Genomic DNA, 57671 nt, shown 5'->3' with positions numbered 1-57671 from the left:
ACCAGGACGTTGGGACTGAGCAGCCAGACCCCGGTCTACAAAGTCATCCGCCGGAGATCGATCGACGGGCGCTGGGCGCTGCTGGAGTCCTGCTATTACCGGGAGGACGCCTTCGAAGGCCTTTTGGAGCAGGATCTGAGCGGGTCGCTGACGGATCTCGTCAGCCGGCATTACGGCTATCGCCAGCGGTCACTGAACATCGGCATTTCATCGACCTGCCTGAATGACCAGCAGGCCCTGTGCCTGCAGGTGCGCGAAGGCTCTCCAGCCCTTCGACTGGAGCGGTCTGTATGCGTTTATGGCCAATGCCTGATCGTCGAAATGGAGCACTGGCTCCACGACACGGTGGAAATGCGGGTTAAGGGGGAAAGCCAGGAATAGAGATGACCGGTCGGCGCCCCATTGAGGAGCTGGACACCGACCGGTTGCCATCCATCGCTTTCGGGACGCCATGCCCGGATCAGGCCGTCTCCATCTCGAAATCCATCACGCGACGATTGATGAAGTCGAAGCTGAAGCTCTTGCTGCGCATGCGGCGCTCGATGAGGCTGGCCAGCTTATCCAGACGGGCGGGCACAGCCATCAGCTTGTCCTGTGCCTCACGGCCGGCCGCATCGTTGGGCACCAGATCGGCAATCCCCCAGCTGTCCAGACATTGCTGAACCACTTTGCGGTAGTCCCGGGGACCGTAGATGCCGGCGCGGTGGACCACATCCGCCATGTCGTCGTAGCCGGCGATGTTGTGGCCCGGCATCGCCAGGCGCGGCGTCACTTTCAGGGCCGATTGCATGGCCCGGGTGCTGTCGGTTTCCAGCAGGCCACAGAAGGCATCCCGATAGAACCGGAAATGCCGCGACTCGTCGGCCGCAATGTGTCCAAGGATGCGCTGAATGACCGGATCGTAGTTGGCCGCCAGCTTGCCGGTGTTGGCATGAGCCGCCTGGGTGGCGCGCTCCTGCAGGCTGGTGTAGGCGAGCAGCTGGTAGGGATCGTCATGCCACTCGGGATCGAAACCGGACTCCAGGTACAGGTACTGGAGCTTCTCGAAGGCTTCCATATTGAACAGTCGGGTATCGCGGACGTAGTCGTGCAGCGCGCAGCCGTGACGATCCTCTTCCGCCGTCCAGAGGAAGTTCCAGCGCTCCCACGCGTTGCCATGGCCCAAGTGGACGGCAATCAGGCGATGGAAGTGCGGCAGGCCTTCTTCGGTCAGCAGATTCAGTGCCAGCGACACCCGTACCGGATCGGGCAGACCCCGGGCGCGCTCGCGCAGATCAACCAGATACTGTTCCTGGTCGTCCGTGATCCCCTCGCTGGAAGGCAGGAATTCGCTGGGCATCCACAACCGCCGCTCGTCCAGGTGGCGTTGCGTCAGTTTTTCGACCAGGGGTTCCAGAGACGCCAGGACCTCCCGTTTCTCGTTCAGTTCCGTCGATGCCGTCATTCTGTGTTCTCCTCTCGATTACCCGGGCTCAGCGTACACGCGTCCGCCAAAAATCATTGATGCTCTAAAATTACCATTGCCATCCGGGCCCACACAATCCTATCAAGACTATTCGCTATGCCTTTATAGAGGATGTCACCCATCCTTAATAAGCGACAGACCCACGGTGAAAGGCTTACACCCGTTCTCTTAAATTTCTGTGACAGCCGGGGCCAGAGACCGCCCGATAGCGGCCGGACAAGCGTCTGCAACCGGAAATAATGCTCCGGATCACAATCGGTTATCGACGCTGTCATTGTAATGTCACACAGCTGTCATACCGTTCCGTTTTCCCAGAAACCGGAGACAGTATCGTGCCGATAGCCTTCGTCCGCCGGCTGGCCACGCTCGCCAGCGCTACCCTGCTTGCCCTCATCAGCGCCCTCGCCTGCGCCAACGATCTGGAAATTCATGGCTCCAACACCATTGGCGCCCGACTCGCGCCGGCCCTGGTGGCCGGCTACCTGAAACAGGCCGGCGCCAGTAACATCGCCATTAAAAGCACGCCGGTCGAGAATGAGCAGCGCATCACCGGCCAATTGAAAGGCCAACTGTTCGAAGCCCGGGTGGAAGCCCATGGCTCATCTACAGGCTTCAAGGGGCTGATGGAAGGCAGCTCCCAGATCGCTGCCGCCTCGCGCCCGGCAAAAGACAAAGAGGTCCAGTTGCTAGCCAAACGCACTGACCTTCGCGATCGGGCCAGCGAGCACATCATTGCCATTGACGGGCTGGCCATCCTGGTGCATCCGTCCAATCCGATTGAGACGCTGCAAAAAGACACGCTGGCGAAGATCTTTGCGGGCCAGATCAGCAACTGGAAACAGATTGGCGGACCGGACCGCGGGATTCACGTCTACGCCCGGGACGAGCGATCCGGCACCTGGGACACGTTCCATCACCTGGTCCTGGGCAAGCAGTACAACCTGACCCCAAACGCCAAACGCTACGAGTCTAACGACCGGCTGTCCGACGACGTCAGCCAGGATCCAGCCGGCATCGGCTTTACCGGCCTCGCCTCGGTTCGTAACAGCAAGGTGCTTGCGATCGCCGATGGCGATTCTGCGGCCCTGCTACCGACCCGACTCAATGTCGCCACTGAGGATTACCCGCTTTCCCGCCGCCTGTTTCTCTATTCCATGGGCAGCGATGACAGCCCGGTGACCCGTGACTTCCTGGAATTCGTGCAGGGCCCCAAAGGGCAGGATATCGTTCAGCAGACCGGCTACATTTCGCAGAATATCCAGGCGGTGGAGGATGATCGCGGTGACAGCATTCCTGCCTCGCTGCGCACCCTCACCCACGATTTCCAGCGTCTGAGCGTCAACTTTCGTTTCGCCGAAGGCCGCACCCACCTGGACAATAAGGCCCACCGCGACCTGGCCCGACTCAAACGTTTCCTGGACGCCCATCAGGCCAGTGGCAGCGACCTGATGCTGATTGGCTACGCCGACAAGCAGGCCAATGAACTGCGCGCCCAGATGATTTCCGAGCTGCGGGCCCTGTCGGTCAAAAAGGCTTTGCGCAAGGAGCAGGGCATCAACGTGTCCGCGTATACGGGCTACGGCCACTATGTGCCGGTCGCCGGCAGTGGCGGTGCGGAAGGCGCGAGCCGGAACGGGCGCGTGGAAGTCTGGTACCGGCAGACCCATTGAATGGACAGGCGAGTGCCGGGCAACGGCAGGGCCCGGCAACACATTTGCTTACAAAAAACCAAAAAACTCCAATAGTCCCGGAAAGTTACACTTCCTACACTCCGTAAAGGCGTTTTACATCTTTTTACGGAGTGGCCGTCATTCGCTTCCTGCTTTCCCATATGTTCAGTCTGCGTCTGGTGGTCGTCGCTCTCGCCCTGGTTGCCGTGCTGGCCGGCGACCAGCTGCCCCTGATTGACCACCTGGACCACGCCACCTTCCTCACATTACGGGACGTGCCCGATCAAGGCGGCGCGGAAGCGGTTCCCCCGCCCGGCAATGGCTTCCAGCAATATCTCAGCCGCCAGGAGCTGCACCAGCCGGACTGGAGCATTCACCTGATTCGTGGCCTGGTGGTCGGTGTCGTCCTGCTGCTGGTTTTCGGGATGCCGGCGTTCGGCACGGGGCTCTCCAGCCTGCTGGTGGCGCTGGCACTGATCGGCCTGCTGGTGGCTCAAGCCATCCTGTTACTCTACCGCCAGACCTGGATCCCCATGGGGACGGTACTGACCGTGCTGGTTCCGGGCTTCGCCATCATGTTGTTCTGGATGCAGCCCTTCCGTGAGATTCGAGGCCTGCGCCGGAACCTCCGCCAGGCCCGCTGCCAGCTGGGTCGACTGCTGCTTCAGCAGGGCCAACCGGACGAGGCTCTGGCCGCCCTGGCTGACTGCCCACCCTGCCAGGCCAGCCTCGACCTGCAATACGACATCGCCATCCAGCAGGAGCGTAAGCGCCAGTACGAGGCGGCCGCCGACACCTATCGCCAGATCCTGGCCCAGCGCAAGGGCTTCAAGGATGTCGCCAAGCGGCTGCAGGCGCTGGAACAGTTCGGTGCAACCGGCACCAACCCTCAACCGATCAGCTATGACGCCACCAGCACCCTGGTCCTGCCGGACACATCCGTCAGCAAACCGACGCTGGGACGCTACGAAATCGAACGGGAACTGGGGCGCGGCGCCATGGGTGTGGTCTACCTGGGGCAGGATCCCAAGATCGCTCGCCGGGTCGCCGTCAAGACCTTCAGCTACGCCCAGTTCGAGGGCACCGAGCTCAACGAACTCAAGAGCCGCTTCTTCCGGGAAGCGGAGGCGGCCGGCCGGTTGAACCACCCGGCGATCGTCACGGTCTATGATGTAGGTGAAGAAGCAGACCTGGCGTTCATCGCCATGGACTATGCTGAAGGCCGTCCGCTCAGTGCCTGGGGCAAGCCCGACCGACTGCTGAAACTGCCGGTGGTGCTCGACGTTCTGGCCCGGGTCGCCGAAGCCCTGGACTACGCCCACGGCCAGAAAATCGTCCATCGTGACATCAAGCCGGGAAACATCATCTACGACGCCAGGAGCGGGGACGTGAAAATCACCGACTTCGGTATCGCCAAAATCGCCGACGACTCCCGCACACGCACAGGCAATGTCATGGGCAGCCCGCTCTACATGTCACCGGAGCAGCTCAAGGGGCAGCGGGTGACCGGGCGCTCCGACACCTACAGCCTCGGGGTGACGCTTTACAAGCTGGTTTCCGGCGCGACACCATTCAACGCCGACACCCTGGCCAACCTGACCTACCAGATTCTGAACAAGCGCCCCCGCAGCGTTCGGGAATTCAACCCGGACCTGCCGGATGGCGTGGTCCGACTCATCAACAAAGCCATACAGCGGGATCCGGCCAAGCGCTTCGCCAGCGCTGGCGCCATGGCTGACGCCCTGCGCCGGGCCGCTGCGCGTGAAGGCAGCAAGGAGGCTACCTGATGACGCTCATCGCCACCGGACTCACCGACATCGGCACCCGCCGGGTCAGCAACCAGGACGCCATTGCCTGGCACGTCTGCCCGGACAGCACCCGGGCCCTGGGCATCGTGGCCGATGGCATGGGTGGCTACAAGGGTGGTGAAATCGCTAGCCAGGTGGCCGTCAACGTCATTACCCAGGCGCTGGTGCCGCTGGTCAACCAGCCTCCCGTGGACGACGCCGACCAGGTCCGGGCCATTCGCGACGCCGTCAACGAAGCCAATGAGCAGATTCAGGCGCTGCGCGAGGAAGATCCGGTACTGGGCAACATGGGCACGACCATCGTGCTGGTCTGGATCCAGGGTAGCGATGCGCTGGTCGCACACATTGGCGACTCCCGCTGCTACCACCTGAGCGGTGACCAGCTGGACCTGAAAACCCGGGACGACACCGTCGTCCAGAACATGATCGACGACGGCAGCATCAGCGAGGCCGAAGCACCACGCATGCCGTTCCGTAACGTGCTGACCCAGGCGCTGGGCTCCAACGAGGCCGCCGAGCCATCCCTGTGCCGCTTACAGCTGGCGCGCGGCGACCGGCTTCTGCTCTGTTCCGATGGCCTGACCGAAGCGGTGCCCGAGGCCGACTGGCCCGGTTTGATGCCGGCACGAGTTCCGCTGCGCGAGCAGGCCAACACACTTATTCACACCAGTCTCGAAAACCAGGCGGCGGACAACGTGTCCGTCGTACTCATTCTCAAGGAGTCATGACATGGCAGCGCTTTCCCATCTGGTCGACAACCTTGTTGTCAACACGTTCGAACTGGACGGACCACGCGTCCACATCGGACGTCACCCGGACAACACCATCCAGATCGACGAGATCTCCGTCAGCGCCCGCCATGCCTATATCGATGTGGAGCCGAACGCGTATCTCGAAGGCACCATCGACTACTACATAACCGACGACAACAGCACCAACGGGACCTTCGTCAACGACATCCGTATCGACGGACGCCAGCGGTTGAACAACAACGATGTGGTGCGGATCGGCTGGAACCTGTTCCGGTTCGTGGACGAGGAAGAGAACACGCTGGAGAAGACCGCCTTTATCCTTGAAGAGTAAATCCGACCACTTCAATTCGGGCGGCCGGCCATGGGCCGCCCTCGCCTGCCGGCACTGCCAATTTTTCTGACACAGCGCCCGTTTTCCCGCCTCATCTGGACGAAGCCCAACCCGTTGAATTCACGGCCCTGTCAGCGTAATCGAAAAATCAGACGCATCAGGGGGAGTCGGCGCACTTTACAGTCTGACGACAAGCGCCCTGCAAGCCGTTGATTTACGCCGCCGCCGATTCAGGCACGCTATATGCTGCTTATTGTGTGGGCCTTCATGGGTCTACATTGAGGACAATGTCATGGATAAACTGATTGTTTTTGTATTGACTGCACTGCCAGCCATTGCATTTGCGGGCCAACACACATGCCGTTATAACTGCACCCCCGATCCGGTATCTGTTCCGGAACCCGGAATGCTGGGCCTCATGGCTACCGCTGGTGCCGCGCTCTTCCTTGTGAGCCGTTTCAGCAAGAAGAGACAAAAATAAGGCAGTCGCCGGACGCCGCCTTCCAAGATTAAAGGCGCGTCAGCCTCGCTTGCCATCCGGCGTCCGGCATTTCCACAACTCAACGACAAAACCGCTGGCGTCATAGACGACCTCCACACTCCTGATTGAGTGCCGCAAACCAAACGCCACGGCGGGGTGAACAGACCAGTACCCGAGTCACCCCGCCGCGGACCTTGAATAGGCTATTCAACCACCTTCGCTTCTTTTAATTGATTTGCGTCGCCATAACGTTCTGAACCAGCGCCTATACTCAAACGCACAATTGTCTTCCTGCCATGGATGATTCGGCCCTTGAATGCATTGACCGAAACCTTCCTTAACCACAACCACGCCGCCATCAGTCTCGCCGTTGCGGTATTGCTCGGTAGCCTGATCGGGCTGGAAAGAGGCTGGGAAGCCCGGGAGAAAAAAGCCGGCGAGCGCATCGCCGGGATCCGCACCCACGCATTGGTGGGCCTTTTGGGCGGACTGGGAGCCTTACTGTCGCAAACGGTGACGCCCTGGGTGTTGCCGGCCCTGTTGCTGGGTGTGGTGGCGGTCAATATCGTGGCGTACCGGGCTCATGTCAGCGAGGTGCGGGACTACAGCATCACCAGCCTGGTGGGCGTGTTGCTCACGTTCTGCCTGGGGGCTGTGGCGGTGTCCGTGGACCGGACACTGGCGGTGGCCGGTGCCGTCATCACGGCACTGATCCTGGACAACAAACAGGCCATCCACGGCTTGGTGAATCGCCTTCAGGCCCACGAACTGGATGCGGCACTCAAGCTGTTGCTGATTTCCGTGGTGATGCTGCCCCTGCTGCCCAACCAACCCATGGGCCCGGGCGGCGTGCTGAATCCCTATGCCATCTGGTGGATGGTGGTGCTGATCGCCGCCATCTCATTTGTCGGCTATTTTGCCGTGCGCGTGGGCGGCACCGAAAAAGGCCTGCTGTTCACCAGCCTGTTCGCCGGATTGAGTTCGTCCACCGCCCTGACCCTGCACTTCTCACGGCAGTCCCGGCGCGTGCCGGATATCGATCGCCTGCTGGCGGCCGGCATCCTGATTGCCTGCGGCACCATGTTTCCGCGCATACTGATTTACTGTGCCGCCATCAACGTCGACCTGTTCGACCGCCTTTTCGTTCCTGTTGCGGTGATGGCGCTAACGCTGTACCTGCCGGCCATGGTGATCTGGCGCCGCTATCGCACCCACCCGACCGTGCGCCAGCCAGCGCTCAACCAGAACCCACTGGACCTCGGCTCGGCGGTGTTTTTCGGCGGATTGCTGACCGTGATTCTGCTGTTGGGCGAGTGGCTGCAGGAATGGCTGGGGAGTGCGGGGGTCTATGTGTTGGCGGCGGCGTCGGGCATTGCGGATGTGGATGCCATCACCCTCTCGCTGACCCGCCTGGCGCGGGACGCGATCGATCCCGGCACCGCGGTCATCGGCATCATCCTGGCCGCTTCGGTGAACAATCTGGTCAAAGCCGGGCTGGCCCTGGGCATGGGTACCCGCGGGCTGGGTCTGCGGGTCCTGGGCCCCATGCTGGCCTCGCTGGCCGTCGGTCTGGCTGCCGGCTGGCTGATCTGAAAGACGCTCTCCCGGTCACCCTTCAGCCGCCCGGAACCGGGCGATCCGCTCATCCGTCAGAGGGTGGGAAGACATCAGGCCATTGATCGCGGTTTGCCAGCCAGAGTCCTCGTCCTGCTGGTCTTCGTCACTGCTTTCACCGCCCTCGAGACGCTGCATGATGGCAATAAAATGGCCGGGATCCACCTGCCGCGCCTGCATCAGGTCAAGCGCGTACTGATCCGCTTCCCGCTCCATATCCCGGGAGTAGGCCAGGTTGAGCAGCACAGCCGGACCGGTCACGGTAGTATCGGCAAAGGCCGTCAGGTCGCCGGTCATCATCACCAGCAGCCAGGCGGTCAGAGAAGAATGGACCACGCCCTGCATCCCGTGATTGTGAGCCACGTGCCCGAGTTCGTGGGACAACACCGCGACCAGTTCCTGGTCGTCCTTTGCCAACGTCACCATGGCGTCGGTGAAAACAATAGTGCCATCCGGCAGGGCCATCGCATTGGCCCCCACCGCGTCACTGTGACGAAAGAGCACATGCACATCCTCCCCGGGAATCGTCTCCAGGTAGGGAGCGAAGGTCAATTGCAGTTGCGCCTGTCGATCCGCCGGCAACGTGCTGGGCTGCATCACGCTGGAATCCAGCGTGTTCAGCGTGGTCTGGCTGAGGCTGTCCACCACCGAGGCCGGCATCATGTCCGCCACCACCTTCGATGTCCAGGGCAAGCCGTACAGGAAGCTGCCGAGCGTCGTCAGTGCGGCGACCACCGCAGCAATCAGGATTAACCCCAGATGGTTTTCCAGGCGGTGAACCCAGCGCGACAACCGACCGGTCTGGAAGTGCCGGGTCAACGCATCGACGCCGTCATTATCGGACGTTTCAAATACGCCGTCCTCCAACAGGTGCAGGTAACGGGGCGTGTTGCCGACCCGCGGCGAGACCCGGATGGCGTGCCATTCCAACCGATGGCGCTCGTCGCCGGTGTCCAGGGTCAACTGGTCGTCGTCCAGGAACAGCCTGGAGGGGCGCCGCCGGGAGGTGGCGCCACTGTAGTAATCTCCGGTCAGTTTCATATCAGAAAGCGGTGATACCGACGTCGAAGGCATCGCCTAGCTCCTGACCCAGCGCGCTGGTGCGGCGATCTTCCGCGGCTACGAAGCCATCCAGGTCGCCGGCGACGGTCATCTCGGTGCAAGCGGCCCGGTAACGCGCCATGCGCACCTTGGCCCAAGGGGTGAACAGGCCCAGCGTCAGGACAACCAGTGCGCTGTTGGACGCGTAGATCCACAGCATCCGCTTCGGCGAGAGGTGCGAATGCAGGCTGTGATCGCGCAGCGTGAGGTTGTTGAGGAAGATGTTGGTCAGTCCCGCCATGAAATAGCCGAACACCGCCAGGTAACCGGCCATGATTACCACGAACGCCAGCGCCGGGCTGATCAGGGTAAACGCCACGATCCCGCCGATGCCAAAGGCAATGGCCATCAGCAGCCCCTTACCAAAGAAGGCATAGTATTCGCCGTTGGTGCTGTCGAAGCTGAAACGGCTCGTGCCGTAACGGAAACCGTTGCCCATGAAACGGTGCGTCTTGAGGACGCTGAACGGCGTCAGCAGCAGCAAGGTCAACAGGTTCAGGAAGGGCCAGACCACCATCACCATCAGCGCGTCGGCATAGCTGGCTTCGAAATCAAAGCGCACATTGCGGTAGGCGCTGTTGATGGCGCGAAAACGCAGCGAGCGGATGACAATCCAGGGGATGGCAAACATAAAACCGATACCCATGATAATCGCCGCGCCCGGCACCAGGTTGGCCACCAGCGCGTAGAGGATGAAGGCGAAGAACGCGATCAGCCGCCCCTTGAGAATGGTGACCGGGTCTGCAAGGTACTGGAAGCTGGCGCCATCCAACTGGGTATTGCCGTAGAAATACTGGTTGTTGCGCACGGTCGCCCAGGCGGAATAGATCCCGAAGGTGACGATTGTCAGCAGGATATTGACGATCCAGATGCCGAAGTACTCACCGCCTTGACCGGTGAAACGGAACTCGGCATCCCGGAAATCCTCCGGGTCGACCGTTTTCCTGACCGGACGCTGAATGGGCGTCGATCCAACCGGCTTGGCCTCGAAACGGGCGGGACCGGACGGAGGCGTTTGCGCGCCCTCGTCTGCCGCCGTCATCGCTGCCGAAGCCGGATTCGGTGCCGGCTCGTTGGCCGCCGCGCTGTCTTCCTCGCCTTCCACCGGCTCCACCGCCAGCTCACTGAGCGATGTGGCGTAGCGGGGCTTTTCCGGTTCCTTCGGTTGGGAGGGTTCGACCGGCGCCGCGGCGGGCGGCGCGTCCATGGGCTGAATCACAACCGCTGCGCCGGTTTTCAGCAGGCGGTCGCGATACTGGTTGGCCTGATCGAGCGTCAGGTCCTTTTTGAGATTGCGGGATGTGCCATCGAACAGGCGCGCGGCCCGCTCCTCGGACACTTTGAACAACGCCTGTACGTTGCTCTTCACCTGTTCGGGCGAAAACCCGTCCACGATGCGGCCGTCAAACTGAATACGGTAACGTTCAGTGCTCATAATCCACCCTACTGCTTCTATTCCCTGAAAAACGCGCTTCGAACGCGCCGGATGAGTCGCTCCCTGCGTGCACCGCAGACGCTCCACCAAACATTACCAGAGATTCATCCCTGCATCTGATTTTCAACGTTTCAAAGTGTTAAACATATTAAAATCTTTGCCCCATTTGAGCTTCTTCTCACGCCAACGTCGGCAATCAGGCGTAGCGCTCGGAGACGAAGCCGTGTATTTTTGCCGGCCCTAAGGAATGACGCATTACAGGACGTTAATAATGAACCAGGCCGTAAAATCGCAGTTTGATTCCCTCTCCTCGTCGCTGGGGCAACATCTGAAGCGCTATTTCGCCGCTATTGCCGGCACCGTAATCGCCCTGATGCTGGGCTTTTCCTCCTTTTTTACCACCGAACTGGGCTACACCTACGTGGTTCAGGACACGCTGTTCGGCACCATTCGGGTCTTCACCGAACCGGGCGTCCACCTGAAAGTGCCCTTCTTTTCCAATGTCTACACCTACAACCAGGCGATGACGCTCAACTTCGGCAATCAGGAGAGCGGCGAGGTCATCCGCGCCACCCGCCAGCTGAGTAACGTCGAGGTCCAGTTTGCCGATACCTACACGGCCAGCATCCCGGCGACGTTCCGCTTCAAGCTGTCATCCGATCCCGAACGCATCATCGCCATGCATCGGGAATTCCGCAGCTACGACAACCTGATCGACTCGCTGCTGCTCAAGAACGCCAAGAACGTCACGGTGGTCACCGCCACCCAATACACCGGCGAGGAGTTCTTCCAGGGCGGGCTGAACAAGTTCAAGGTGCAGCTCGAAGACCAGCTCCAGAACGGCCTGTACCAGACCGAGCGCCGGCAGGTCGAGGTGGAGCAGACAGACCTGGCGGCGGTGTCATCAACCAACGACGACGCTGACAAGCTGGAACACAAGGTCCAACTGGTGTGGAAAAACATCATCCTGCAGAACGACAAGGGCCAGGCCAAGCGGCTGGCCAACCCGCTGGATTCCTACGGCATCCAGGTCCGTCAGGTCACCATTGGCCGGCCCATTCCGGAGCACCGCCTGGACGAACTGCTGGTGAAGAAAAAGGACCTGGTCGCCAAGCGGATTACCGCCATTCAGGCCCAGGAAACGGCACGGGCAGAAGCCAAGACCGCGCAACTGGAGAAAGAGATCGAGAAGGCCCGCGCGATCCAGGACGCCCAACGTGCCAAGGAGCTGGCGATCATATCCAAACAGAAGGAAGTGGAAATGGAACGCCAGCAGGCGGAGCTGGAACAGGTCCGCAAGCAAAAGGAACAGGCTGTCGCCCTGCTTGAGAAGCAAACCCAGCTTGAAGTGGCCACCGCCGAGCGGGACATTCAAAAAGCCAACGCCGATGCCGCCACCTACGCGGCCAAAGCCATCCGCGAGAAAGGTCTGGCGGAGGCCGAAGTCGCCAAGGCCAACCTGATGGCCAAGCAGTCTGCGCGCGATATCTACATGGCGGAAATCCAGCGGGATATCGCCCAGGTCATGTACCCGGCCCTGAAGGAGACGCAGATACAGATGCCGGCCTACTACGTGGGTGACGGCAGTGCGACGCCGGTCAACAGCCTGGACGTGTTCACCAGCCTGGGTGCCATGGACCATCTCAAGCAATCGCTGCGTACCGCAGAACGCGGCCAGTAATCTTCAACGCCCGCGGTCACAGACTGCGGGCGTCTCAACCTTTCCTGATCGTCACATCCGGCACCACCCTCTCAGCGTACTGTCATAGCGGTCTCACCAGGGCCGGCAGTTGACCTGGATATCGCGAGCACTTGATCTCACCGCTGATCGTCCCAAGGCTTGTAATCTGGGTCGGTTCGCCCCGGCCTGACATCTTCGACACGACAGGAGGCACCATGAAGACCCGGACGTTTGGCAATACGGACATCGAAGTCACCCCGGTTGGCCTGGGCACCTGGGCCATTGGCGGCTGGATGTGGGGCGGCACGGACGAAGCCGAATCCATCGATACCATCCATGCCGCGATCGACAAGGGCATCAAACTGATCGATACCGCGCCGGTCTACGGTTTCGGCCGTTCCGAGGAGATCGTCGGCAAGGCCCTGGCGGGCGGTCGCCGCGAGCAGGTAGCACTGGCCACCAAGGTCGCGCTCAACTGGTCCGACGAGCACGACAAGGTTTGGCGCGATGCCACCGCGAAGCGGATCGAGAAAGAAGTCGAGGATTCGCTGAAGCGGCTACAGACCGATCACATCGACATCTATCAGGTGCACTGGCCCGACCCGGTCACACCCATGGAAGAAACCGCCCGTGCCCTGGAGAAGCTGCTCAAGGACGGCAAGATCCGTGCAATCGGGGTCAGTAACTTTTCGCCGGAGCAAATGGACCAGTTCCGCGAGTTCGCGCCCCTGCACAGTGACCAGCCGCCCTATAACCTGTTCGAGCGGGGTATTGAGGACGATATCCTGCCTTACTGCCGCGACAACGAAATCGCCACCATCACCTACGGCGGTCTCTGCCGCGGCCTGCTCAGCGGCAAGATGACGCCCAAGAGTGAGTTTGAAGGCGACGACCTGCGTAACAACGATCCCAAGTTCCAGGGCGACCGCTTCCAGCAGTACCTCAACGCCGTCAACGCACTGGACGACTATGCCCGGGATCACTTCGGCAAGGATGTCCTGGCCCTCGCCCTGCGCTGGTTGATCGACCAACCCGGCGTGACCACGGCACTCTGGGGTGCCAGACGGCCGGAACAGCTGGAGCCGGTCAGCAATGTGGAGGGCTGGTCGCTCGCCGAAGAGGACATGACGGCGATCAATAACATCCTGAAGCAACACATTACGGATCCGGTCGGCCCGGAATTCATGGCCCCACCCAGCCGCGAAGGCTGAATGCCTTACCATCCTGTTATCCCCGCTCCTGCCCTCCGGGAGCGGGCTATAATGCCGTGTAGAACACCGCCCCGAACCGCAGGAAACCACTATTCGAGCCAAAGCCAAGCGTCTGTTGCTGTTCACCGCTGAATTTGCCATTCCCATTATTGCGGTGGGCGCGCTGTCGTGGCTGATCGGTGGCTATCGGGTGCTGGTTCCGGCACCGCCGACCAATCCGGACAACATCTGCGACATCTTCAGCGAGCATCCGGACTGGTACGATGAGGCGGCGGCCTCCCAGGCCCGCTGGGGCACGCCCATCGCCACCCAGATCGCCTTCGTGCGCCAGGAATCCGCCTTCCAGAGCCGCATCCAACCGCCACGGACCAAACTGTTTGGCGTGATCCCTTGGTCGCGCCCGACTTCCGCGTTTGGCTACGCCCAGGCACTCGATCCCGCCTGGGGCGAGTACATGGAGGACGCCGGCAGCGTGTTCGCCGACCGCTCCCAGATGAAACACGCCCTGGACTTTATCGGCTGGTACAACGCACGGACCCATCGCCAGCTGGGCCTGTCACTGGACAATACCCGCGATCTTTACCTGGCCTACCACGAAGGTCCGACGGGCTTCGTCCGCCAAACCTACAAGAAGCGCCCCTGGGTGCAGCGTGTGGCCAACCGGGTCACGACCCACGCCACCACCTATGCGGCCCAACTGGAGCAGTGCGAAGCCCAGTTAAGATGCCGGCATATCTACCAGTTCTGGCCGTTTTGTGAGTAAGCGGGAAAGCGAGGAAGCAAAAAGAGAAGGAAAATCTGACGGGATCCATCCCGTCCTTGCGGTGCTGCAGAGTGACGAGCAATCAGCGAGGCGTTCCGTAAACGGAGGTCCAGTAGTTGCTGTAGTCGTTGGACGCCGACGTGCTGTCGATCCGGACCGCGGCAAACTCCTTAAAACGGGGATCCATAATGTTGCGGCAATGGCCCGGACTCGCCAACCAACCGGCGGTCACGGAAGCCGGTGAATCGTAGCCGGCCGCAATGTTCTCGCCAACGATGGACCATTCGTAGCCGGTTGCCGTGACCCGATTGCCCACAGTCAGGCCATCCGATCCGGTGTGGCTGAAGAAGTTATGGGTTTCCATGTCCACGCTGTGCGTCCTGGCTGCGCCCTCCAGCGTGCAACTGTAGATGACCGGCGCTGTCGCCTCGTAATGATCGTCACCACACATCCGGGCTTCGGAGCGGGCGATGTTGATCAGCTCGATCAGGTCAGCCTGGTATTGATCCACCTCGCAGCCCGCGGACATCTCCACCGGGTTCGCCGCCACGGTCGCCTTGCCGCTGCTGGTGGTTTCCGAGGCATCCGAAACGGTGCTGCCACTGTCACTGCCGCCGGAACCTCCTCCGCCACAGCCAGCCAACACCCCCGATGTAAGAAGGAAAATTGTAATACAGCGTGAAATTCTCATAGCCAGCACCTATGTGTCAGAGATGCTCACTATACAGCCAGCATTTTTGAAAGCACGTACGTAAATCCCCAAATTACAACATGTTACGAATCATTACCTGCCAGCTAAAAGGGGATTCAAAACAACGAACTGTTTACCTTTTAAGCAATTGACAGCTTCTGTGTATGCACAAAAAAAGGCACTGAATGGCAACCATCCAGTGCCTCTTCCGAGGGACGAGTCAGGGTCATCCTGCCCCCGATCACACTCGTCCGTCTTCCCTGTCCTTTCCTGATGCCGTAGCGGACGATCAGAACATGTAATTCAGACCGACGCGGGCCGTGTCGAAGGACGGACCGTCGTTGGTGACCTGGCCGTTGAAGTCGTCTTCATCAATGTCCACGTTGTAGCGGTCATACTCGGCATAGGCCGTGAGGCTATCGGTAACGCGGAAGTCCACGCCCGCACCGACCACCGGGCTCACTTCATCGTAGGTTTCGCTCTCGTCAAAGGCATCCACGTCATAGGAATAGACGAAGGCACCCGCTTTGCCGTACACGCCGAAGCTCTCGGTTACGGGGAGGCGGCCCTTGGCAGACAGTGCCAGACCTTTCAGGTCGCTGTTGACGTCATCGTCCTCGCCGAATTCGCCGAAATCCAGGTAGTCACCCTCCAGGGCGAAATACTGGTTGAACTGATACCCGACGGTGCCGGCGAACAGGTCGTTCTCGTCCTTGAATTCACCGCCGTGGGATTTAAAGCCGCCGTAACTACCACCGATGTAGAAACCTGAGCTATCACGCTTGTCCTGCGCGAGGGCAGCCGGTGCAGCGAATACAGCAGCGGAAAGCAGCGTGACGTATGCAAGATTCGTCTTGGTGTTCATAGCGATAGAGTCCCCGTAGGTTCTTCCGTTGAATAAGCCCGGGACACCATGTCCGGGCAACACCATTCCACCTTAACGAAACTCGGCGCGGATGCGGGTTAAAACAGGAATACGGTTTATTAATCAATCGTTTAAATTACACACACTTAACCCGACCGTTCCAGAAGTGGGGCGAGTTACGGGTTGGCGTCACAAAAAGATAATTACGACTAAACTGAAAAATAAAATGAGGGAGAAACTTATGCTTCGCCTCTTCGTTGGTCTTGAGTTACCGGAAGATGTCCGTCAGGCACTGACCGCAATCAGGGGCGAACTGAAGGGCGCACGCTGGCAGACATCCGGACAACTCCACATGACGCTGAGCTTTATCGGCAATGTCGGTGACGACAACCTGCCCGTCATCTACGATGCTCTTTACGGCCTGCCGCTGGATCCTTTTCCGGTCACCGTTGCGGGTGTCGGTCTTTTCGGCTCCCCCCAATACCCCAAAAACCTCTGGGCCGGCGTACTGGACCGGGAACCGTTGATCGATCTGCACGAAGAGATCCACCAACGGCTGAAGCCCCTGAACGTCACCAGCCAGGGGCGCGGGTTTCGACCGCACATCACACTGGCCCGGTTTCGCGGGCGGCGCACCCGTCAATACGCGGCCCGCCAGGACAAACGCGAGCCTGCCCAGAGCCTGAACCGCTTCCTGGATAAATACGGCCAACTCGAATTGCCTTCTTTCGGCGTGCATCACGTCAGCCTGTTCAGCAGCACGCAACGCCCGGAAGGGTCCCATTACCAGGTGATCGGCCGCTTCCCGGCAGACTGACCGGCCGTCACGACAGGCGCAGCAAACGCACCAGATTATCCCGGAACGCTTCCGCCACCTCACGGCCCGCCAGCCCCTCGGCAATACGGATCTGCTTGCCGGCGGCCTTCACTTCCAGGTGGAAATACTCGGTCATGCGGTGCCCCTTGTTGGCCGAACCGCCTGATGTCAGCACCAGTTGACCGGCCTGGGTCAGGTCAGCCTGCCGGCGCCACAGCGCCATGCCACACCAGGCCCTGACAGACCGGACCTGCCACTGGCGAATGCGCACATCGAGAGAACGGCCCAGCATGAACAGGCCCCCCAACGCCATGGGAAATCCAAACAACCCGAAGAAGAAGGCCATCACATAAAGCATGACACCTTCGGACGCCGCGGCAACGCCCAGGCCAATGGCGGCACCCGCGAAGAACACGCCCCCGATCAGGATCGCCAGTGTGAAGCCCAGGTTGCGGCCAGCGCGGCTGCGAATCCGCCAGCCATCCATCCAGGGTTCCACATCGATCTGCTCGGCAGCGGACGAGGTCGCGGCCACCTGGGCTTTGCGTTCTGCCCGCTCCACATGCTCGCGGGGCAAGGTGACCGCAGAGGCCAGTGTGCCGGGCACCACCGGCAGTTCGTAGGTCCGCTCCAGGGCCACCGGTTCCTGCGGCCCATCGAGGACCAGCCGCCACAGGACCTGTTCCCGTCCGCTGGTGTCTGTCGGAGGCAGATCCGCCGGCGGCGTAAAACGGAAGGCGACCACGGCACCGGTACCTTCGGTATGCACGTAAGGCGCCTGGTGGGCCTGCCAGATGATGCGTTCACTGCGACTGCTGTCCTTGCCGGAACGGATGCGCACCCGGACGCACTGCAGGGTCACCTGCCACGGCGCGTCAATCTCCGGTCGCGACAGGCGAATCCGCCCGCCGATATCACCGCCTACCTGTCCCGGTACCGGATCCGGTCTCAAGGGCATCGGACCGTAGTAGCGCCAGTTGCGCCGGCTCTCCCAGGCCACTCTGGCGAGCCAGAGGCCGGCCAGCGGGAAGATCAGCACCATCAGGATCAGCCAGTTGTCATCCGCCAGTTCGTCCGGGACGGCGAGCACACCCGGCAGACTGATGGCGAGAAACATGAAGGCCATGAAGCCGAATACCCAGTGGCCGTAGCGCTGGGAGGACAAGATGTCTGTCTGGTCCGCGGCCAGTCGGCGTCGACGCCGGCCCACCAGCAGGATCGCAACGCCGGCCACCGCGAAGACCGTACCGAACAGAACGCCGAACAGCAGCTTTTTCCAGCGCAGTTCGCGAACCAGGTAGCTTTGGGTGGGGTTGTCGGGATTCACCCAGATGGCCACCGGGCCCTGGGCACTGATACGCTGCATGCGGCTGACCAGTTGCCGTTGATAGTCCCCGATATTGTCGCTGCCGGCGTCGTAGCCCACCCGATGGCCGGTATACGTGCGCCCGCCAATGCGGTAGGTGTAGGTGGCATCCACCGACCAAGTGGTGCTGTCGTCGCCGCGATGGCTGCGCAGATCGATCTGTTGCAACGTCGCCTGGACCCGGCCCCAGCCGGCACTGCTGACATGCTCATAGAGGGTCGCCAGCGGGCTGAAGATCAGTACGCCCAGGCCGGCACACAGGAAGATGAGGCCAAACAGCGTGACGCCCCAGCGCGGTTTATCGGAATCCTTTCTGTGCCCTGCGGCCGATCCACCCTGACTCACGTCCATTCTGCTCACGCCTCCGATGACAACCGGACAGAGTCTAGCGCGATGCCACAGGCGATACTGTTGAGAAATGTATGTGCAGAAATGAACGGAGTTGATCCATCCGCGGGCCGGGACGATCCAGCTCCGGGCGAACGCCGGGGCGGAAGCCGGGCAGTCCGGCGGGACCGGTGAACGGCGCGAGCAAGTCAGGGTCACGGGCAATGATGTGGACGGGCACATCGCGGCTTGCGCCCTCACCGGTCACCAGCGGCGCCGGCTGGTGATCGCCGAGCAGGATCAGCAGCGTGTGGTTGTCCACATGACGAATGGCGTAGTCCGTCGCCACGGCCAGGGCATAGTCGATCGCTCGAATGTAATGCTGCCGCACTCGCTCAGGATTACGCCACAGCTCGGCGGGCGCCTCTCCTGCCCCTTTCCATGGGGAAAAGACCTGACCGTCACCGATGGCCTGCCAATCCGGCAGCACCGGCAGGATCGGCACCCAGGGCGCGTGGCTGCTGATCAGCGCCAGCTCGGCGAATATCGGTGTCGCCGAGGCGTCCCGTACCTGGCGCTGGAACCAGGACCAGGTGTACTGGTCCGGCATGGTGACCCAGTTCAGCGCCGGGCCGGCGTATTCGATGCGCTGGGCATCGTAGATGTGCCGATAACCCAACTGGCGCCCTTCCGGCCAGGCTCGGGTGATTGCGGGCATCACGGCAACGGTGTCGTGTCCGGTCTGGCGAAAGTCGTCAATCAGGGTGGCGTAGCCGCTCGACAACATCACGTCGTAAGCCATCGCGCTGTCCACCCACAGTCCACTCAAGACCGTAGCGTGAGCGAGCCAGGATTGACCGCCCTGGACCGGCGACCGCAAGCGGCCGCTGACCACACTGAGCCCGGCCGTTGAAAGGGCCTGCTCCATGGCGTCCAGACGCGGGTCCAACACCGGCCGATAGCGGGGATCGCCCAGCGCGGAAACACCATAGGATTCAATGAAGCCGATCAGCACATCGTCTCCGGCCAGTCGATCCATTGCGACCGCACGTCCCCGGTTGCCGGTACTTTCGACTGCACTCAGTTGACGCGAAAAGGCCTCGGTCTGTGCCTGTGCGTCCATTATGCGCTCAACCTGGGTTGCCAATACCTCGGCGCCGGATACCGTCACCGGGATGGCCCGGACAGGCAGCAAGGCCAGGCCAACCAGGGCGAGCGCCGTCATCGCTTTGGCTTGCCGGACCGACACCTGGCGCCCGGCATAAAGCAGCAGCGTCCGCACCAACCACGCCAGGACCAGCACCGACAGCACCAGAACCGCTGCAAAACCAAGGGCCCAGACATACCCCAGATTGGTCACGGCCAGATCAACGACCTTGCCCGGCAACGCGCTGTCCAGATAGAGATTCAGCGGACGCCCCAAGGCGAGTCGCATAACGCCATCGGCCGCCACGAACAGCGCCAGTGCCACGTATCCCACGCCCAGTGCCCAGGCGATCCACTGGCGCCAGACTCCGGCCCGAGTCACCCCCAGCAGCCCCATCAGCAACAGGGCGTCCAGCGCCACCCAGGGCAAGGGCCCGGGCCGCCACCACTGCAGGACCAGACACAACGCATTCAGGATCAGGAAAGAGAACAGTTGCTTCAGCACGCGCCCACCACGCCAGGACCATTTTTCCGGTTATACGTCCAAACCGCCGGACTGGATACCCGACTTAACCACTCATCGGCGCGATGCGAAATTCCAGTACCGATTCGGTCTCTTCCAGCGTTGCCACCAGCCGGGCGGCACTGGACTCGTCAATTGAACAGAGCACCATTTTATGACGGCGGACCTGTCTTTCGGCATAGATGCGGTAACTGAAGTCGGCAATGGTGAAACCGTGACTCTCGATGAGTTTGCGGATGACGTCATCGCTGAGTTTCGCCGCCGGGGCGAACTGAACATCGAAGTGATAAAAGGCCTGAGTCGGCACCCGCGACTCAATCCAACGGAACAGGGACAGCACCGTCACCGCCAGCAGCAGTGACAGCACCAGCGGATAGTAGAACCCCACGCCGGCGAGGATACCGATAGCAGACGTGATCCAGATGGAAGCGGCGGTGGTCAGCCCGCGCACGGACAACCCTTCCTTGACGATCACCCCCGCACCCAGAAAACCAATACCGGTCATGATGCCCTGCGCCATACGAGTGGGATCGAGCCGGATACCATCCATCGTCGCCGGCACCCAGTGGGCCTCGTAGACCGTCACCAGCATCAACAGGCAGGACGCCAGACTGACCAGGGTGTGCGTACGGAAACCGGCCGGGCGACCGTGGAACGAACGCTCATAGCCAATCACCGCGCCGGCAACCAGAGCCGCCAGCAGGCGAAGCGCAATTTCCTGATAATCGCTGCTCAAATGAACGCCTCCGTTGCTGCCACGCCTACCCGTTCAGCTTAGCAGAGAAGCGGTACGTCACTTTGCAGGGCTGGTCATTTTGCCGCTGCCGGGCTTAGGCTGGGAATGGATTCCCCATGAACCGAAGACAAGGAGAGTGCTATGTATCTTTCCGTCCAGATCAGTCATTACCCGCTCCAGGACGAGTACAAAGCCAGCATCAAGGAGGTTATACAGCGCCTCAAGAACAGTGGCCTGGAAGTGCATGCGAACCGGATGAGCACTCAGGTGTTCGGTGAGTTCGATGAGGTGATGAAGGTGCTGTCCGAGACCATGAAGTGGTCCTTCGAGACTCATGGCAAGGCCGTGTTTACCGCCAACTTCCTGGAAGGCGACCGGCGGCCAAAAGCATAAGGTCAGCCAGGTGCGATCGCGCGATAACGTCGCTCCGGCCGCCCCACCGTGCCGTAGTTCACCTCGGCGGTCAGTTCATCCGCACTGACCAGGTACTCCAGGTAACGGCGGGCGGTGGTGCGGGACGCACCGATCTCCTGCCCAACCGCCTCGGCACTCCAGTCGCCGGGCGCGCGCACCACATCGCGGATCTTGTCAAGGGTCAGCGGATCGATGCCCTTGGGCAGCCGGGAGGGACTGGCCGGTTCCGGCTCGGCGGGATGACGTGGCAGGAGCGCGTCCACTTCTTTCTGGGCAACGTCCCCCAGGCTGTCGAGCGTGCTCAGGTGCTGCTGGTAACGCTGCAGGGCCGCTTGCAGGCGCTCAAACACCAGCGGTTTTAGGATGTAATCAAAGACGCCGCCGCGTAGCGCGCTGCGCAAGGTGTCCACTTCCCGCGCGGCGGTGATCAGGATGACGTCGGAGGGGCTATCTCCGGCCCGCAGCTCGCGTAGCAATTCCAGACCGGTGCCGTCGGGAAAGTAGACGTCCAGCAGCACCAGATCCGGTTGCAATACGTCAATCTGGTCCCGGGCGTCGGCCAGTGTGTGAGCAATGCCTGTCAGTTCGACAAAGTCGATGCGTTCGATAAAGCGGCGCTGGATTTCGGCGATCTGGCGATCGTCTTCCACGATCATCAATCGAATGGTTCTCACTGCGTGACCCCTTCGGTCTGAACCGGCGTTTTCGACAAATACAGTGTAAACCGGCTGCCGTTCGGCTGCAGGGGCTCCACCGTCACCGAGCCTCCCCAGCGATCCACGAACTGCTTGACCAGATACAGGCCGATACCGTGATCGCCCTCGGCCTTGCTGCTGACGCCCCGCTCGAAGATCCGCTCGCGTTCGGCTTCCGGAATGCCCGGGCCCTGATCCTCCACCTCAAAAATCAAGTCGTATCCCAGGTCGGTCATACTCAGATGCACCACGCCGCCCTCTCCGCTCTGTTGGCGCGTGGCTTCCAGGGCGTTGTCGATCAGGTTGCCCAACACGCTGACCAGCTGATCCCGGGGCAACTGCGGCGGCAGGTCGGCCATCTCGCTGTCCGGATCGATGACCAGTTGCAGGCCCATCTCGCGGGCCCGGTTGTATTTGCCCAGCAGACACCCGGCCAGAACCGGATCCGGCACCGCCTCCAACAGCAGATGGATCAGCGCCTGATGGTCGCTCACTTCGCTGCCGATCAACGCCAGCGCCTGTTCGTTGGCACCGATCTGGATCAGCCCGGCAATGGTGTGCAGTTTGTTGGAGTACTCGTGGGTCTGACTGCGCAGCGTATCGGCATACTGCTGGATGCGGGTCAGCTGACGGCTTACCTGGTCCAGCTCGTCCCGCAGGCGGAAACTGGCCACCACGCCAATAATCGCGTCGCCCTGCTTCACGGGCAGGCGGTTGACGATCATCTGCCGGCCCTGCATCCAGACTTCCCGGTCGAAGGCCGGCTCGCCGGTTTCCAGCACCGACATCAGATTGTTCTCCGGGAGGACATCGCCGATGGGGCGGCCGGCCAGACGCGTGTCCGGTCCCAGCCCCAGAGTCTTGATGGCGGTGCGGTTGAAGGTGGTGATCACCCCGTCCCGGTTGATCGCAATAATCCCCTCACGGACGGACTGCAGGGTGGCGTCCCGCTCCTGGAACAGGGCCGCGATTTCCTCCGGCTCCAGCCCGAAGATCGCCTTCTTGAAGCGCCCGGCAATGAGGATGGCCGCCAGCACACTGCCCAGCAGCATCAACCCCATCACCAGATAGAGCACCATGTTGTAACGCTGGATGGTGGAGAAAACCTGGTCCAGGGAATAGCCGACGGACACGATGCCGATGATCTCGCCGTTACTGATATCGATGATCGGCGCCTTGCCCCGCATCGACAGCCCCAGGCTGCCGTGGGCCTTGGCGACGTAACCTTCGCCGTACTTGAGTGCGCGGGTTCCCAGATCACCGTCGTCGTCCGCCATTGAATGGCCGATACGGGCCGGATCCGGGTGGGCCAGGCGAATCGCGTGACGGTCGCCAATGACGATAAACAGCGCCTCGTTGGTGTCGGCCACCCGCTGGCTCAGGGCCATCAGCGCATCCGTATCCCGCTCCTTCACGCCCTCGATCACGGCGGGCATGGCCGCCACCGTCTTGGCCACCATCAGGGCCCGTTGGCCGATCTGTTCGTAGAGGGATTCACTCAGGTAATAACCGGCGAAACCACCGATCAGACCGGTCTGCAGGGCGCTGACCAGCCCCAGGATGATGATCATCCGGGTCTTGAGTTTGAGCTTGCGATAGGCAAACGGCATGTCGGACGGCGTGTTCGGTTTCTTGTCGTTGGTATTGAGGAGAATCTCCCACGTTCCAGCCGTTCAGGTTACGTCACGTGGGCGTTTTTTTCCCGTGAACATTATGAACAAAACGTCCTTTAATGATTTTAAACGCATTACGTCCACAAACTTTTGCTATCTGCGGCCACTACCTACTCTAGTTAAAGAGCCGTCCATGGTTTGCCACATCGCAATCCTCAGGGAGCCATTGCACCGATGCCCTCCCGGATGGCCACAAAAACAAACAGAGGTGACCAAAATGCTATTCAAACGATGCCTGTCATTCGTGGCCATGGCCACGTTCAGCCTGTCTGCCCTTGCCTGGGAACCTACCGGAAAAGTCGAATGTATCGCCCCCGCGGATCCGGGCGGCGGCTGGGATTTCACCTGCCGTAGCGTTGGCAATGTCCTCCAGGACCTCAGTCTGGTTCCCGGAACCGTCCAGACCACCAACATGGCCGGTGCCGGCGGTGGCGTCGCTTTCGCCCACACCATCAGTAAGCGCAATGAAGACAATACGCTGCTGGTAGCCGCTTCCACAGCCACCACGACCCGTCTGGCCCAGAAACAGTTCCCCGGCATGAACGCCGATATGGTGACCTGGGTGGGCGCACTGGGTGCCGACTACGGGGTCATTGCCGTGGGCAAGGATTCCCAATACCAGGATCTCAAGCAGCTGATGGCCGCGGTCAAGGAGAACCCGCGCTCCGTGAAGTTTGCCGGCGGCAGTGCTCGCGGCGGCTGGGATCATCTTAAAGTCCTGATCACCGCCAAGGCGGCGGGCGCGGACAAACTGCCTTCCATCCCCTACCTGTCGTACAACAACGGTGGTGAAGCCCTGACCCAGGTGGTCGGTGGCCAGGTCGATGCGTTTACCGGCGACATCTCCGAAGCGACCGGTTTCCTGAAGTCCGGCGACATCCGCATCCTGGCCGTCCTTGCAGACGAACGCCTGCCCGGCGATCTGGGTGACATCCCCACCGCCAAGGAACAGGGCATCGACGCGGTAGGTCCCAACTGGCGCGGCTTCTACATGCCGAAAGGCGCTTCCGACGAGGCCAAGGCCTACTGGACCGACGCCATCAACAAGGTCTATGCCAGTGACGAGTGGAAGAAGGTCATGAAGCAGAACGGCCTGATTCCGTTCCACCCGCCGGCTGGCGAGTTCGACGCCTTCGTCCACAAGCAGGTGAAGGACATCGCAGACCTCTCTCGTGAAATAGGATTGCTGAAATGACAGCCCGCGGAGACCGGATTCTCGGTCTCGGGCTGTTCGTCCTGGCAGTCGCCTACGGCTGGGGTGCCCAACAGTGGCCCGAGCCGTTCGGCGGCGCCGAGACCGTCGGCCCGGAGACTTTCCCCACGTTGCTGTCTGTCGTGCTTGCGTTGTCCAGCGTCTACCTGATCGTCAAACCGGATCCTGATGCGCACTGGCCGATGGGCCGCACGGCCGCAGAAATCCTGCTGGCCATTGCCATCCTGGTGGTTTACGCGTTTTTGCTGGAACCGCTGGGCTTTGTGATCTCCACCACGCTCGCCGTCGGCGCCCTGTGCTGGCGCATGGGTGCCAAACCGCTGCGCTCACTGTTGATCGGACTGATCGCCGCCGTGGTGGTGTTCTTCCTGTTTAACTACGGGTTGGAACTGAGTCTGCCGGGCGGACTCCTGGAGTTCGAATAATGGAAACCCTTCAGTTTCTGATGGACGGCTTTGCCGTCGCCCTGACCCCGACCAACCTGATGTTTGCGCTGTTCGGCGCGTTCATAGGCACGCTGATCGGCGCCCTGCCCGGCCTCGGTCCCGCCAACGGTGTGGCCATCCTGATTCCGCTGGCCTTTACCCTGGGGCTGCCGCCGGAAACCGCGATGATCCTGCTGACCTCGGTCTACGCCGGCGCCATGTACGGCGGCCGTATTTCGTCGATCCTGCTGAACATTCCCGGTGACGAACCGGCCATGATGACCTGCCTGGACGGCTACCCCATGGCCCAGAAAGGCAAGGCCGCCGAAGCCCTGGCCATGTCGGCGATCGCCTCCTTTGCAGGCAGTCTGATCGGCACCATCGGCCTGATCCTGCTGGCTCCGGCCCTGGCCAAGTTCGCGCTGACCTTCGGCCCGGCGGAATACTTCGCCCTGTTCATGCTGGCTTTCGCCACCCTCGGCGGCATTACCGGCAAGAACCCGATGAAGACCGTCATCGCCGCTGTCATCGGCCTCATGATTTCCACAGTCGGTATCGACATCGCCACCGGGACCCAGCGTTACACCTTCGGCATCCTCAAGCTGTATGAGGGCATCGATTTCATCCTGGCGATTGTCGGGCTGTTTGCCATCTCAGAGTTGCTGTTCTTCATCGAAGAGCGGGCAGGCGCAGGCCGCAAGATGATCAAGGTGGGTAAGCTGATGCTGCGACCGAAGGAAATCATTGCGGCCATTCCAACCATGTTCCGCGGTGGGGTGCTGGGCTTTATTGCCGGCGTTCTGCCGGGTGCCGGGGCCTCCCTGGGCAGCTTTATCAGCTACACGCTGGAGAAACAGTACCTGGGCAAGAAAGGCCACTTCGGTGAGGGTGATCCGCGCGGCGTTGCGGCGCCGGAAGCGGGCAACAATGGCGCGTCTTCCGGTGCCCTGGTACCGATGCTGACACTGGGCGTACCCGGTAGCGGCACCACTGCCGTGCTGCTTGCCATGCTGATATCGCTGAATGTGACGCCCGGACCGCTGATGTTTACGCAGAATGCGGACATCGTCTGGGGCGTGATTGCCGCTCTGCTGATCGGCAACGTGATTCTGCTGCTGCTGAACATTCCGATGGTGGGTTTCTTCGTCAAGCTGTTGTCCGTACCACCGATGTACCTGCTGCCGATGGTCACCATGGTGGCGTTCGTGGGCATCTACTCCATCAGCCACAGCACGTTTGACCTGTACTTCATGATCGCCTTCGGCGTGGCCGGCTACATCCTGCGCAAGTTGGAAATTCCCATGGTGCCCATCATCCTGGGCATGCTGTTGGGTCCGGAAATGGAGAAGAACCTGGGCCATGCCCTGGTCATCTCCGACGGCGACTGGAGCATTCTCTGGGCCAGCCCGCTGGCGCTGGGTCTGTGGATCGTCGCCGGCCTGGGTTTGATCCTGCCCTATATCGTCGGCCCGCTGCTGCGCAAACGCATGCGCGCGGCCATCAAGGAGGAACCGACCTCCGACTAGTTTTGTGGTGTGCTCTCTACTGATGATCTGTCATCGGTGCTTTGGGGTGTCCTGCCTGTCGGACACCCCTTTTTTATGTCTGCCGCCTGGACCCGCCTTCCACCGTCCGATGCATTCCCCTTTTGAAGTCGCGATCGTCACGTCTCGTATCTTTATTTTCAAAGGCACTGCTCCTTACGTCACATCTGTGTGCCTGCTGTAAAATTTTGTACAAAAGTCATCTTTTATTTGTCGTTATCGCCGACATGCGTCTAGTCTCTGCAATGGGATTCTGAAACCCGTGGAGGGACTCGCGCCATGTTTGGCATCAAGGTTCTCGATAAAAAGGAAAGCGAGAAAATCAAAGAACGTCTGGATTGGCAGGAACGTTATATCCAGGCGATCAAGGACAGCAACGCCGTCATCGAATTCACCCCGGACGGCATCATCGTGGACGTTAACGACCGCTTTCTCGATGTCGTCGGCTACAGCCGTGAAGAGGTTGTCGGCCGGCATCACTCCATGTTTTGTGACAAGGAATACGTCCAAAGCCAGGCCTATCGGCAGTTCTGGGATGCGCTGCGCAAAGGCGAGGCCCAGAGCGGTGAATTCCGTCGCATCGGCAAATCCGGTGACAAGGTCTGGTTGCACGCCAACTACTTTCCGGTGACCCAGAATGGCGAAACCATCCGGGTCGTGAAGTTTGCGGCGGATATCAGCAAAACCGCGAACAAGCGCCACGAAGACAGCGCCGTGTTCAGTGCGTTGAATCGCTCGCTGGCCGTCATCGAGTTTTCGCCGGACGGGCGTGTCCTCTGTGCGAACGACTACTTTCTTTCCGCCACCGGCTATTCCCTGGCCGAAATCAAAGGCCAGCATCACCGGATGTTCTGCTATGAGGATTTCTACCGGGAAAACCCGGATTTCTGGAAGCAACTGGCGGCCGGTCGATTCCGCAGTGGCCAGTTCCTGCGAAAGCACCGCAGTGGCCGGGATATCTGGCTTGAAGCCACATACAACCCGGTGGAAGACGTGGACGGCAAGGTCATCAAGGTGATCAAGTTCGCGACAGACATCACCGACAAGGTCGCGCAGACCGAATCCCTCAAGGAAATCGCCAAGGCGGTCACCGAAGCGGCCGAGTTGACCATTGGACGCGCGGATTCCGGATCCGAAATCCTGCAAGCGGCCGTCCAGGCCACAGGACAGATTTCGACCGCGGTCAGCGAATCCTCATCGCTGGCCCAGCAACTGATGGCCCAATCCCGGAACATTACCGATATCGTCAGCACGATCAGCGGCATTGCGGAACAGACCAACCTGCTGGCGCTGAACGCCGCCATCGAAGCCGCCCGGGCCGGCGAACAGGGTCGCGGTTTCGCGGTGGTGGCCGACGAAGTGCGCCAACTGGCCGCCCGGGCTCAGCAATCCACGGTCCAGATCAGCGGCCTGGTGGAAACCAACCACAAACTGGTGCAACAGATGACCAGCCAGATGGACGCCGCCAACGATCACGCCCAAACCGGCGCCGAACGTGTCCAGGAAGCCTCTGGAGCTTTCGACGACGTCCGGGACAGTGCCACGTCGTTGTCGCGGATTATCAATGAAGGGAATCGGTAGCTACCGATTCCCTTCAAGCCAGGAGCATACCTCAGCCGCGTGATCCGCCGGTGGGAACACCGGATAGAACACCTTGGTGATTTTGCCCTTTTCGATGATCAGGGTCAGGCGTTTGATCAATACGTTGCCCTGGAATTCGAATGTGGGTAGCCGCAGGGCTTGCGCCAGTTTCAGGTCGCTGTCGCTGAGGAGTTCAAAGCCCAGTTTCAGGCGATCCGTGGCTTCCTTTTGCTCTTCCAGGGATTGCGCGCTGATGCCGAACACCCGCGCACCCAACGCGTGCATTTCCGTCAGGTGATCGCGAAAGCCGCAGGCTTCCGGAGTGCAGCCCTTGGCGCCCGGGATATCCGCCCACTCCGGCGCCGTGGGCTGGGCCGGGTTGCCGATGCGCGGGTAGAAATAGGCGACGAGGGTGCCTGTCTGGGCTGACAGATCCACAGTCTCCCCGGAGACACCCGGCAAGGCTACCGATGGCAACGCCTTGCCCCGTAAATGATCGCAGGCGCCGTCGTCCTGCGGCACGGGCAGCGTTTCTTCTGTGTTGTCTTTTGTACTCATCACCCACTCCCATTCCAAATAACGAAAAACCCGGCACGAAGCCGGGTTTCTCTGGCTCATGAGCGGTCCCGATCGGGATCCGCTCATTTTACGGTATACCTACTTTTTCAGCTTATAGGCAACCACATAGTCACCGATGGTCGTGCCGATGGAGCCGTGACCGCCGGCCACCTGGACCACCATCTGCTCGCCCTTGCTGTTGAGGTAGGTCATCGGCGTGGCCTGGCCGCCGGCCGGCAGGCGGGCCCGCCAGATTTCCTTGCCGGTGGCGAGATCGTAGCCGCGGATAAAGTTATCCACGGACGCCGCCATGAAGACCACACCGCCATCGGTAATCACCGGACCACCAATGCCGGGCATGCCCATCGGGATCGGCAGGTGCAGCGGGGTCATGTCATAGATCGTACCGTTCTTGTGCTTCCAGGTGATTTTCCCAGTCTGCAGGTCGGTACCGGCCACGTAGCCCCAGGGCGGCTGCTGGCAGGGCACGCCCAACGGCGACAGAAACGGCTTCATGTTCACCGCATAAGGGGCGCCGGCGTTTTCGTTCAGGCCCGCTTCGCCCTTGTTGGCGTTGCTCAAGTCCGCATTCTCCTTGGGCACCAGCGTTGAGGTGAACGCCAGGTAGAGCGGCATGCCGAACATGACCTGACGCTTGGGATCGACCGCAATGCTGCCCCAGTTGAAGACGCCGAAGTTGCCCGGGAACACGATGGTGCCCTGCTCGGACGGCGGTGTGTACTGGCCTTCGTAGCGGAGTGACTTGAAGTCGATACGGCAGATCATCTGGTCGATCGGCGTCGCCCCCCACATGTCCGCTTCGGTCAGCGTCGGCGGACGGAAAGTCAGTCCGGATATCGGCTGCGTGGGCGAGGCATGATCGCCTTCGATGGTCCCTTGCGGAGCCTCCTGTTCGGAGATCGGCACGATGGGCTCGCCGGTCTTGCGGTTCAGGACGTAGACATCTCCCTGCTTGGTCGGAACCACCAGCGCCGGTTGCACGCCGTCGTCCGTTTTCAGGTCAAGCAGCGCAGGCTGGGCCGGCGTGTCCATGTCCCACAGATCGTGATGGACGAACTGCTGCACCCAGGCCACCTTGCCGGTTTCCAGGCTCAGAGCCACCACGGAAGCCGCATACTTCTCTTCCTCCGGCGTGCGGTACATGCCCAACTGGTCCGGCGTCCGGTTGCCGATCGGGAAGTAGATCAGCCCCAGATCTTCGTCGGCACTGGCTACGGACCAGCTGTTGGGCGAGCTCGTAGTGTAGGTTTCGCCTTCGCCGATCGGCGCGGTGTCGTCCGGGTTGCCGGAGTCCCAGTTCCACTTCAGCTCACCGGTTTTCACGCCGTAGGCGCGAATGACACCGGACGGTGAATTCACCGCGTAGTTATCGTTCACCGAACCGGCCACGACAACAACCCCATTGGCCACGACAGGCGGCGAGGTGGAGTAGTAGAAGCCATCCTGCTTGTACGGCATGTTGTGCATCAGATCGAGCACGCCGTCATCCGCGAAATTGCTGCAGCGTGCGCCAGTGGCCGGATCGAGGGCCAGCAGGCGGGCGTCGGAAGTCGGCAGGAAAAGCTCCGCGTCGCACTGCATGCTTTTGAAGCTCTCAGCCGGCTCGCTGGAGACTTTCACATCGATGGCATCCGGATCGCCGCTAGCCGGCGGCAGGTAGGACACGCCCCGGCAGGTCTGATGCTGGCGCATACTTTCCGGCGGCACCTTGGCGTCATAGACCCACTGCTTCTCGCCGGTATCGGCGTTCAGGGCGACCAGCCAGTTGTGGGGCGTGCAGATATAGAGGGTGTTGCCGACTTTCAGCGGGGTTGCCTCATAGGTGGTCTCGCCCACGTCCTGGGGACCTTTGATATCCCCCGTTTCGTACTGCCAGGCCTGTTCCAGGTTCTTCACGTTATCCGGCGTGATCTGGCCCAGCGGTGAGAAGCGCTGCCCCATGTTGCTGCGGCCATAGGCGTGCCAGCTTCCGTCCGGGGTCTTGCCGATGTTGGCGTCCTTCATCACCACGTCGGTGTTCAGGTTGCCATCGATACGATGCTGGTCCACCGCCATGCTGGAGACGGTAATCAGGCCAACAATGACCCAGACCGGCATTAAGACCATGACACCGCTTTTGCCATCCCCGCGGGCGGGAAACAGCAGCGGAATGGCCAGAACCAGGAACAGCCCCAGACGCGTGGCCAGCGGCCACCAGTCGTAACCGGACTCCCAAAGCGCCCAGACGGCGGTGACAATCAGGAAAATGGCATAGAGGACCTGGGCCTGGCGGCGACGCTTGCGCGTCATCAGGCCCACGACGAGCAGGACAATCCCGGCCAGTGCGTAATACCAGCTCCCGCCCAGCGTAATCAGCCAGACGCCGCCGCCCAACAGCACCAGGCCGAGCAGCAGGAAGATGAGCGACAATATGATCATTCGTTCAGTCCCTTGTGATGAGGATATTCACTTTTAGCGTAGGCGTATGGCAGCAAAATTAAAGGATTTTCCCGGAGAATCCGGTTCTTTCCCGCTTGTTGGAGCCATCGAACGTTAAAAGCATGCGAGAGAAACCGGCGTGTTGCCGGTCGACTGGTGGTCTGAACACCCACCAGAGGTGGCACAGGAAGGATACGGCAGGACGGACAATCTAGCCGATCTGTTAGTGTGCTAACAAAATTATCCCCGATTAAAGGAATGTCATGCCATAGCGACCACTACGGATTGCGCACTCACAGGTCAACCGGCGGTAGCAAATGGACCCAGGAAGAGAAAAAAGACAGGCGCTCAGGCCTCCAACGCGCGGGTCATCGCAAAAAACACGGTATTCCGACCCTGGCCCTTGGCGGAATAGAGGGCAGAATCCGCCTGCATCAGCATATCGTTGAACGACGTATGACGTTCCTCCCGGTGCACGCCACCAATACTGGCCGACAGGTTAACAGGCTCATCGGCAATTACCCGACCTCGCTGGAAAACCCGTTCCCGGAGGCGTTCGGAGATACAACGGGCCTGCTCCTCCGTGGTCCCGGGCAGGGCCACCGCGAATTCCTCGCCACCAATACGGCCGACAATGTCGTCTTCCCGGAGCTCCTCGCGAAGGAGACGGGCCATAAACCGGAGAACGTCATCGCCCACGCCATGTCCCCAGCGATCGTTGATTTGCTTGAAATGGTCCAGATCGATCATGAGCACCGTAAACGGCGCTCCGGCCTGCACGGCGTCACGGAAAGCGTGAGTGCCCCGGGAATAGAATGCCCTTCGATTGCAAAGTCCGGTCAGGGCATCGCTTTCAGCCAGGATGCGCAGTTGGTGCTCAGAGCGGAAGAAAGCCAGTAGCGGGAAGGTCAATGCCGTGCAATTCGCCAGCAGGATGTGGCTGACCAGGATGGCTTCCAGAACCGGTGAATTGGCCAGGGGCATGCGATGCCACCAGGCATGAAATACCGTCACGACCTCCACCGCCATCAGAGCGCCGTGGGTCAGGAAGAAAAGCTGGAGCGCCCGGACAGGCAACGCACTGGCCGGTTGGATACGGCGAGTCAGACGAAAAGCCGCGATGAAAATCACCGCGGTATAGGCGGCCGTCATCAGCCTGGGAATCTGGGGGCTGTCCCGATAAATCGCGAGCAACGGGACGAAGACCAGCAAGCCGAAAAACAGGCTTCGAAGGGATCGCGAGGCCGCCCGCCCCTCGACAAACTGCAGCATGCCGCACAGCACAAACAGCGGCCCCAGAACCAGCAACGTATAGGCGATCACGACGGTCAGCCACGACCAGGGAAGGAACGCGACAGCGCCAGCCGCCAGACAGCCTGCGGCAAACACCAGGCACGACAGGCTCCAGAAGCAGAAACACAACTGCTCCCGGCGCAGCCTGTAAAGGGCCCCCATAAACACACCAATCAGGACATTGATGCCCACGGTGAGGACCAGTAGCGTCGTCAAATCCAGTTTGATCACCGGCTCATTGTCACCCACTTAAACAAGCGTTCAATGTAGCCTAACACTACGTGCGAACAATGCATTTTTGATTTTGTGTGCAACGGGTAAGGGAATGTTTCCGGGCCTGTTCGCCTTTTTCAGGAACAGAAGCTCGTGCTTCTGTTCCTGACTGTCCCTGTCACCTTCGGCTCAATTCGGCATTGCCATGGGCAACGGCTGCAGCATGCTGACCCGATTGCCTTCCGTATCCCGGAACGAGACGTAGGCGCCGACGCCGGGAATCGTCATCGGCTCACCCAGCACCTCGCCGCCGGCCTGCCGGACCTTATCGGCGGCCCGTTGGATATCAGACACCGCAATCACCACCGACGGATACTGGTCCGGCCGATCCGGGCAACGCGGGAAGAAGCCGCCATTGATGCGTCCCGGTTCCTTCGGCCCGCAGTGGTCAGTTTCCGCCGTAGTGGCCAGCGTGTAGTTGCCCATCTCCTCACCGAGCATTTCCGTCTGCCAGCCAAAGGCCGCGGCATAGAAATCGGCCATCCGCCGCCGATCGTCATAGGGCATTTCAAAGTGAACAACAGGGTCCATCGTCGTGTCCTCCCATTTTGACCCAGGAAAACCACTGGCCTCATCGGTCAGCGGTTTCTCTCTGGTCGAATGGCCACGCGACCAATCGACAGGGCCTCACACTTGATCCGGGTCAATGTCGCCTGTTTATGCAAACCGCTGACTTTATAAAGATTTTCAGATTGGTAGCCGATGACAGCCTCCCGCCATGCGTTAGCCTTTAGGCGAATAGGCCTTGCATTAGAGGCCGGTGCATTCGACGATTGGCCTCTTTCCGGGTTACCCGTAACAGCCTCTCTAGTTAACTGATTTACTGAACTATTTCTCCGGCAATGTTGATCCGGAATACTGGCACTGAGTCGTCCTCAACCGGCGGCTGCCCCAAATCATCCAAACAACGAATATCAGGAACCAACGATGAGCGCGATATTGCTACTTGTCCTGGGTCTGGGTGGAATGGCTTTGGGCTATTTCCTCTACTCCCGCTTTATTGCCAAAGTGATCTACAAGGTTGATGAGAACTTCCGGACGCCGGCCAATGAATACGAGGACGGCGTGGACTTTGTGCCCACCAACAAGTTTGTCCTGTGGGGCCACCATTTCACCTCCGTGGCCGGTGCCGCCCCGATCGTCGGGCCGGCTATTGCCGTCATCTGGGGCTGGTTGCCTGCCTTCCTCTGGGTCACCATCGGTACCGTCTTCTTCGCCGGTGTCCATGACTTCGGGGCCATCTGGGCCAGTGTGCGCAACAAGGCCAAATCCGTCGGTACCCTGACCGGCGAAGTGGTCGGCAAACGCGCCCGGTCGGTCTTCACGATCGTGATCTTCCTGGTTCTGCTGATGGTCAACGCTGTGTTCGGCGTAGTCATCGCCAAGCTGCTGATCAACAACCCGGGGTCCGTGGTTCCGGTCTGGGGCGCCATCGCCGTGGCGCTGGTGATCGGGCAGCTGATCTACCGGGCCAAGATGAGCCTGCCGATCGTTTCCATTCTTGGTGTGGCCGCGCTCTACTTCCTGATCTACATCGGCCCGTCCGTGCCGGTCAGCCTGCCCGAGCACATGGTCGGCCTGTCCGACAACGCGGCCTGGATCCTCATCCTGTTCGCCTACGCTGCGGTGGCGTCCCTGCTGCCTGTCTGGGTGCTGCTGCAACCGCGTGACTACATCAATGGGCTGCAGCTGTTCGTCGGACTGATCGCACTCTACGCAGCGGTTCTGATTGCCAGCCCGGAAGTCGTCGCGCCCATGATCAACTTCGGCGCGCCGGAGGGCACGCCCTCAATGATTCCATTACTCTTCGTGACGATCGCCTGTGGCGCCATATCCGGCTTCCATGGCCTGGTGGCCTCGGGCACCACCTCCAAACAGCTGCGCCGTGAGCCGGATGCCCGCTTCGTCGGCTACTTCGGCGCCACTGGCGAAGGCGCGTTGGCCCTGGCGGCCATTATCGCGGCAACGGCCGGGTTCTCCTCGCTGTCCGAATGGCAGTCCGTCTATACGTCCTTTGGTCAGGGCGGCGTACTGGCGTTCGTCAACGGGGGTGCGACCATCCTGAGCCAGGGCACCGGCCTGGATGCCAACGTCGCCAGCACCATGCTGACGGTCATGGCCGCGCTGTTCGCCGGCACCACCATGGACACCGGCCTGCGCCTGCAGCGCTACATTTTCCAGGAATGGGGTGAAATCTATAACGCCAAGTGGATGACCAAACCGGCACCCGCAACGCTGCTGTCTGTCGGCACCTGCCTGCTGCTGGCCTTCGGCGCCGGTGGCGCGGACGGCTCCGGCGGTCTGCTGATCTGGCCACTGTTCGGTACCACCAACCAGCTTTTGGCGGGCCTGACCCTGCTGGTGATCACCGTCATGCTGGTGCGCCGCGGTGCCCCGACCCGCTACACGCTGATCCCGCTGGTCTTCCTGCTGGCCATGACCCTGTTTGCCCTGGTGCTGCAGCTCAAGGGCTTCTACGCCAGCGGCAAGTGGTTCCTGCTGGGCCTGGACGTGGTTGTGCTGGTCGCGGCCATACTGGTTACACTGGAATGCGTAGCTTCCCTGCGCCGCGTCAAACAGGAGCGCGCGCAGACCGAAGCGTCGTGATGCGAACGCCGGCCCTGCCCGGCCAGGAAGCCTTCCAGGGTGCGGCAAAAGCTCCAGAACGTAGGTTGGGCGGACGCAGGAAGCCCAACAATAAGCGGGCACTTGAAGCTCCCGTTATCACGGACGTGGTTGGAGCAGGGGCTCTCAAAAACCGGCCTGGCGACCCATGGGCTGGATGAGATGGGTCGCCGACCCGGCTTGTTGGGCTTCCTGCGTCAGCCCAACCTACGACACCGGCCGTCGATGGTGAGGCTTTTGCAACGCCGCCTGTCCTTCGGAGGACATCATGAAACAGACCCTTTCCCGCCTGAAGTATTGGTACCAGCGCGCCAGCGCCGCCGGTGCCGAGTATTACAACGCGCCCTATCGCGCCGCCATCGCCCGGGCCCAACGGGACGAGGACGACCTGTTCATGCTGCTGGTGTTCGGCGAGATGATGGGCATTCCCAACCCGGCGAGCTGGTACACGCTGGAACTCCAGCCTTTGCTGCTGGAGCGCTTCCACGACTGGCACAAACGCATGGGGATGGAGCGTTCCCCGCTGGACAACATGCGCTGTTGCTGAGGCACACATGCTGAATATTTCCGAACTGATTGCCGGCAAACGGCTGCTGATGGTGGGCGGCAAAGGCGGCGTCGGCAAGACGACGGTATCGGCTGCCATTGCGATCGCCGCAGCCGATGCGGGCCGTCGGGTACTGCTGGTGTCCACCGACCCGGCCCACAGTCTGGCCGACGCCTTCAATCGCCCGATCGGTGACCAACCCACCCGGCTCTGGCCCAACCTCACCGCGCTGGAGCTGGATCCGGACACCGAAGTGGACGCCTACCTGGAGCGCGTCTTCAGCCAGATGCGTCGCTACGTCGGCCCGGACCAGGTGAACGAACTCCAGCGCCAGCTGCGTCTGAGCAGCCAGTCCCCCGGCGCCCAGGAAGCGGCCCTGCTGGAACGCATGTCACGGCTGATCGAGGACAGCGAATCAGAATACGATCTGTTGATTTTCGACACCGCCCCGACCGGTCATACCTTGCGACTGTTGAGCCTGCCGGAAGTCATGGCCGCCTGGACCGACGGCCTGCTCAAACACAACAAGCGCTCGGAAAAACTGGGCAAGGCGCTCGCGCACCTGACGCCGGGACGCAGTGTCGACAACCCCCTGAAGGATCCCACCGACAACGCGACCGAAGGCATGGATCCACGCAGCCGCGAGCTGACCGAGACCCTGCTGGCCCGCCAGCGACTGTTCCAGCGCACCCGGCGTCAGCTGACGGATGCCAAGCAGACCGCCTTTCTGTTTGTGCTGACCCCGGAACGACTGCCGATCCTGGAGACCGAACGGGCGGTCGCCTCCCTGCGTGACGCCGACGTGCCGGTTGCCGGAGCGATCATCAACCGGCTGCTACCGGAGGTGGACGACACATCCTTCTGGGCCACCCGGCGGGAACGCCAGCAGCGCCACCTGGAAGACATCGACCAACGCCTGGGACAACTGGCCCAGCTGCGCATTCCCCTGTTCGAGGATGACATCGAGGGGCTTGAGGCACTTCAGGTGCTGGCCCTACACCTCACCCGCACCTCAATATGAAAAATGCCCCGGGCCGATGAACCCGGGGCGTTTTCGTCTCGGCAAGCCGTGATTAATTCCCGTTGCAGGCTCCAGCCATTGCCGGCATTTGCCGGGCCGCCATCCGCGACCGCCAGCGCAGGAAGAGGTTGTTCGCGATCAGCGCACTGATCACCAGGGCCGCGCCCAGCACTTCATGTAGGCCGAACGCCTTGCCCTGCGCGATCCCGATGGTAAACGCCGTGACCGGGACGAAATTGATAAACAGCACCCCGTTGACCGGTCCCACCATGCGGATCCCCGTGTTCCAGCTCAGCACCGCCACCAGGCCACCCATAACGATCAGATAGGCGAAAGTGGTGTGCAGGTCGACCACCTCGCTCCAGGTCGGTACCTGGATGGAACCCGCTTCCGTCAACCCCAGTGCGATGGCCGCCAGCGTGATCGAGCCCAGGGCGCAGGTCAGCGCGGTATAACGCACCGGTGACCACTGCGGAAACAGACCGCCCCCCATCGTGTAGCTCACCCAACAGGTGGCACCGGCCAGGAACAAGAGATCCCACTGGGCTTCGCCGCCGCCGAACGCCTTGGACGGATCGCCACCGGTGATCACGAGGAACACGCCGCTAAAGGCCAGCACGACCATGGCAAGGGTAAACGGCGCCGGGCGCTCGCCCTTCAGGCCCCAGGAAAGCAACACCGTAATCATCGGCATCAGCGCCATGATCACCGCACCGTGCTCCGGCTCGGCATGCTCAAGTCCGGTAAACGCCAGCAGGTTGAAGCCGGCAAAGCCCAGCGATCCCAACAGGAACAGCTTGAGCAGATGCCCTTCCGTACGCCAGGACCGGGGGCCCTCAACCAGCCCGACGATCAACAGCAGGATCACCGCGACGCTCGCGTAGCGGATCAGCGTCATATAGAAAGGATCCATGACGGCCAGCGCCGGTTTGGCCACCGGGAACATGCCGCCCCAGGACATGGCGGCGGTCAGCAATAGGCCGACAGCCAGGATTGATCGTTGCATCAGTGCTCCCCCTTTGAATCTGTGGCCACCGACTCAGTGGCCACCGTGAACCGCGAAGAAGCACGATAACCCTTTCGTGATTAAAGATAATCGGGCTAAATAGAAAACCATTATTTCTAAAAAGAGCCTAATGACATGTCGATGCACAGCCTGGAAAACATGGCGGTGTTCGCCGCGGTTGTGGAACAGGGCAGCTTTTCCGCCGCGGCGGATTGGCTGGGCCTGTCCACCCCGGTGGTCAGCAAGCGGGTCTCGGCGCTGGAGAAAGAGCTGGCTGCCCGCCTGCTGCATCGCACCACCCGCAAACTGAGCCTGACCGAGGCCGGCTCGGTGTTCTACCGGCATTGCGCCCGGATCGTTTCGGAAGCCCGCGAGGCCGGTGACGCGGTGGCCCACCTGAACGCGGCGCCACGCGGCTTACTGCGGGTCACCGCACCGATCAATTTCGGCACCTATCAACTGGCGGATGCCCTGCCCGGGTTCCTGGCGCGCTATCCGGAAATCGAAGTGGAGATGGAGATGAGCGACCGCCAGGCCGACCTGGCCGCCGAGGGCTTCGACCTGGCCATCCGGCTGACCAGCCAACCGCCAGCCAACCTGGCCGCCCGTCACCTGACCGCGTCCCGCCGCACCGCCTGCGCTTCGCCCGAATACTGGGCGCGGCACGGCAAGCCAGTCGTGCCCAGCGACCTGACCCACCACAACTGCATCATCTACAGCCCCAACCCCAACTTTAACCGCTGGTACTTCAACGGACCGGGCGGGCTGGAGACCATTTCTGTCAACGGCAATTTCCGGGTCAACAACACCCAGGCGATGGTGGCTGCGGCCCTGGGCGGAGTGGGCGTGCTGATGCTGACGTCCTTCACCGTCGACCGGTATATCCGGACCGGAGCACTCGAACCGGTCCTGACGGACTACACCTCCCCCGAGACCGATGTCTACGCCCTGTACCTGCCAACGCGGCACCTGTCGACCAAGGCACGGGTGTTCATCGATTTCCTGGTGGAGCGGTATCAGGGCGCCTGAGACCGGCCAAGCTCCCGATGATCCAGGCCGGCGGACGTCAGGGCCTCGCGGATCCAGTCGACGAACAGACGGGTGCGCACCGGCAGGCGCCGGGCATGGGGATACACCACACTGACGGGTCTCGGCGGCTGCTCAAAATCAGTCAGGAGAATGCGCAGGCGCCCCTCCCGAACGTGATGGGCCACCTGATAGGACAGGAACATGCCAAAGCCGAGTCCCGACAGGCAGGCCTCGATGGCCGGGGCAATCTGGTTGCAGTCGAAATTGCCCGTCACAGGCACCGTGAAAACGTGCTCGCCTTCGCGGAAAGTCCAGGGCGTCCAGCGGCTGAGCACATGAACCGCATTGCCCCGCAGCAGATCCCGCGGATGCGACGGGATGCCCTGCATCTCCAGAAAGGCGGGCGCGGCCACCACCACGCGTCGAACCTCACCAACGCGATGGGCGATCAGCGTCGAGTCGGGCAAATGACCGATGCGCACCCCCACATCCACCTGATCTTCCAGCAGATCGATGTTGCGATCATTCAGTGACAACTGGCATCGCACCTGATCGTAGCGCTGCAAAAAGCCGGTCACAGCCGGCGCCACGTAATACTGGCCAAACAGAACCGGAGCCGTGACCCGCAACTGCCCGCTGGGCGTCGCCTGTTCCGCGGCCAGCGACGACTCCGCCTCGTCGATGCTGGACAGGATGGCCTGGCAATGCTCGAGGTAGTGCCCACCCTCGCGTGTCAGCGAAATCTTCCGGGTGGTGCGATTGAACAGTCGCACGCCCAGCTCACCCTCCAGCTCCGCCAGCCGCCGAACCACCGACGGCAGCGAGCTGCCCAGACGGCGGGCCGCTCCGGTGAGGCTGCCTGCCCGGGCGATTTCCACAAAGGTGTGCATGGCTTTGAGCTTGTCCATAAGCGCAGATTATTCCATTTCCCGGAGTAGTTAAATCAACTTACCGGCATTTATTGCGCTTCACGAAAAACCAATACTGAGCGTGCTTTGTCACCCATTCGCAAAAGGAGCCCATCATGCCTGCCCCCGACCAGCCCATACGTTTCCATCAACATCCGCTGTCCGGACACTGCCACCGGGTCGCCCTGTTCCTTAACCTGCTGGACCTGCCCTATGACACCGTCGAAGTAGACCTGCTGAAGGGCGAGCAGAAGGCCGAGCCGTTCCTGGCACTCAATCCCTTTGCCCAGGTTCCGGTGATTGAGGATGGCAGCGTCGTACTGCCGGATTCCAACGCCATCCTGGTTTACCTGGCCAAGCGCTACGACACCGAAGGCTGGCTGCCGGAAGCGCCGGAAGCAGCTGCCCGGGTGCAACGCTGGCTGTCCGTGGCCGCCGGCCAGTTGGTCAATGGGCCCGCGATCGCCCGGATCAGCAACGTTTTTGGTCGAAAGGTGGATCTCGATCAGTGTGCTGCCATCGCCAATCGGTTGTTCACCCTCATGGAGAGCGAGCTAACCGAAAGTGAGTGGCTGGCAGGAGACCGCCCAACCCTGGCCGATGTGGCCCTTTACAGCTACACCGCCCATGCGCCGGAAGGCGGGATTTCACTGGAACCTTACCCGCATATCCGGGCCTGGCTTGGGCGGATCGAGGCGTTACCCGGTTTCATTCCCATGCCGCGCACGGCGGTCGGCCTGCAAGCGGCCGTTTCAGGATAAAAGGAGGCGCGTCATGTCCGATGTCACCCCATCCGCTTTTCATTACGGGGAGCAAACGGCCCAGGAGCGGGTCGGCGTGCGCGACAAGATGGCGCCCATCGGTCAGCGGGTTTTCCGGGATTTCATGCCGGATCAACACCGTGAGCTGTTTACCCGCCTGCCCTATCTGGTCGCCGGTACGCTGGATGATCGCGGCCAGCCCTGGGCCAGCCTGCTGTTCGGCGGCCCGGGATTCATCACCTCGCCAGACGCTCGCCACTTGCGCGTCAATGCCCGACCACCAAGCGGCGACCCGCTCGCTAATGGCCTGATCACCGACGCCCCCGTCGGCCTGCTCGGCATTGAGCTGGAAACCCGCCGGCGCAACCGGGCCAACGGACGCCTCTCAACGTTGGACGACAAGGGCTTCAGCGTGATCATCGAGCAGAGCTTCGGGAACTGCCCGAAATACATCCAGGCACGAAGGCCTGATCCGGCATCGCCGCGACCGTCCAGCCTGAGTGCGCCGCATCGCCGTCAGGCTTCCGCTCTGGATGAGACGACTGCAGCCATCGTTCGTCGGGCCGATACGCTGTTTATCGCCTCGGCCCATCCGGCCTCTGCCGGCCCCCAGGCCGCGAATCAGGGCGTGGATGTGTCCCATCGCGGTGGGCCGCCCGGCTTCGTTCACGTGGCGGATAACGGCCAGCGCCTGATCCTGCCGGACTACGTGGGCAACTTTTTCTTCAATACACTGGGCAACCTGCTGCTGAATCCCCGGGCCGGGCTGGTCTTCCCCGATTTCGAAACCGGCGATCAGCTCTTTGTGGCCACCGAAGCCCACGTCGATTGGGCGCCGGTTAACGATGAGCGGTTTCCGGGAGCCCAGCGACTCGTGCAGTTGGCGATCCGCGAGGTCATCCATCTGGAAACGGCCATGCCATGGTCCTGGCACGCACCGGAGCCGTCGCCCTATTTGCCGAGCATGCCCAGATACTGACGCAGGACGACCGCATTATTGTGGTCGGGATTGGCGGCGCTGTAGACAAGGGTCATCGGGTGATGCCGGGCCCGCTGGGCTAACGGGCGCAGGGTTTCCCGGTGGGCTTTGAGTTCGGCCAGGTAGGCCCGCCGGAACGCGGACCAGTCCATGTCGCCGGCGTGATAGGCCTTGCGCAGTGCATTGGATGGCGCGCTGTCCTTGAGCCATTCCTGCACCTGCAGGCGCTCTTTGCTGATGCCCCTGGGCCACAGCCGATCCACCAGAATCCGTTCGCCATCGTCCGGCTCAATCGGGTCGTAGGCGCGTTTCAGGGCTATGGCCATCGGGCACCTCGCATTCAGTCGTGAGCCAGTTCCACCACCCCACCTTCGGCAGACGCGTGCTGGGCGGCGGCGATGATTTCCAGTCCGGCCAGCGCCTCACGCGGATCCACCGGCGGCGCCTCGCCTGCCAAGAAACGCTGACCCACGAGTTCATAGAAGCGGAGGTACTGACCCGGATCGTTGTCGAGGGGCTTTTCCTCGCTGCCGGCCACCAGGCGGGCCTGGCCATCCTCAACCACGTCGCGCCAATCGGGCTGATCCGGACGCGCACCGGCCTTGAGGGCGTTTTCCTGACCGTCCAGGCCGACGCTGCAATAGGCGGCCCGGCTGCCGAGAACGCGGAAACGCACGGCACACTCCGGCGCCACGCTGCTCATCCACAGGTGCGAGCGCATGCCGTTCTCATGGGTCAGTGCGACGAAGGTGTCGTCGTCCACTTCGGCATCCGGGTAGCGGTGTTCCAGCTCCGCGTAGACCGAGCGCACCGGACCGAACAGCATCAGCGCCTGGTCGATCAGGTGCGCCCCAAGATCGTAGAGCACGCCGCCGGCTTCACCGGGCGCACCGGACTGACGCCAGCCGCCCTTGGGTTCCGGCCGCCAGCGTTCAAAGCGGGATTCGAAGCGCCGGATCTCGCCCAGTTCGCCGTCGTCCCGCAACCGCTGAAGGGTGAGGAAATCGCCGTCCCAACGGCGATTCTGGAACACCGTCAGGAACAGGCCCAGGCGCTCCGCCTCCTCAATCAATTCACGGGCATCCTCGGCCGATGCGGCCAGCGGCTTGTCCACCACCACCCCCAGACCCGCGTGCAAGGCTGCCATGGCCAGCGGTTTGTGGGTGCGATTCGGGGATGCCACCACCACCAGATCCAGGGTCTCCGCGGCTTGCCAGAGCTGAGCCGGCGTCGCGTAGAGTGTGGCTTCGGGATACGTCGTCTGCGCTTCGGCGGCGCGCTCCGGATTGGAGGTCACGATGGCAGCCAGCTGCATTCCCTCGGCCGCATCAATCAACGGCGCATGGAAGACGGAGCCGGCCAGACCGTAGCCGATCAGGCCGACTCGGACGTCTCGGGCTTGGGACATCAATCAGGTTCCTTGGTTTGGAAAGCGTTGGAATTCAGTGTCAGACACGAGCCATGGCATCGGAGATGGCCAGGTCGCCGGACAGCACGTCGAAAGTCAGGTTGCCGGTGTTACCCGCCGACAGGACTTCCAGCAGGACGGATGCCACATCCTCACGGGAGATGTCACCTGAGCGGCCCAGTTTGCGACTGATCTCAACCAGCCCGGAGCCCTCACTCAGGGTCAGCGGCCCCGGCCGAACGATGGTGTAGTTCAGGCCACTGTCGCGCAGATGGTCGTCCGCCGCCTTTTTGGCGGCGAGATAGTGCTGCAGTTTCTCAGGGCCCTTCTCGGGCTCATCCACCCGCATGCTGCTGACCATGATGAAACGCTTCACGCCGACGGCCTTGGCGGTATCGATCAGGCGAATCGCCGCATTCTGGTCCACATCAACGGTTTTTTCCGGGCCGGTGTTCGGTCCCGAACCCGCAGTAAAGATCACGGCATCGCAGCCCTGCAACGCCAGGGTGCAGTCGTCTTCAAGATCACCCACGACCGCTTCGGTCGCGCCGAGCTGTTCCATCAGCGGGATCTGTTCCGGATCGCGCACCAGGGCGCGGGCCTCGTGCGGGCTGTTCGCCATCTTGCGGATCAGGTGCTGACCGATTTTCCCATTGGCACCGGCAATCAGAACGCGCATGTTCTCTCTCCCTGTCTTCGATGATCGGATAAACATGATCGGCGACCTTATGGCTTCGCTTCAACCCCGGTCGGTTACAAAGATTTGCATTGTTTGAAAATTGAGTGGCGTCCAGACCTCCGGCTCGAGCGTATGATCAGTTGTTAATTTTTTGATCAATTCCTATTTGGGGAATACTCACAGTATGCTGTCACGCAAGTACAAGCAGGCGATCGAGCGCCTGGAACGGGACCATCAGGACCTGGCATCAACACTCAGCGCAATCGATGATTCCGTCGCCGTCATCCAGTTTGACCCGGATGGTACGATTCGTTCCGCCAATCCGCTGTTTCTCGAGACCGTTGGCTATACCGCAGACGAAATCGAGGGGCGTCATCACCGGCTGTTCTGCGACAGCCACTATTCACAAAGCGCTGACTATCGGCACTTCTGGCACCAGCTCCAATCCGGGCACAGCCATCGAGGCCAGTTCCCCAGGCTCACCAAACAGGGCGAGCGGATCTGGCTGGACGCCACTTATTTTCCGATCAAGGACCCGCAGGGCAAGGTCAGGCGGGTGCTCAAGATCGCCAGTGACGTCTCCGACCAGCACGAACATATCGCAGATCAGCAAGCCGTCTTTGAAGCCATCAATCGCTCTATGGCCGTGATCGAGTTTACGCCGGATGGCGAAATACTGACCGCCAACGACAACTTCCTGGCAGCGCTGGGTTACAACCTCAGCCAGCTCCGGGGAAAGCACCACCGTATTTTCTGCCCCGACAGCTTCTATGAGCAGGAACCGGATTTCTGGGGGCAGCTGAAGAAAGGGCATTTCCGCTCGGGCCAGTTCGAGCGCATTGCCGCCAACGGCAAGAGCGTCTGGCTGGAGGCCTCCTACAATCCGGTTTTTGACGCGGACGGCAAGACCCGCAAGGTCATCAAGTTTGCCAGTGATATCACCGACCGGGTCACCCAGGGCATCCGCACAGCGGAGGCGGCCGAATTGGCCGAATCCACCTCACGGGACACGGTCAGCAGTGCTACCGAGGCCCACGCGTCCCTGAAGCAGTCGATGGCCACTTCAGAGCGGATCCGGGATCGTATTGAAGAAACCCGGCAGGTGATCGAACAGCTGAACAATCAGTCCCAGAGCATCGAACGGATTGTCAGCACCATTTCCGACATCGCCGAACAAACCAACCTGCTGGCGCTGAATGCCGCCATTGAAGCCGCCCGGGCCGGTGACCAGGGTCGCGGTTTTGCGGTGGTGGCCGATGAGGTCCGGCAACTGGCACGACGCACGGGAGAAGCCACGTCCGAAATCGGCCGGGTGATCCATAAGAACGTCGCCCTGACAGGCGAGGTGCTGGAAAGGATAGAGGAAGTCTCCGACGTCGCTGCCGAAGGACGGGAACAGGTTAGCCGCGTCGAAAGCGTGGTGGATTCGATCAATTCCGCGGCGAATCGCGTTGTCGACGCCGTTTCAGCCATCCGTTCGGATCACTGAGCCTGCCCGAACCGCCCTCCATCCCGGATGCCCACGCGATTGCCATCCGGATCGAACAGATTAATCGTAGAGCCCCAGGGATGGGACTCAATCCTCGCATCAATTCCATACGCCCTCACCGTCGCCAGCGCCGCATCCAGGTCAGAGACATTGAAACGCAGCTTAACGGCGCCGCTCTCGATGGGCTTACCTGCCGGTTGCGCCCGGCCTCCCGTCTCGATCATCAGGTAACTCCCCCCAAATTCCAGGCAGGCCAGGCGAAAGTCGCCTTCCCGCTTCTCGAATTGCAGAGGCAGTTCGAAGAGATCGCGGTAAAAAGCGACGCAGTCGTCGAAGCGCTCCGTGTTGAGGATCATGCCGGTTTGCTCGATATCCATGACAACATCTCCAATAAAAAACCCCGGCGACCTGACGGCCAGCCGGGGTTGGTTATTGTGGGGCGCGGGCAGCGAGACTGTGACGCCGCCCGGCCCGTGGCCGCGGATCAGGCTGCGGCGTCTTCATCATCAGGAGCCGAGTTGCGGATGAGGAAGTCGAAAGCGCTCAGGGCCGCCTTGGAACCTTCACCCATGGAAATCACAATCTGCTTGTAAGGCACGGTGGTCGCATCGCCGGCGGCAAAGACACCCGGAATCGACGTCTCCGCCCGGTCGTTGACGATGATCTCACCGTGCTGGCTCAGCTCGATGTCGCCCTTGAGCCATTCGGTGTTCGGCACCAGACCGATCTGGACAAACACACCTTCCAGCGAAATGTGGTGGCTCTCACCGGTGATGCGGTCGGTGTAATTGATGCCGTTGACCTTGCCACCCTCACCGGTCACTTCGGTGGTCTGGCCGGACGTAATGACCTCCACGTTCTTCAGGCTGCGCAACTTCTTCTGCAACACGTCGTCCGCACGCATTTCAGCGGCAAACTCGATCAGGGTGACGTGGCCGACAATACCAGCCAGATCGATGGCCGCTTCCACGCCGGAGTTACCCCCGCCGATTACCGCCACGCGCTTGCCCTTGAACAGCGGGCCGTCGCAGTGCGGGCAGTACGCCACGCCCTTGTTGCGGTACTCTTCCTCTCCCGGGACACCCATCTGGCGCCAGCGGGCACCGGTGGACAGCACGATGCTGCGCGCTTTAAGAGAGCCGCCGTTCGCGAGGCGCACTTCGTGCAGGCCACCTTTCCGGGCAGCCGGGATCAGTTTCTCCGCACGCTGCATGTTCATGATGTCGACGTCGTATTCCTTGACGTGCTGCTCCATCGCGGACACCAGTTTGGGCCCTTCGGTGTAGGGCACGGAAATCAGGTTTTCGATACCCATGGTGTCGGCGACCTGACCACCGAAGCGCTCAGCCGCGATACCGGTGGCAATGCCCTTTCGCGCGGCATAGATCGCCGCGGCAGAACCGGCCGGGCCACCACCGATGACCAATACCTCGAAGGCGCCCTTCTGGTTGATCTTCTCGGCTTCTTTCTCGTCGGACCGGGTGTCCAGGCGAGCCACAATTTCTTCCAGGGTCATGCGGCCCTGGCCCCAGGATTCGCCGTTAAGGTAGACGCTGGGAACCGCCATGACTTCACGCTGCTCGACTTCGTCCTGGAACAGCGCGCCGTCGATGGCCGTGTGCTTGATCTTCGGGTTCAGCACGCTCATCAGGTTCAGCGCCTGGACCACGTCCGGACAGTTCTGGCAGGACAGGGAGAAGTAGGTCTCGAACTCGAATTCACCATCCAGCGACTGGATCTGCTCGATCACCTCTTCGGACGCCTTGGACGGGTGTCCGCCCACCTGCAGCAGAGCCAGAACCAGCGACGTGAACTCGTGCCCCATAGGAATGCCCGCGAAGCGAACGCCGATGTCGGTGCCAACCCGGTTAATGGCGAAGGACGGGCGACGGACATCCGCCTCGCCGTCTTCACGCAGGCTGATCTTGTCGGACAGCGCGTCGATCTCCTGCAGCAATTCCTGCAGCTCCCTGGACTTGGCGCCGTCATCCAGCGTGGCAACGAGTTCAATCGGCTCCCGGACGTTGGCCAGGTAAGACTTCAATTGTTCCTTCAGATTGGCATCCAACATAATGGGGTTTCCCTCGCAGTATCGTGAAACTAAATGACTGAATTCGTGAAGAATCCGTTTCGAATCTGGGTTACAAGATACGGTCGCGACCAAAAGAGCTCAAATTAATTGACCTTAAATCTGCAATAGCCATTTGCTATATAAACCCGATTCTTGTGCGATCCAGATATGAGAAAGGCCCGCAGAGCGGGCCTTTCTGAGCGTTTCACCGTGAAGGGAAACTTAGATCTTGCCGACCAGGTCCAGAGACGGAGCCAGAGTCTCTTCGCCTTCTTTCCACTTGGCCGGGCAGACTTCGCCCGGATGGTTGCGAACGTACTGAGCGGCCTTGACCTTACGCAGCAGATCGTCGGCGTCACGGCCGATGCCTTCGGCAGTGATCTCAACCGCCTGGATGATGCCGTCCGGATCGATCAGGAACGTGGCGCGGTCTGCCAGGCCCTGGCCTTCACGCATGACACCGAAGTTGTTGGTGATGGTGCCGGTCTGGTCGCCCACCATATAGTAGTTGATCTTACCGATGGTCTCGGAAGTATCGTGCCATGCTTTGTGAGTGAAGTGGGTGTCGGTGGACACGGAGAACACTTCAACGCCCAGCTTCTGCAGCTCGTCGTACTTGTCAGCCACATCGCCCAGCTCGGTCGGGCACACGAAGGTGAAGTCGGCCGGGTAGAAGAAGAAAATCGCCCACTTGCCTTTTACGTCCGCTTCGGAAATGTCAACGAATTCGCCCTGTTTGAAGGCGGTTGCGTTGAACGGTTTGATTTCGCTGTTAACAATGCCCATTTGAAATGACTCCTTGAAAATTGACTGGAACGAGTACGGTAACGGCAAGCCGCCACCGATTTAAATTGATTATTCTAAAACAACCTATAGAGCAGCCCTATATAACCGGGAAAACTTTAGGCGTGTCATGCTTTTACGCATTCGTTTGAATCCCGGTTAAAACCCGACCGCTGGCACGGATTAAGCAGTATACCTCATCACAGGCCTGATCCAGGCGTAGTTCCCAGGATGAGCCGGAACCATGACAGCTCCACTACACTGAATCCTTCCCCAACGACGCAGTGGAGCCCAGCCATGCCCCGGTCCGTGCTTATTGTTGGCGGCACGTCCGTCGACACCATCATTCATCTCGACCAGTTTCCGTCGCCGACGGCCCAGACCATCTGGCCCCGAGCCAGCTACCGGGCCCTGGGCAGTACCGGCGCCGGCAAGGCCCTTAACCTGGCCGCGCTGGGCGAGTCGGTCACGCTGCACACCCTGTTGGGCGAGGATGACGAAGCCCGGTTCGTTCGCGAGCAGCTTGCCCACGATCACATCCATCTGCTGACCACCATCACGCCGGAACCCACCGAACAGCACGTCAACCTGATGGACAGCCACGGCGATCGCATGTCCTTTTTCGTGCAACCGCCTCCGGAACCGACTGAAGTGAACTGGGAGGGCGTGCGGGTCGCCATGGACCACTGCGACGTCGTGGTCATCAACATCCTTGCCTATGCCCGGCCCGTCCTGGCGATGGCCAGGGCCGCCGGCAAACCGGTCTGGATCGATCTGCACGACTACGACGGCCAGGATCCCTACCACCAAGCCTTTATCGAGGCCGCGGATGTCCTCTTCCTGTCCAGCGACCGGCTCCCGGACTATCGCCCGGTGATGGAATCCTTTATTGAGATGGGCAAATCCTTCGTGGTCTGCACCCACGGTCGCGATGGAGCAACCCTGCTCGATCGCAACGGCCAATGGCTGGAACAGCCGGTGTTCGATGTGGAGACGGTGGTGGACACCAACGGTGCGGGCGACGCCTTCTTCAGTGGGTTCCTATACGGCTACAGCCGGGACGCCAGCCTGGCCGACTGCCTGAAACTGGCCGCCGCCTGCGGGGCGTTGTGCGTCGGCTCGGGCACCCTGGCCTCACAGCAGCTCACCCCCTCGCGACTTCACGAAACAGCCGGGCTGCACCCGTAAACACCCATCAGAACCATCCTTGACGGAAATCAACGCCTGCGCCGATCCATCGGCCTAGAGTGGGACCATCGGGCTGCGGCTCATTGATCCTTCAAATTCGTCAGGGAGATTCCCACGGTGACTATTGCCAAGCAAAACCTGTTACGGGTTATCGGCCTGTCTGCGGCACTGACCTTTTCCGGGCTCGCAGCCGGCCACGGCTTCGACGACGATGATATGCCGGGCCGGGGTTACGGCGGCATGATGGGCATGGGCAGTCCGGGCATGATGGGCGGCTCAGGCATGATGTCGGGCCCCGGCATGATGGAAGGTGGCGGCATGATGGGGGGGCCGGGCATGATGCAGGATCCCGACGACATGCGCGGCCCGGGCATGATGTATGGTTCGGGGCGCGGTTACCGTGAATGGGGCAACCTGTCGGATGACCAGCGGGCGGCCCTCCACAAAATCCAGCGCGACTTCCAGGCGCACCAGTGGGAGCGCATGCAGTCGATTCGTCAGGAGCGCTTCAACATGATGCGGGCCTACACCGCCGAGCCGATGGACAAGACAGCCATCCTCGATGCGCAGAAGCGCATCAACGCCCTGCAGCTGGAGATGCTCGAGGAATCGCTGGACACCCAGGCCAAGGTCCGGTCTGAAATCGGCCAGGGCCAATAATACGGCCCCGCGACCCGGCATCGGGGCGGCGTAGGTCCAATCCCTTACGCCGCTTTACAAGATCTGACAAAGAGATAGGTGCAGAAGCGCTATACTTGGAGGCGTCCTCCATTTTCCGGGCATGGACGGCCCGGCGTTCACCAGGCCCGACTCATGCGCTTATGCCTGCTGGCAAGTCTGCTCCTGCTGGCCCTGCCCTCGCTCGCCGACACCCAACGGGTGGTGGTTGGCGTGAACAATGCGCCGCCCTACCGGATCGTCGATGGCAATCAATTCGGTGGCCTCTACATCGATATCTTCAACGAGATCGGCCGGCAACTGCACTGGGACATTACCTATAAGGAAGCCCCTTTCCGACGCGTGCTCTGGTTAATGGAGAATGGCCGGGCCGACTTCATGCTGGGACCGCTCAAGACCGATGAGCGGGACGACTACATGGATTTCGTGGTCCAGGCCTTTCCGGCCGAGCGACGCCTGTTCTTCTTTCGCGACCCGGAAAACCGGATCACCCGCTACGCCGACCTGAAAGGCAAGACCATCGGCGTCTTGCGAGGCAGCAGCTATTTCCCGCGCTTCGACAATGACGACAGCCTGGTCAAGATTGCCGCAACCCGCTACGAAAACCTGATGCGCATGCTGGCCCAACGGCATGTGGACGTGGTGATTGCGCCGGAGCTGGTCGGGCTCTATACCGTCGAACATTTCGACATCGATGTCAGCGTGTCGCCCTACACGGTGGACGGCAAGGCCTCGTGGATTGCCATCTCCCGCAAATCCCCGCTGATAATGCAGGCCGATGCCATCCGCGATGCCATGGACACATTCCGCCAAACGCCGAGATACCACAACCTGATCCAGAAATACCGTACCGGAGTGATCGATGCACCGGCACTGCTTCAGGTCAACAACCAGACACCGGTAGACCAGTAATCCCACTCACCGATCAACAATCCGAATTTACGAGCCCTGCGCAAAGTTGATGCATGCGATTCAACAGCTAACCTATTGAATACAGCCTCAACTCTTCGGGCGGGAAAAGGACCCTCTCCCGCCAAGTCAACATGAAGATAGGACCACCGTGATAACAGTACAGAGAGGATCTCAGCCATGTTGTCGCAAACCCTGAACCGCATTTCCGTCGGCAAGAAACTGGTCGCCGGCTTTTTCATCCTCGTTACCCTGACCATCGTGATCTCCGTGACCGGCGCCCTGGCACTGAAGAGCTACGCCGATCGCTCTCGAATCGTTGCCGGTGTGGGAGACATCAAGTCCGCCCTGCTGGAAGCCCGGACCCATCAGCGCAGTTTCCAGGTGCGCCGCGAATCCCAGTACATCGAAGAGGCCGGGAAAAGCGCACAGGAAGCCGCCGATATTGCCCAGGGTCTTCGCGCTGAACTGGTCGTACCCGCCGATCACGACCGCATTGAACTCATCATCGACAACGCCACCCGCTACGAGACGCTGCTCGCGGATTACCGCAAAGCACTGGGCACCTTTGGCAGCGACGCCAGTGCCGTGGAATCCCAATTGAACGACACCGCCGGCGAAGCCATTGCCACCGCCATGGAACTGCGCCAGATCCAGCTTGGGCGAATGGAGGCCGACTACAAAAGCGCCCTGACCACGATCATCGTCACCTCCATCGTCGCCGCCGTTGTCGCGTCACTGCTGGGCTGGGCCATGACCCGCTCCATCACCCGCCCCATCCGCGAAAGCCTGGCCATCGCTGATGCCGTGGCCGAAGGCGATCTGACCGTCGACACCAGCAGCGACCGGGGCGACGAGTTCGGGCAGCTGCTCAACGCGTTCGGGCGCATGACGCGCAGTCTGCGCAAACTGGTCCGGGAAATCGATAGCGGCGCCACCAGCATCGGCTCGGCAGCCGAAGAACTTTCGACCGTCACCCAGCAAACCAGCGCCGCCGTGGAAAACCAGCGCGACAAGACCGACCAGGTGGCCACCGCGATGAACCAGATGGCCGCAACCGTCAGCGAAGTGGCCCGCAGCGCCGAGTCCGCCTTCGAGACGGCCAAGACCGCCAACGACAAATCGGCTCACGGCGACCACGCCGTCCGGGAGACCCTGGAAAACGTCGCCGACCTGAAGACCCAGATCGACAACGTCATGGAGGAAATGCTGGGCCTGCAGTCCGAGACCCAGAACATCGCCACCATCCTGGACGTCATCAAGGCCGTGGCCGAACAGACCAACCTGCTGGCCCTGAACGCCGCCATCGAGGCCGCCCGGGCCGGCGAGCATGGCCGCGGGTTTGCGGTGGTGGCCGACGAGGTGCGATCGCTGGCCCGGCGCACCCAGGACTCCGCCACCGAGATCGAAACGCTCATCACCAACCTGGTCACCAGCGCCGACACCTCGAAAACCAGCATGGAGCGCGGCACCGAGCTGGCCGGGCAAACCCTGGCCCGTGCCGAATCCACCCGGGAAACCATCCGCGACGTGGTTCAGTCGGTGGAGGAAATCCGTCAGTACAACCACCAGATCGCCACCGCGGCGGAACAACAGGCGGCCGTGGCCGAGGACATCAACCGCAACGTCACGGACATTCGAGAAGGTGGCGAGCAGACCGCCAGCGCCACCCAGCAGGTCTCCGCCTCCAGCACCGAACTGGCCCGCCTGGCGGAAAACCTCACGCGTCAGATCGCCCGTTTTCAGGTCTGAAAAACGGCCATACCGAAGCCACTACAACCGAGGGGGTAGTGGCTTTTCCCTATCCCGGAAAGCGACCTCTTCGGGTTTCTACGAATTGCGTTTTTTCGCCCGAATCACCCAGAATTCAAAATTCCGCAACACCGTCAAATCTCCCCCAAGTTACTAAAATAAAAGAAGATAAGTGTTTCTAGGTATATCCAGAAAAAACTTCGCGACCTATCATATTGTCATCCTTAACCAATCCTCCAAACGAGATCCAAAAGGAGACAATCTGATGAAAAGAGTCATGGGTGTTTACAGCAAGTGGAGAAAGAAAAGAGACTTCGCTTTCATGGTTAGCCGCATGGACGACCGTCTGCTGAAAGACGTCGGCTATTCTCGCGAACAGGCCACGTACCGTCTGAGCCAGCCGTTCTGGAAGTTTGACTGATAGAACACGGTGCCTGACGGCCCACAAAGCCTTTCGTGAAGATAGCGGAAGCATCGTCCCCAGCCGGTAGATCGCAGTGTGCCGCATAAGCCACTGGATTCCGGGGACACACAAGGCCCACGATTCCACACACACCGGGCCTGTCACCATGCCGGCGAAAGCGAAGAAAAACGGGGTAGGTTGAGCAGTGATGCTTTACCTGCCCCGCAATAACCTCCCCCGCTCCAACCTCAGTTTTTATCCCTTGCCCACGTCCAATATCATCGGTCACGAGATCGGATAAAAGGCTGTGGCCGAATGTTTCGATCCCCTATCCTCTCAAAACGCCGCTGACGGAAACGAGCGAAGTCCGCATGATGCCGCACTGACGGGTCGGCTTCAGGCCACCGCCGCCGGTCGAGTCAGAACGCCAGCGTCCGGCATGGACGCGTCGTTGTACAGGCCGTCGAACCCAAACGCTTCAAGGATACGCAGTCCATCGTCAATCCGCTGGGGATCGATTTCGTTCTTCCAGGACGTCACCGGCGACGACCCGGCCTTGAAGCTGGTCTCCTGCTTGACCACGCGGCTGGGGCGCCTGATCAGGTCGTCGTCCAGTTTGACGTGACAATCCTCGCCGTTGCGGATAAAACGGAACAGCCGGGAAATCTCGCCCTCGGGGTCCGCATAGATCTGCTCGTAGAAGCAGACATGAAGAGCCTCCGGCGCAAACTGCTGCAGGGGCACGTAGTTGACGATGGCCCAGATCAGAACCTGGTTGAGGATAAAATCGCCGCGGGCGCTGGTCTGTCGGATCAGATCCTCGAACGGCGCCAGGAAGTCTTCCCGCAACGCCGGCTGGTTCAGCAGGTCCATTGGCTCATCGCCCCAGAACCAGTCCCGTTTCTTGTACTTCGACGCCGCAAACGGATTGCGGATCAGCAGCACCGGCCGCACCTGCGGGAACGCCTGACACGCCGCGTAGCACATCAGGTTGGCGAAAATATCCTTCACCAGCAGGCCTTCATAGACCAAGGCCTTGTTGCCGAAATCGACCCGTGAATCGCAGAGCCGACCGCTGACTATCGAGTCCATCAGCTCGCGTAAACGGTCATCCATGGCGCCGGGACGGCAATATTGGTGCGGCTGCACAAAACTCGCCGCCTTCACCAGTTGCGGATGCAGGGGTTCGAACATCTCCCGGAACCGGCCATCGTGATTGACCAGATCGGACACCCAGGTAGTCCCGCTGCGCCCGTCCCCCACTATCCACACGACGTCCCGGTAATTGCCCAGCACCTGATTGGCCCGGAAAACCATGCGTTTACCGACGTTCTTCACCTTCGTTCGAAGCGCACCCGCGTTGCTCATCGTGACCTTGCTCCCTGGTCGGAATAATGAATCAGCCTCTGGCGCCCCCTTATGGAACGCAACGACCGGCAACACACGGACTCCCTTCTCGGCGTCGGGCCGGGCTGTTTTCACTGCTTTAATCAGTCATACCAAATCTGTGCCAACAGACAACCCCTGTCGACATGTCTTCATCGTGGCACCGTCAAGCGATCCAGTCGCAGCCGTTCACGCTCGTCAAACAATCGACGGCTGCCCCAGGCCACCGCCATCACCGAACCGAATCCCGAACCGACCGTGATCGCGAACATCACCATGATCTGGTACTTAACGGCCACGCCCGGCGGACTGCCCGCCAGGATCTGGCCGGTCATCATGCCCGGCAGGCTGACAATGCCGGCGGCGGCCATGGCATTGATGGACGGCATCATGCCGCTGCGCATGGCGTCCCGGCGGATATCGCCCACCGCTTCCCGCCAGGGCTGGCCCAGCATCAACCGGGACTCGATCACCGCGTGCTGGCGCCAGACGGTTTCCGTCAACCGATCCAAGCACAACGCTATGCCGGTCATCGCGTTACCCAGAATCATCCCCAGCAACGGAATGGCGTATTGGGGCTCGTACCAGGGCCGGGGCCCGATCACCACCGCCAGCAGGAAAACCGTCACCGTAAACGACGAAATGAACATCGCGCCGGTGCCCAGCCCAAACGCCCAGGCCCCGCGCAATCGGCGATTCTGGCGGGCCATCACCTCGCGGCCGGCCACCAGCAGCATGACCACCGCCATCAGCAGGACCCAGACTGGGCTGCCGGACGCAAACAACGCCTCCAGCACCAAGCCGATCAACGACAACTGCACCGCCGTGCGCACCGCCGCGATCAGCAGGCTGCGGGTCATGCCCAGGCGCCCCAGATAAATCGTCGCCGCCAACAACAGCACCAGAATCGCCGCCAGCGCCAGCTTCCACCAGGCCAGGTCAATCACGTTCATGGACGACCTCCACACCGGCCCCAACCAACCGGACGTGACGATCCGCCACCCGACGAATCTGCTCCGGATCGTGCGCCACCCAGAGCACCGCGATCCGGCGCTCCCGAATCCGCTCGAGGAGCCAGCGCTCAGTCGCCCGGACGCGCTCCGCATCCAGGTTGCTGGTGGGTTCATCCAGCAGCAACACGTTGGGTTTCAGCACCAGCGCCCGCAACAACGCCAGACGCTGGCGCTCCCCCGTTGAAAGGCGACTCACCGACCACCCGTCAACGTCCGGGCCGAACCCCAGGGCGGCCAACTCGTCGCCGGGCAAGGCGCCCGGAAAATGCTCACCGACGGAATCGAACCACCACTGGCTATCCGCTGGGACCATCATGACGCGGCGTCGCCAACGATGCGCCGGCATCGACGTCTGGTCTTCACCCGCCAACCGGATGACGCCGGTGTGCGCCTCCACATCCGCCACGGCGCGCAGCAACCGGCTCTTGCCAGCGCCGGAGGGCCCCGACAGGCAAACCACCTCACCCGGAGCCACGCACAACGACACCGCGCTCAGCGCACCCACGGCCACATTTTCCAGGGCCAGACCACCCGGTTTTTCTTCCATAAAAGCAGGACGACGTATTGTGATGGGAATCCGAGCCAGTGTAGCCAAAAAACGCCACACGGGCAGACAGTGACCGGGTAGGCCGCCGACCATACGACGATGATGCCACGGGCCTGTGGCGGAACGGTGACGGCGTCACGGAAAGTACATCCAGAGAGATAACGCGGACGGTTGAAGTGGTATTATCCAGTCGGTTAATTTATAGGCAACTGCCATGGCGCCCTACCCTTCGGGTCGCCAACATACTGCAACACGCCGGGATAGCTCAGTAGGTAGAGCAGGGCATTCGTAATGCTCAGGTCGCAGGTTCGACTCCTGTTCCCGGCACCATTTCTTGGTCTGCTATTCTGTAAAGAGATATTAGGGTACTGAGCGGAGTTTGCAGAAAATAAATCTGTCCCGGTTTTGCAAATTCCGGCCAAAACAAAAGCGCATACCAAGACGGAAACTATATTTACTGGAGATGCTATATTTATATCTATACTTTCAGGATCCACAACAACAGGAGACCAAAGCCCCAGCGCCTGAAGCACAACGTATATAAAAAAAGTAAATATAATTACATCTATCACATACCGCCAAAGATTATCGTAATAAAACCCAGCAAGATTAGAAAGAAAACGAACACCGATAAAGCCGGGAAGCAAAATCAGTAGCATATTTATTGTTTGCGCAGTAAGATTCATGAAACCCAACTTTCACACATTATATAGAAACCAGCTTTCTAACTTCGCTAATCGCCAAAACAGCAATCAAGCTATTTTTCATCTTTATCTTTCGACTCAACTATTTCTCTAATTTCACTAAGCTTAGATATAAATTCACGAGTATCCAAAAAATAATTTGGGTACGCCTTCCTTAATTGATCGATTGACCCTGCGGCGACCAAGACAACTTGCTTATCATCATCGTCCTTCACCTCCTTCTCTATCTGAGTATATCGCTTATTCGCTTCCGCAAGCTTCCGTCGCCCAAAGCTTTCAACAAAGGAAACTCGCGCTTTTGAATCCAGCAATACAATATGATATCCGCCAGACCTGTGATCATTCGAAATTTGGTCTGCGGTCATATTAAAAAGGTCGAGTTGTTCGACTACATTAAGTCGGTCAGCTTCAGAAACAACCAATCCAAGCACTTCTTCGCTAGTATATTTTTCATGTATTGGAGCTACATTCTGCTTCTCAAGGATTGCGAAGGCAGATCCAGCTAATGCAAAAAAATCTAACCATTCATCTGGCCCTTCACTTGACTTCAGAGCCTTATTCAAGAACAGTCCCATTGTCTCTACGGCAGTAGCCCAAGTATGCTGCAAGCGCGTTCTTATCTGAAGCTCTATCAACAAGCCGTCATATTCAGGCACCCGCTTATTGTAATACTTATATACCAGATGAACCCCTCTATAACCGGTATTCTTCGGATTTAATATGTAATCTTTCGAACTAACAAGCTCATGCGAAAAACGACTATTCCTGTAATTAGTCGCCCCTGCAAAAGTAAAAACCTGAACAAAGGCAATGAGTTGGCCTGACTTCGGGGTATAATATCCATCATAAATCTCCCCGTTTCGTCCAAAAACCGGAAGAAAGCCCCATGATCCC

The 57671-nt window shown here is 60.7% G+C and carries 54 protein-coding genes and 1 tRNA gene (1 of these 55 running past the window's edge); 29 read left to right on the top strand and 26 right to left on the bottom strand.

The features are described 5' to 3' along the window. Window positions 1-381, top strand: partial view of a UTRA domain-containing protein gene (locus J3364_RS03845; protein ID WP_349556901.1) — the 3' portion only. The gene continues 333 nt to the left of window position 1, outside the view; 381 of the gene's 714 nt are visible here — the last part of the coding sequence; its start codon lies off the left edge, out of view; its stop codon occupies window positions 379-381. 79 nt (window positions 382-460) lie between these two features. On the opposite strand, the gene J3364_RS03840 is transcribed toward J3364_RS03845, so the two are convergent. Continuing rightward, window positions 461-1444: an acyl-ACP desaturase gene (locus tag J3364_RS03840; protein WP_203140525.1), complete on the bottom strand. Its 984-nt coding sequence runs from the start codon at window positions 1442-1444 to the stop codon at window positions 461-463. 353 nt (window positions 1445-1797) lie between these two features. On the opposite strand from J3364_RS03840, the gene J3364_RS03835 reads away from it, so the two are divergent. From J3364_RS03835 to J3364_RS03810, 6 genes are all read left to right on the top strand, one after another. After that, the gene (locus J3364_RS03835) at window positions 1798-3135 is read left to right on the top strand and encodes a substrate-binding domain-containing protein (protein ID WP_349556898.1); all 1338 of its coding nucleotides are present in this window, start codon (window positions 1798-1800) and stop codon (window positions 3133-3135) included. A 161-nt stretch (window positions 3136-3296) separates the two neighbouring features. Then, window positions 3297-4922, top strand: a complete 1626-nt coding sequence (locus J3364_RS03830; protein ID WP_349556896.1) for a serine/threonine-protein kinase — start codon at window positions 3297-3299, stop codon at window positions 4920-4922. Beyond that, window positions 4922-5671, top strand: a complete 750-nt coding sequence (locus J3364_RS03825) for a PP2C family protein-serine/threonine phosphatase (RefSeq protein ID WP_349556894.1) — start codon at window positions 4922-4924, stop codon at window positions 5669-5671. Before J3364_RS03830 ends, J3364_RS03825 begins: the two co-directional genes overlap by 1 nt. 1 nt (window position 5672) lies before the next feature. Further along, window positions 5673-6026 carry an FHA domain-containing protein gene (locus J3364_RS03820; RefSeq protein ID WP_349556892.1) on the top strand — a complete coding sequence of 118 codons (354 nt, stop codon included), beginning with the start codon at window positions 5673-5675 and terminating at the stop codon, window positions 6024-6026. 292 nt (window positions 6027-6318) lie between these two features. Beyond that, complete coding sequence (locus J3364_RS03815; protein ID WP_349556890.1) at window positions 6319-6507, top strand: PEP-CTERM sorting domain-containing protein; 189 nt, start codon at window positions 6319-6321, stop codon at window positions 6505-6507. A gap of 312 nt (window positions 6508-6819) precedes the next feature. Beyond that, on the top strand, window positions 6820-8100 hold the full coding sequence (locus J3364_RS03810; RefSeq protein WP_349556889.1) for an MgtC/SapB family protein: 1281 nt from the start codon (window positions 6820-6822) through the stop codon (window positions 8098-8100). Window positions 8101-8115: 15 nt separating this feature from the next. Here the strand turns inward: J3364_RS03810 and J3364_RS03805 are convergent, their stop codons facing one another. Both J3364_RS03805 and J3364_RS03800 read right to left on the bottom strand, forming a co-directional pair. Further along, complete coding sequence (locus tag J3364_RS03805; RefSeq protein ID WP_349556887.1) at window positions 8116-9162, bottom strand: M48 family metallopeptidase; 1047 nt, start codon at window positions 9160-9162, stop codon at window positions 8116-8118. A gap of 1 nt (window position 9163) precedes the next feature. Then, window positions 9164-10657: a YjgN family protein gene (locus J3364_RS03800; protein ID WP_349556885.1), complete on the bottom strand. Its 1494-nt coding sequence runs from the start codon at window positions 10655-10657 to the stop codon at window positions 9164-9166. A gap of 271 nt (window positions 10658-10928) precedes the next feature. On the opposite strand from J3364_RS03800, the gene J3364_RS03795 reads away from it, so the two are divergent. From J3364_RS03795 to J3364_RS03785, 3 genes are all read left to right on the top strand, one after another. Next, the gene (locus J3364_RS03795) at window positions 10929-12338 is read left to right on the top strand and encodes an SPFH domain-containing protein (protein WP_203140516.1); all 1410 of its coding nucleotides are present in this window, start codon (window positions 10929-10931) and stop codon (window positions 12336-12338) included. A gap of 215 nt (window positions 12339-12553) precedes the next feature. After that, window positions 12554-13549: an aldo/keto reductase gene (locus J3364_RS03790; protein WP_203140515.1), complete on the top strand. Its 996-nt coding sequence runs from the start codon at window positions 12554-12556 to the stop codon at window positions 13547-13549. 115 nt (window positions 13550-13664) lie between these two features. After that, entirely contained in the window at window positions 13665-14312 is a 648-nt protein-coding gene (locus J3364_RS03785) for a transglycosylase SLT domain-containing protein (RefSeq protein ID WP_349556881.1), read from the top strand. 82 nt (window positions 14313-14394) lie between these two features. On the opposite strand, the gene J3364_RS03780 is transcribed toward J3364_RS03785, so the two are convergent. Continuing rightward, window positions 14395-15003, bottom strand: a complete 609-nt coding sequence (locus tag J3364_RS03780) for a CAP domain-containing protein (RefSeq protein WP_349556879.1) — start codon at window positions 15001-15003, stop codon at window positions 14395-14397. 289 nt (window positions 15004-15292) lie between these two features. Continuing rightward, entirely contained in the window at window positions 15293-15868 is a 576-nt protein-coding gene (locus J3364_RS03775; protein ID WP_349556877.1) for an outer membrane beta-barrel protein, read from the bottom strand. Window positions 15869-16109: 241 nt separating this feature from the next. Here J3364_RS03775 and thpR point away from each other — a divergent pair, with 241 nt between their 5' ends. Next, complete coding sequence (gene thpR / locus J3364_RS03770; protein ID WP_349556875.1) at window positions 16110-16685, top strand: RNA 2',3'-cyclic phosphodiesterase; 576 nt, start codon at window positions 16110-16112, stop codon at window positions 16683-16685. A gap of 7 nt (window positions 16686-16692) precedes the next feature. On the opposite strand, the gene J3364_RS03765 is transcribed toward thpR, so the two are convergent. The 3 genes from J3364_RS03765 to J3364_RS03755 all read right to left on the bottom strand — a co-directional run bounded on the left by J3364_RS03765 (window position 16693) and on the right by J3364_RS03755 (window position 20783). Further along, window positions 16693-18402 (bottom strand): DUF3592 domain-containing protein, encoded by a 1710-nt coding sequence (locus J3364_RS03765; protein WP_349556873.1) that lies wholly within the window; start codon window positions 18400-18402, stop codon window positions 16693-16695. Between the two features lie 34 nt (window positions 18403-18436). Then, on the bottom strand, window positions 18437-20029 hold the full coding sequence (locus J3364_RS03760; protein WP_349556871.1) for an alkaline phosphatase family protein: 1593 nt from the start codon (window positions 20027-20029) through the stop codon (window positions 18437-18439). A gap of 64 nt (window positions 20030-20093) precedes the next feature. Then, a complete protein-coding gene (locus J3364_RS03755; protein ID WP_349556869.1) occupies window positions 20094-20783 on the bottom strand; it encodes an MgtC/SapB family protein in 690 nt (229 codons plus the stop codon). Window positions 20784-20924: 141 nt separating this feature from the next. Between J3364_RS03755 and J3364_RS03750 the strand changes: the two genes are divergently transcribed. Then, window positions 20925-21176 carry a YkoF family thiamine/hydroxymethylpyrimidine-binding protein gene (locus J3364_RS03750; protein WP_203140509.1) on the top strand — a complete coding sequence of 84 codons (252 nt, stop codon included), beginning with the start codon at window positions 20925-20927 and terminating at the stop codon, window positions 21174-21176. 2 nt (window positions 21177-21178) lie between these two features. Here the strand turns inward: J3364_RS03750 and J3364_RS03745 are convergent, their stop codons facing one another. Further along, a complete protein-coding gene (locus tag J3364_RS03745) occupies window positions 21179-21871 on the bottom strand; it encodes a response regulator (RefSeq protein WP_349556868.1) in 693 nt (230 codons plus the stop codon). After that, on the bottom strand, window positions 21868-23502 hold the full coding sequence (locus J3364_RS03740; RefSeq protein WP_349556866.1) for an ATP-binding protein: 1635 nt from the start codon (window positions 23500-23502) through the stop codon (window positions 21868-21870). The genes J3364_RS03745 and J3364_RS03740 overlap by 4 nt, the downstream gene beginning before the upstream one ends. A gap of 280 nt (window positions 23503-23782) precedes the next feature. On the opposite strand from J3364_RS03740, the gene J3364_RS03735 reads away from it, so the two are divergent. From J3364_RS03735 to J3364_RS03720, 4 genes are all read left to right on the top strand, one after another. Further along, on the top strand, window positions 23783-24760 hold the full coding sequence (locus J3364_RS03735; RefSeq protein WP_349556864.1) for a Bug family tripartite tricarboxylate transporter substrate binding protein: 978 nt from the start codon (window positions 23783-23785) through the stop codon (window positions 24758-24760). After that, window positions 24757-25203, top strand: a complete 447-nt coding sequence (locus tag J3364_RS03730) for a tripartite tricarboxylate transporter TctB family protein (protein WP_349556862.1) — start codon at window positions 24757-24759, stop codon at window positions 25201-25203. Before J3364_RS03735 ends, J3364_RS03730 begins: the two co-directional genes overlap by 4 nt. Next, the gene (locus tag J3364_RS03725) at window positions 25203-26729 is read left to right on the top strand and encodes a tripartite tricarboxylate transporter permease (protein ID WP_349556861.1); all 1527 of its coding nucleotides are present in this window, start codon (window positions 25203-25205) and stop codon (window positions 26727-26729) included. The genes J3364_RS03730 and J3364_RS03725 overlap by 1 nt, the downstream gene beginning before the upstream one ends. Before the next feature lie 297 nt (window positions 26730-27026). Beyond that, window positions 27027-28328 carry a methyl-accepting chemotaxis protein gene (locus tag J3364_RS03720; protein WP_349556859.1) on the top strand — a complete coding sequence of 434 codons (1302 nt, stop codon included), beginning with the start codon at window positions 27027-27029 and terminating at the stop codon, window positions 28326-28328. On the opposite strand, the gene J3364_RS03715 is transcribed toward J3364_RS03720, so the two are convergent. The 4 genes from J3364_RS03715 to J3364_RS03700 form a co-directional block, all read right to left on the bottom strand. Then, on the bottom strand, window positions 28329-28886 hold the full coding sequence (locus tag J3364_RS03715) for a peroxiredoxin (protein WP_349556857.1): 558 nt from the start codon (window positions 28884-28886) through the stop codon (window positions 28329-28331). Between the two features lie 99 nt (window positions 28887-28985). Beyond that, on the bottom strand, window positions 28986-31325 hold the full coding sequence (locus J3364_RS03710) for a glucose/quinate/shikimate family membrane-bound PQQ-dependent dehydrogenase (protein WP_349556855.1): 2340 nt from the start codon (window positions 31323-31325) through the stop codon (window positions 28986-28988). 348 nt (window positions 31326-31673) lie between these two features. Next, complete coding sequence (locus J3364_RS03705) at window positions 31674-32849, bottom strand: GGDEF domain-containing protein (protein WP_349556853.1); 1176 nt, start codon at window positions 32847-32849, stop codon at window positions 31674-31676. A 171-nt stretch (window positions 32850-33020) separates the two neighbouring features. Beyond that, window positions 33021-33422 (bottom strand): VOC family protein, encoded by a 402-nt coding sequence (locus tag J3364_RS03700; protein WP_349556851.1) that lies wholly within the window; start codon window positions 33420-33422, stop codon window positions 33021-33023. A 396-nt stretch (window positions 33423-33818) separates the two neighbouring features. Here J3364_RS03700 and J3364_RS03695 point away from each other — a divergent pair, with 396 nt between their 5' ends. The 3 genes from J3364_RS03695 (at window position 33819) to J3364_RS03685 (ending at window position 37084) form a co-directional block, all read left to right on the top strand. Further along, complete coding sequence (locus J3364_RS03695) at window positions 33819-35498, top strand: carbon starvation CstA family protein (protein ID WP_349556849.1); 1680 nt, start codon at window positions 33819-33821, stop codon at window positions 35496-35498. 286 nt (window positions 35499-35784) lie between these two features. Further along, on the top strand, window positions 35785-36063 hold the full coding sequence (locus tag J3364_RS03690) for a cory-CC-star protein (protein ID WP_190294854.1): 279 nt from the start codon (window positions 35785-35787) through the stop codon (window positions 36061-36063). Between the two features lie 7 nt (window positions 36064-36070). Continuing rightward, window positions 36071-37084 carry an ArsA family ATPase gene (locus J3364_RS03685; protein ID WP_349556847.1) on the top strand — a complete coding sequence of 338 codons (1014 nt, stop codon included), beginning with the start codon at window positions 36071-36073 and terminating at the stop codon, window positions 37082-37084. A gap of 52 nt (window positions 37085-37136) precedes the next feature. Here the strand turns inward: J3364_RS03685 and J3364_RS03680 are convergent, their stop codons facing one another. Continuing rightward, window positions 37137-38090 (bottom strand): DMT family transporter, encoded by a 954-nt coding sequence (locus tag J3364_RS03680; RefSeq protein ID WP_349556845.1) that lies wholly within the window; start codon window positions 38088-38090, stop codon window positions 37137-37139. Between the two features lie 135 nt (window positions 38091-38225). On the opposite strand from J3364_RS03680, the gene J3364_RS03675 reads away from it, so the two are divergent. After that, entirely contained in the window at window positions 38226-39119 is an 894-nt protein-coding gene (locus tag J3364_RS03675) for a LysR family transcriptional regulator (RefSeq protein WP_349556843.1), read from the top strand. On the opposite strand, the gene J3364_RS03670 is transcribed toward J3364_RS03675, so the two are convergent. Beyond that, window positions 39107-40027, bottom strand: coding sequence for a LysR family transcriptional regulator (locus J3364_RS03670; protein WP_349556841.1), 921 nt, complete (start codon window positions 40025-40027; stop codon window positions 39107-39109). The two genes, J3364_RS03675 and J3364_RS03670, sit on opposite strands and share 13 nt — an antisense overlap. A 116-nt stretch (window positions 40028-40143) precedes the next feature. On the opposite strand from J3364_RS03670, the gene J3364_RS03665 reads away from it, so the two are divergent. After that, window positions 40144-40788 carry a glutathione S-transferase family protein gene (locus J3364_RS03665; RefSeq protein ID WP_349556840.1) on the top strand — a complete coding sequence of 215 codons (645 nt, stop codon included), beginning with the start codon at window positions 40144-40146 and terminating at the stop codon, window positions 40786-40788. Between the two features lie 13 nt (window positions 40789-40801). Further along, the gene (locus J3364_RS03660; RefSeq protein ID WP_349556838.1) at window positions 40802-41767 is read left to right on the top strand and encodes a pyridoxamine 5'-phosphate oxidase family protein; all 966 of its coding nucleotides are present in this window, start codon (window positions 40802-40804) and stop codon (window positions 41765-41767) included. Here J3364_RS03660 and J3364_RS03655 read toward each other — a convergent pair. Genes J3364_RS03655 through J3364_RS03645 form a run of 3 tightly spaced genes read right to left on the bottom strand, consistent with a single transcriptional unit; the run spans window position 41740 to window position 43854 of the window. Next, a complete protein-coding gene (locus tag J3364_RS03655) occupies window positions 41740-42093 on the bottom strand; it encodes a DUF488 domain-containing protein (protein ID WP_349556837.1) in 354 nt (117 codons plus the stop codon). The genes J3364_RS03660 and J3364_RS03655 overlap by 28 nt on opposite strands. A 14-nt stretch (window positions 42094-42107) precedes the next feature. Then, window positions 42108-43175 carry a Gfo/Idh/MocA family protein gene (locus tag J3364_RS03650; protein WP_349556836.1) on the bottom strand — a complete coding sequence of 356 codons (1068 nt, stop codon included), beginning with the start codon at window positions 43173-43175 and terminating at the stop codon, window positions 42108-42110. A gap of 40 nt (window positions 43176-43215) precedes the next feature. After that, the gene (locus tag J3364_RS03645; protein ID WP_349556834.1) at window positions 43216-43854 is read right to left on the bottom strand and encodes an SDR family oxidoreductase; all 639 of its coding nucleotides are present in this window, start codon (window positions 43852-43854) and stop codon (window positions 43216-43218) included. Window positions 43855-44038: 184 nt separating this feature from the next. On the opposite strand from J3364_RS03645, the gene J3364_RS03640 reads away from it, so the two are divergent. Beyond that, a complete protein-coding gene (locus tag J3364_RS03640; RefSeq protein ID WP_349556832.1) occupies window positions 44039-45343 on the top strand; it encodes a methyl-accepting chemotaxis protein in 1305 nt (434 codons plus the stop codon). Here J3364_RS03640 and J3364_RS03635 read toward each other — a convergent pair. The 3 genes from J3364_RS03635 to ahpC all read right to left on the bottom strand — a co-directional run bounded on the left by J3364_RS03635 (window position 45337) and on the right by ahpC (window position 48200). Further along, window positions 45337-45720: a VOC family protein gene (locus tag J3364_RS03635; RefSeq protein WP_349556830.1), complete on the bottom strand. Its 384-nt coding sequence runs from the start codon at window positions 45718-45720 to the stop codon at window positions 45337-45339. The two genes, J3364_RS03640 and J3364_RS03635, sit on opposite strands and share 7 nt — an antisense overlap. A 107-nt stretch (window positions 45721-45827) precedes the next feature. Continuing rightward, window positions 45828-47414: an alkyl hydroperoxide reductase subunit F gene (ahpF, locus tag J3364_RS03630; protein WP_349556828.1), complete on the bottom strand. Its 1587-nt coding sequence runs from the start codon at window positions 47412-47414 to the stop codon at window positions 45828-45830. A 222-nt stretch (window positions 47415-47636) separates the two neighbouring features. Further along, on the bottom strand, window positions 47637-48200 hold the full coding sequence (gene ahpC, locus J3364_RS03625; protein WP_349556826.1) for an alkyl hydroperoxide reductase subunit C: 564 nt from the start codon (window positions 48198-48200) through the stop codon (window positions 47637-47639). A 294-nt stretch (window positions 48201-48494) separates the two neighbouring features. On the opposite strand from ahpC, the gene J3364_RS03620 reads away from it, so the two are divergent. From J3364_RS03620 to J3364_RS03600, 5 genes are all read left to right on the top strand, one after another. After that, window positions 48495-49385, top strand: a complete 891-nt coding sequence (locus J3364_RS03620; RefSeq protein ID WP_349556824.1) for a carbohydrate kinase family protein — start codon at window positions 48495-48497, stop codon at window positions 49383-49385. A gap of 117 nt (window positions 49386-49502) precedes the next feature. After that, entirely contained in the window at window positions 49503-50045 is a 543-nt protein-coding gene (locus J3364_RS03615) for a Spy/CpxP family protein refolding chaperone (protein ID WP_349556822.1), read from the top strand. A gap of 153 nt (window positions 50046-50198) precedes the next feature. Then, window positions 50199-50975, top strand: a complete 777-nt coding sequence (locus J3364_RS03610) for a substrate-binding periplasmic protein (RefSeq protein ID WP_349556820.1) — start codon at window positions 50199-50201, stop codon at window positions 50973-50975. Window positions 50976-51152: 177 nt separating this feature from the next. Next, on the top strand, window positions 51153-52724 hold the full coding sequence (locus J3364_RS03605; protein ID WP_349556818.1) for a methyl-accepting chemotaxis protein: 1572 nt from the start codon (window positions 51153-51155) through the stop codon (window positions 52722-52724). 265 nt (window positions 52725-52989) lie between these two features. Next, the gene (locus J3364_RS03600; RefSeq protein ID WP_349556816.1) at window positions 52990-53145 is read left to right on the top strand and encodes a DUF1127 domain-containing protein; all 156 of its coding nucleotides are present in this window, start codon (window positions 52990-52992) and stop codon (window positions 53143-53145) included. Between the two features lie 378 nt (window positions 53146-53523). Here J3364_RS03600 and J3364_RS03595 read toward each other — a convergent pair whose 3' ends face one another. The 3 genes from J3364_RS03595 to J3364_RS03585 all read right to left on the bottom strand — a co-directional run bounded on the left by J3364_RS03595 (window position 53524) and on the right by J3364_RS03585 (window position 56073). Continuing rightward, entirely contained in the window at window positions 53524-54495 is a 972-nt protein-coding gene (locus tag J3364_RS03595; protein WP_349556814.1) for a sulfotransferase family protein, read from the bottom strand. A 170-nt stretch (window positions 54496-54665) separates the two neighbouring features. Next, window positions 54666-55466 (bottom strand): ABC transporter permease, encoded by an 801-nt coding sequence (locus J3364_RS03590; protein WP_349556812.1) that lies wholly within the window; start codon window positions 55464-55466, stop codon window positions 54666-54668. Beyond that, entirely contained in the window at window positions 55453-56073 is a 621-nt protein-coding gene (locus J3364_RS03585) for an ABC transporter ATP-binding protein (RefSeq protein WP_349556811.1), read from the bottom strand. The genes J3364_RS03590 and J3364_RS03585 overlap by 14 nt, the downstream gene beginning before the upstream one ends. 254 nt (window positions 56074-56327) lie before the next feature. Here J3364_RS03585 and J3364_RS03580 point away from each other — a divergent pair. Continuing rightward, window positions 56328-56403: transfer RNA gene (locus J3364_RS03580), tRNA-Thr, on the top strand. A 427-nt stretch (window positions 56404-56830) separates the two neighbouring features. Here J3364_RS03580 and J3364_RS03575 read toward each other — a convergent pair. After that, window positions 56831-57671: RelA/SpoT domain-containing protein (locus J3364_RS03575; RefSeq protein ID WP_349556809.1), on the bottom strand; the 841-nt coding region annotated here is incomplete at its 5' end.

This window comes from Marinobacter sp. NFXS9, assembly GCF_040148665.1.
GTDB classification, from domain to species: Bacteria; Pseudomonadota; Gammaproteobacteria; order Pseudomonadales; family Oleiphilaceae; genus Marinobacter_A; species Marinobacter_A mangrovi.
Note: the sequence above shows the minus strand (reverse complement) of the source record. Positions and strands in the feature narration are given on the sequence as shown.

Bases quoted from the DNA above. Each gene is read 5' to 3' on its own strand.
- J3364_RS03670 (WP_349556841.1), bottom strand. From the start codon at position 40,027: ATGGACAAGCTCAAAGCCATGCACACCTTTGTGGAAATCGCCCGGGCA.
- J3364_RS03610 (WP_349556820.1), top strand. From the start codon at position 50,199: ATGCGCTTATGCCTGCTGGCAAGTCTGCTCCTGCTGGCCCTGCCCTCG.
- J3364_RS03720 (WP_349556859.1), top strand. From the start codon at position 27,027: ATGTTTGGCATCAAGGTTCTCGATAAAAAGGAAAGCGAGAAAATCAAA.
- J3364_RS03780 (WP_349556879.1), bottom strand. From the start codon at position 15,003: ATGAGAATTTCACGCTGTATTACAATTTTCCTTCTTACATCGGGGGTG.
- J3364_RS03640 (WP_349556832.1), top strand. From the start codon at position 44,039: ATGCTGTCACGCAAGTACAAGCAGGCGATCGAGCGCCTGGAACGGGAC.
- J3364_RS03695 (WP_349556849.1), top strand. From the start codon at position 33,819: ATGAGCGCGATATTGCTACTTGTCCTGGGTCTGGGTGGAATGGCTTTG.
- J3364_RS03710 (WP_349556855.1), bottom strand. From the start codon at position 31,325: ATGATCATATTGTCGCTCATCTTCCTGCTGCTCGGCCTGGTGCTGTTG.
- J3364_RS03595 (WP_349556814.1), bottom strand. From the start codon at position 54,495: ATGAGCAACGCGGGTGCGCTTCGAACGAAGGTGAAGAACGTCGGTAAA.
- J3364_RS03800 (WP_349556885.1), bottom strand. From the start codon at position 10,657: ATGAGCACTGAACGTTACCGTATTCAGTTTGACGGCCGCATCGTGGAC.
- J3364_RS03675 (WP_349556843.1), top strand. From the start codon at position 38,226: ATGTCGATGCACAGCCTGGAAAACATGGCGGTGTTCGCCGCGGTTGTG.
- J3364_RS03730 (WP_349556862.1), top strand. From the start codon at position 24,757: ATGACAGCCCGCGGAGACCGGATTCTCGGTCTCGGGCTGTTCGTCCTG.
- J3364_RS03830 (WP_349556896.1), top strand. From the start codon at position 3,297: ATGTTCAGTCTGCGTCTGGTGGTCGTCGCTCTCGCCCTGGTTGCCGTG.
- J3364_RS03740 (WP_349556866.1), bottom strand. From the start codon at position 23,502: ATGCCGTTTGCCTATCGCAAGCTCAAACTCAAGACCCGGATGATCATC.
- J3364_RS03820 (WP_349556892.1), top strand. From the start codon at position 5,673: ATGGCAGCGCTTTCCCATCTGGTCGACAACCTTGTTGTCAACACGTTC.
- J3364_RS03700 (WP_349556851.1), bottom strand. From the start codon at position 33,422: ATGGACCCTGTTGTTCACTTTGAAATGCCCTATGACGATCGGCGGCGG.
- J3364_RS03825 (WP_349556894.1), top strand. From the start codon at position 4,922: ATGACGCTCATCGCCACCGGACTCACCGACATCGGCACCCGCCGGGTC.
- J3364_RS03795 (WP_203140516.1), top strand. From the start codon at position 10,929: ATGAACCAGGCCGTAAAATCGCAGTTTGATTCCCTCTCCTCGTCGCTG.
- J3364_RS03600 (WP_349556816.1), top strand. From the start codon at position 52,990: ATGAAAAGAGTCATGGGTGTTTACAGCAAGTGGAGAAAGAAAAGAGAC.
- ahpC (WP_349556826.1), bottom strand. From the start codon at position 48,200: ATGGGCATTGTTAACAGCGAAATCAAACCGTTCAACGCAACCGCCTTC.
- J3364_RS03805 (WP_349556887.1), bottom strand. From the start codon at position 9,162: ATGAAACTGACCGGAGATTACTACAGTGGCGCCACCTCCCGGCGGCGC.
- J3364_RS03735 (WP_349556864.1), top strand. From the start codon at position 23,783: ATGCTATTCAAACGATGCCTGTCATTCGTGGCCATGGCCACGTTCAGC.
- J3364_RS03815 (WP_349556890.1), top strand. From the start codon at position 6,319: ATGGATAAACTGATTGTTTTTGTATTGACTGCACTGCCAGCCATTGCA.
- J3364_RS03665 (WP_349556840.1), top strand. From the start codon at position 40,144: ATGCCTGCCCCCGACCAGCCCATACGTTTCCATCAACATCCGCTGTCC.
- J3364_RS03635 (WP_349556830.1), bottom strand. From the start codon at position 45,720: ATGGATATCGAGCAAACCGGCATGATCCTCAACACGGAGCGCTTCGAC.
- J3364_RS03685 (WP_349556847.1), top strand. From the start codon at position 36,071: ATGCTGAATATTTCCGAACTGATTGCCGGCAAACGGCTGCTGATGGTG.
- J3364_RS03690 (WP_190294854.1), top strand. From the start codon at position 35,785: ATGAAACAGACCCTTTCCCGCCTGAAGTATTGGTACCAGCGCGCCAGC.
- J3364_RS03590 (WP_349556812.1), bottom strand. From the start codon at position 55,466: ATGAACGTGATTGACCTGGCCTGGTGGAAGCTGGCGCTGGCGGCGATT.
- J3364_RS03775 (WP_349556877.1), bottom strand. From the start codon at position 15,868: ATGAACACCAAGACGAATCTTGCATACGTCACGCTGCTTTCCGCTGCT.
- J3364_RS03655 (WP_349556837.1), bottom strand. From the start codon at position 42,093: ATGGCCATAGCCCTGAAACGCGCCTACGACCCGATTGAGCCGGACGAT.
- thpR (WP_349556875.1), top strand. From the start codon at position 16,110: ATGCTTCGCCTCTTCGTTGGTCTTGAGTTACCGGAAGATGTCCGTCAG.
- J3364_RS03840 (WP_203140525.1), bottom strand. From the start codon at position 1,444: ATGACGGCATCGACGGAACTGAACGAGAAACGGGAGGTCCTGGCGTCT.
- J3364_RS03790 (WP_203140515.1), top strand. From the start codon at position 12,554: ATGAAGACCCGGACGTTTGGCAATACGGACATCGAAGTCACCCCGGTT.
- J3364_RS03680 (WP_349556845.1), bottom strand. From the start codon at position 38,090: ATGCAACGATCAATCCTGGCTGTCGGCCTATTGCTGACCGCCGCCATG.
- J3364_RS03725 (WP_349556861.1), top strand. From the start codon at position 25,203: ATGGAAACCCTTCAGTTTCTGATGGACGGCTTTGCCGTCGCCCTGACC.
- J3364_RS03605 (WP_349556818.1), top strand. From the start codon at position 51,153: ATGTTGTCGCAAACCCTGAACCGCATTTCCGTCGGCAAGAAACTGGTC.
- J3364_RS03585 (WP_349556811.1), bottom strand. From the start codon at position 56,073: ATGGAAGAAAAACCGGGTGGTCTGGCCCTGGAAAATGTGGCCGTGGGT.
- ahpF (WP_349556828.1), bottom strand. From the start codon at position 47,414: ATGTTGGATGCCAATCTGAAGGAACAATTGAAGTCTTACCTGGCCAAC.
- J3364_RS03660 (WP_349556838.1), top strand. From the start codon at position 40,802: ATGTCCGATGTCACCCCATCCGCTTTTCATTACGGGGAGCAAACGGCC.
- J3364_RS03650 (WP_349556836.1), bottom strand. From the start codon at position 43,175: ATGTCCCAAGCCCGAGACGTCCGAGTCGGCCTGATCGGCTACGGTCTG.
- J3364_RS03645 (WP_349556834.1), bottom strand. From the start codon at position 43,854: ATGCGCGTTCTGATTGCCGGTGCCAATGGGAAAATCGGTCAGCACCTG.
- J3364_RS03750 (WP_203140509.1), top strand. From the start codon at position 20,925: ATGTATCTTTCCGTCCAGATCAGTCATTACCCGCTCCAGGACGAGTAC.
- J3364_RS03620 (WP_349556824.1), top strand. From the start codon at position 48,495: ATGCCCCGGTCCGTGCTTATTGTTGGCGGCACGTCCGTCGACACCATC.
- J3364_RS03715 (WP_349556857.1), bottom strand. From the start codon at position 28,886: ATGAGTACAAAAGACAACACAGAAGAAACGCTGCCCGTGCCGCAGGAC.
- J3364_RS03765 (WP_349556873.1), bottom strand. From the start codon at position 18,402: ATGGACGTGAGTCAGGGTGGATCGGCCGCAGGGCACAGAAAGGATTCC.